This is a genomic window from Streptomyces sp. WAC04114, assembly GCF_019733245.1.
Lineage (GTDB): Bacteria > Actinomycetota > Actinomycetes > Streptomycetales > Streptomycetaceae > Streptomyces > Streptomyces massasporeus_A.
This window is the reverse complement of the sequence record NZ_JAIGQA010000016.1, coordinates 1-55,571: the sequence shown is the minus strand read 5'-3', so window position 1 is coordinate 55,571 and position 55,571 is coordinate 1. Positions and strand designations below refer to the sequence as shown.

55 protein-coding genes and 3 pseudogenes (1 of these 58 running past the window's edge) are annotated in these 55,571 nt (G+C 72.3%); 22 read left to right on the top strand and 36 right to left on the bottom strand.

Annotation, left to right across the window (positions count from 1 at the left end; all coding sequences use genetic code 11):
- Together K4G64_RS07480 and K4G64_RS07475 are read left to right on the top strand one after the other, a co-directional pair.
- A protein-coding gene (locus K4G64_RS07480) for a xanthine dehydrogenase family protein subunit M (protein WP_221755237.1) crosses the window boundary here: on the top strand, positions 1–244 show its 3' portion. The gene continues 761 nt to the left of window position 1, outside the view; only the last 244 of its 1,005 coding nucleotides appear in the window; its start codon lies beyond the left edge, outside the window; it ends in the stop codon at positions 242–244.
- Positions 241–2,343 (top strand): xanthine dehydrogenase family protein molybdopterin-binding subunit, encoded by a 2,103-nt coding sequence (locus tag K4G64_RS07475; RefSeq protein ID WP_221755236.1) that lies wholly within the window; start codon positions 241–243, stop codon positions 2,341–2,343. Before K4G64_RS07480 ends, K4G64_RS07475 begins: the two co-directional genes overlap by 4 nt.
- Positions 2,344–2,477: 134 nt before the next feature.
- Here the strand turns inward: K4G64_RS07475 and K4G64_RS07470 are convergent, their stop codons facing one another.
- Positions 2,478–2,894, bottom strand: coding sequence for a hypothetical protein (locus tag K4G64_RS07470; RefSeq protein WP_221755235.1), 417 nt, complete (start codon positions 2,892–2,894; stop codon positions 2,478–2,480).
- A 28-nt stretch (positions 2,895–2,922) separates the two neighbouring features.
- The gene (locus K4G64_RS07465) at positions 2,923–4,161 is read right to left on the bottom strand and encodes a hypothetical protein (RefSeq protein WP_221755234.1); all 1,239 of its coding nucleotides are present in this window, start codon (positions 4,159–4,161) and stop codon (positions 2,923–2,925) included.
- A 244-nt stretch (positions 4,162–4,405) separates the two neighbouring features.
- Between K4G64_RS07465 and K4G64_RS07460 the strand changes: the two genes are divergently transcribed.
- The 3 genes from K4G64_RS07460 (at position 4,406) to tgmB (ending at position 6,040) form a co-directional block, all read left to right on the top strand.
- Positions 4,406–4,729, top strand: coding sequence for a YkvA family protein (locus tag K4G64_RS07460; RefSeq protein ID WP_221755233.1), 324 nt, complete (start codon positions 4,406–4,408; stop codon positions 4,727–4,729).
- 119 nt (positions 4,730–4,848) lie between these two features.
- Positions 4,849–5,040: a putative ATP-grasp-modified RiPP gene (tgmA, locus tag K4G64_RS07455; RefSeq protein WP_053673313.1), complete on the top strand. Its 192-nt coding sequence runs from the start codon at positions 4,849–4,851 to the stop codon at positions 5,038–5,040.
- A gap of 16 nt (positions 5,041–5,056) precedes the next feature.
- Complete coding sequence (tgmB, locus tag K4G64_RS07450) at positions 5,057–6,040, top strand: ATP-grasp ribosomal peptide maturase (RefSeq protein ID WP_221755232.1); 984 nt, start codon at positions 5,057–5,059, stop codon at positions 6,038–6,040.
- Positions 6,041–6,077: 37 nt separating this feature from the next.
- Here the strand turns inward: tgmB and K4G64_RS07445 are convergent, their stop codons facing one another.
- Both K4G64_RS07445 and K4G64_RS07440 read right to left on the bottom strand, forming a co-directional pair.
- Positions 6,078–6,281 (bottom strand): hypothetical protein, encoded by a 204-nt coding sequence (locus K4G64_RS07445; RefSeq protein ID WP_221755231.1) that lies wholly within the window; start codon positions 6,279–6,281, stop codon positions 6,078–6,080.
- A gap of 140 nt (positions 6,282–6,421) precedes the next feature.
- Complete coding sequence (locus tag K4G64_RS07440; protein ID WP_221755230.1) at positions 6,422–6,874, bottom strand: DUF2269 family protein; 453 nt, start codon at positions 6,872–6,874, stop codon at positions 6,422–6,424.
- A 184-nt stretch (positions 6,875–7,058) separates the two neighbouring features.
- Between K4G64_RS07440 and K4G64_RS07435 the strand changes: the two genes are divergently transcribed.
- Positions 7,059–8,030: a GlxA family transcriptional regulator gene (locus tag K4G64_RS07435; protein ID WP_221755229.1), complete on the top strand. Its 972-nt coding sequence runs from the start codon at positions 7,059–7,061 to the stop codon at positions 8,028–8,030.
- Positions 8,031–8,078: 48 nt separating this feature from the next.
- Here K4G64_RS07435 and K4G64_RS07430 read toward each other — a convergent pair whose 3' ends face one another.
- The 13 genes and pseudogenes from K4G64_RS07430 to K4G64_RS07365 form a co-directional block, all read right to left on the bottom strand.
- Positions 8,079–8,330, bottom strand: coding sequence for a DUF5133 domain-containing protein (locus tag K4G64_RS07430; protein ID WP_221755228.1), 252 nt, complete (start codon positions 8,328–8,330; stop codon positions 8,079–8,081).
- Positions 8,331–8,551: 221 nt separating this feature from the next.
- Positions 8,552–9,621: pseudogene (locus K4G64_RS07420) on the bottom strand (alpha-hydroxy acid oxidase).
- A 1-nt stretch (position 9,622) separates the two neighbouring features.
- The gene (locus K4G64_RS07415) at positions 9,623–10,900 is read right to left on the bottom strand and encodes an ATP-grasp domain-containing protein (protein WP_221755225.1); all 1,278 of its coding nucleotides are present in this window, start codon (positions 10,898–10,900) and stop codon (positions 9,623–9,625) included.
- Positions 10,897–12,234: an MFS transporter gene (locus tag K4G64_RS07410; protein WP_221755224.1), complete on the bottom strand. Its 1,338-nt coding sequence runs from the start codon at positions 12,232–12,234 to the stop codon at positions 10,897–10,899. The genes K4G64_RS07415 and K4G64_RS07410 overlap by 4 nt, the downstream gene beginning before the upstream one ends.
- A gap of 46 nt (positions 12,235–12,280) precedes the next feature.
- Complete coding sequence (locus tag K4G64_RS07405) at positions 12,281–13,285, bottom strand: hypothetical protein (RefSeq protein ID WP_221755223.1); 1,005 nt, start codon at positions 13,283–13,285, stop codon at positions 12,281–12,283.
- Positions 13,282–14,202 (bottom strand): branched-chain amino acid transaminase, encoded by a 921-nt coding sequence (locus K4G64_RS07400; protein WP_221755222.1) that lies wholly within the window; start codon positions 14,200–14,202, stop codon positions 13,282–13,284. The genes K4G64_RS07405 and K4G64_RS07400 overlap by 4 nt, the downstream gene beginning before the upstream one ends.
- A 6-nt stretch (positions 14,203–14,208) precedes the next feature.
- Positions 14,209–15,420 carry a GNAT family N-acetyltransferase gene (locus tag K4G64_RS07395; RefSeq protein ID WP_221755221.1) on the bottom strand — a complete coding sequence of 404 codons (1,212 nt, stop codon included), beginning with the start codon at positions 15,418–15,420 and terminating at the stop codon, positions 14,209–14,211.
- A complete protein-coding gene (locus tag K4G64_RS07390) occupies positions 15,417–16,661 on the bottom strand; it encodes an acetyl-CoA carboxylase biotin carboxylase subunit family protein (protein ID WP_221755220.1) in 1,245 nt (414 codons plus the stop codon). The genes K4G64_RS07395 and K4G64_RS07390 overlap by 4 nt, the downstream gene beginning before the upstream one ends.
- Positions 16,658–17,776: an Ldh family oxidoreductase gene (locus K4G64_RS07385; protein ID WP_221755219.1), complete on the bottom strand. Its 1,119-nt coding sequence runs from the start codon at positions 17,774–17,776 to the stop codon at positions 16,658–16,660. Before K4G64_RS07385 ends, K4G64_RS07390 begins: the two co-directional genes overlap by 4 nt.
- On the bottom strand, positions 17,773–19,233 hold the full coding sequence (locus K4G64_RS07380) for a dipeptide epimerase (protein WP_221755218.1): 1,461 nt from the start codon (positions 19,231–19,233) through the stop codon (positions 17,773–17,775). The genes K4G64_RS07385 and K4G64_RS07380 overlap by 4 nt, the downstream gene beginning before the upstream one ends.
- Entirely contained in the window at positions 19,230–20,513 is a 1,284-nt protein-coding gene (locus K4G64_RS07375; protein ID WP_221755217.1) for a KamA family radical SAM protein, read from the bottom strand. The genes K4G64_RS07380 and K4G64_RS07375 overlap by 4 nt, the downstream gene beginning before the upstream one ends.
- A 21-nt stretch (positions 20,514–20,534) precedes the next feature.
- Entirely contained in the window at positions 20,535–21,572 is a 1,038-nt protein-coding gene (locus tag K4G64_RS07370; protein ID WP_221755216.1) for a diiron oxygenase, read from the bottom strand.
- A gap of 79 nt (positions 21,573–21,651) precedes the next feature.
- Positions 21,652–22,362 carry a TauD/TfdA family dioxygenase gene (locus tag K4G64_RS07365; RefSeq protein WP_221755215.1) on the bottom strand — a complete coding sequence of 237 codons (711 nt, stop codon included), beginning with the start codon at positions 22,360–22,362 and terminating at the stop codon, positions 21,652–21,654.
- Positions 22,363–22,643: 281 nt separating this feature from the next.
- On the opposite strand from K4G64_RS07365, the gene K4G64_RS07360 reads away from it, so the two are divergent.
- Positions 22,644–23,096 (top strand): GNAT family N-acetyltransferase, encoded by a 453-nt coding sequence (locus K4G64_RS07360; RefSeq protein WP_221755214.1) that lies wholly within the window; start codon positions 22,644–22,646, stop codon positions 23,094–23,096.
- A gap of 233 nt (positions 23,097–23,329) precedes the next feature.
- Here K4G64_RS07360 and K4G64_RS07355 read toward each other — a convergent pair.
- Positions 23,330–23,479: pseudogene (locus K4G64_RS07355) on the bottom strand (transposase); the annotation flags it as partial.
- A gap of 379 nt (positions 23,480–23,858) precedes the next feature.
- The gene (locus K4G64_RS07350; protein ID WP_221755255.1) at positions 23,859–24,173 is read right to left on the bottom strand and encodes a hypothetical protein; all 315 of its coding nucleotides are present in this window, start codon (positions 24,171–24,173) and stop codon (positions 23,859–23,861) included.
- A gap of 181 nt (positions 24,174–24,354) precedes the next feature.
- On the opposite strand from K4G64_RS07350, the gene K4G64_RS07345 reads away from it, so the two are divergent.
- The gene (locus K4G64_RS07345; protein WP_221755213.1) at positions 24,355–24,585 is read left to right on the top strand and encodes a hypothetical protein; all 231 of its coding nucleotides are present in this window, start codon (positions 24,355–24,357) and stop codon (positions 24,583–24,585) included.
- Between the two features lie 235 nt (positions 24,586–24,820).
- Here the strand turns inward: K4G64_RS07345 and K4G64_RS07340 are convergent, their stop codons facing one another.
- A complete protein-coding gene (locus K4G64_RS07340; protein WP_221755212.1) occupies positions 24,821–25,672 on the bottom strand; it encodes an aldo/keto reductase in 852 nt (283 codons plus the stop codon).
- Between the two features lie 173 nt (positions 25,673–25,845).
- Here K4G64_RS07340 and K4G64_RS07335 point away from each other — a divergent pair, with 173 nt between their 5' ends.
- Positions 25,846–26,256 carry a VOC family protein gene (locus tag K4G64_RS07335; protein WP_221755211.1) on the top strand — a complete coding sequence of 137 codons (411 nt, stop codon included), beginning with the start codon at positions 25,846–25,848 and terminating at the stop codon, positions 26,254–26,256.
- A gap of 53 nt (positions 26,257–26,309) precedes the next feature.
- Here the strand turns inward: K4G64_RS07335 and K4G64_RS07330 are convergent, their stop codons facing one another.
- Together K4G64_RS07330 and K4G64_RS07325 are read right to left on the bottom strand one after the other, a co-directional pair.
- Positions 26,310–26,606 carry a hypothetical protein gene (locus K4G64_RS07330; protein WP_221755210.1) on the bottom strand — a complete coding sequence of 99 codons (297 nt, stop codon included), beginning with the start codon at positions 26,604–26,606 and terminating at the stop codon, positions 26,310–26,312.
- A 2-nt stretch (positions 26,607–26,608) separates the two neighbouring features.
- Positions 26,609–27,146, bottom strand: a pseudogene (locus K4G64_RS07325) (AAA family ATPase); the annotation flags it as partial.
- A 206-nt stretch (positions 27,147–27,352) separates the two neighbouring features.
- On the opposite strand from K4G64_RS07325, the gene K4G64_RS07320 reads away from it, so the two are divergent.
- Entirely contained in the window at positions 27,353–28,228 is an 876-nt protein-coding gene (locus K4G64_RS07320; RefSeq protein WP_221755209.1) for a Gfo/Idh/MocA family protein, read from the top strand.
- Between the two features lie 68 nt (positions 28,229–28,296).
- Here the strand turns inward: K4G64_RS07320 and K4G64_RS07315 are convergent, their stop codons facing one another.
- The gene (locus K4G64_RS07315; RefSeq protein ID WP_221755208.1) at positions 28,297–29,190 is read right to left on the bottom strand and encodes a GNAT family N-acetyltransferase; all 894 of its coding nucleotides are present in this window, start codon (positions 29,188–29,190) and stop codon (positions 28,297–28,299) included.
- Between the two features lie 303 nt (positions 29,191–29,493).
- Between K4G64_RS07315 and K4G64_RS07310 the strand changes: the two genes are divergently transcribed.
- Positions 29,494–30,609 (top strand): PP2C family protein-serine/threonine phosphatase, encoded by a 1,116-nt coding sequence (locus tag K4G64_RS07310; protein ID WP_221755207.1) that lies wholly within the window; start codon positions 29,494–29,496, stop codon positions 30,607–30,609.
- Between the two features lie 152 nt (positions 30,610–30,761).
- The gene (locus K4G64_RS07305; RefSeq protein WP_221755206.1) at positions 30,762–30,968 is read left to right on the top strand and encodes a hypothetical protein; all 207 of its coding nucleotides are present in this window, start codon (positions 30,762–30,764) and stop codon (positions 30,966–30,968) included.
- A gap of 108 nt (positions 30,969–31,076) precedes the next feature.
- Here K4G64_RS07305 and K4G64_RS07300 read toward each other — a convergent pair whose 3' ends face one another.
- Positions 31,077–31,568: a DUF5709 domain-containing protein gene (locus K4G64_RS07300; protein ID WP_221755252.1), complete on the bottom strand. Its 492-nt coding sequence runs from the start codon at positions 31,566–31,568 to the stop codon at positions 31,077–31,079.
- A gap of 104 nt (positions 31,569–31,672) precedes the next feature.
- Between K4G64_RS07300 and K4G64_RS07295 the strand changes: the two genes are divergently transcribed.
- Both K4G64_RS07295 and K4G64_RS07290 read left to right on the top strand, forming a co-directional pair.
- Positions 31,673–31,840, top strand: a complete 168-nt coding sequence (locus tag K4G64_RS07295) for a hypothetical protein (RefSeq protein WP_221755205.1) — start codon at positions 31,673–31,675, stop codon at positions 31,838–31,840.
- 81 nt (positions 31,841–31,921) lie between these two features.
- On the top strand, positions 31,922–32,116 hold the full coding sequence (locus K4G64_RS07290) for a hypothetical protein (RefSeq protein WP_221755204.1): 195 nt from the start codon (positions 31,922–31,924) through the stop codon (positions 32,114–32,116).
- 134 nt (positions 32,117–32,250) lie between these two features.
- On the opposite strand, the gene K4G64_RS07285 is transcribed toward K4G64_RS07290, so the two are convergent.
- The 3 genes from K4G64_RS07285 to K4G64_RS07275 form a co-directional block, all read right to left on the bottom strand.
- Entirely contained in the window at positions 32,251–33,729 is a 1,479-nt protein-coding gene (locus K4G64_RS07285; protein ID WP_221755203.1) for a hypothetical protein, read from the bottom strand.
- A gap of 98 nt (positions 33,730–33,827) precedes the next feature.
- Entirely contained in the window at positions 33,828–36,182 is a 2,355-nt protein-coding gene (locus K4G64_RS07280) for a glycoside hydrolase family 65 protein (protein ID WP_221755202.1), read from the bottom strand.
- Positions 36,179–36,916: an HAD family phosphatase gene (locus K4G64_RS07275; RefSeq protein WP_221755201.1), complete on the bottom strand. Its 738-nt coding sequence runs from the start codon at positions 36,914–36,916 to the stop codon at positions 36,179–36,181. The genes K4G64_RS07280 and K4G64_RS07275 overlap by 4 nt, the downstream gene beginning before the upstream one ends.
- A 119-nt stretch (positions 36,917–37,035) precedes the next feature.
- Here K4G64_RS07275 and K4G64_RS07270 point away from each other — a divergent pair, with 119 nt between their 5' ends.
- Positions 37,036–37,692 (top strand): nucleoside/nucleotide kinase family protein, encoded by a 657-nt coding sequence (locus K4G64_RS07270; protein ID WP_221755200.1) that lies wholly within the window; start codon positions 37,036–37,038, stop codon positions 37,690–37,692.
- Between the two features lie 6 nt (positions 37,693–37,698).
- On the opposite strand, the gene K4G64_RS07265 is transcribed toward K4G64_RS07270, so the two are convergent.
- The 5 genes from K4G64_RS07265 to K4G64_RS07245 form a co-directional block, all read right to left on the bottom strand.
- Positions 37,699–39,417, bottom strand: a complete 1,719-nt coding sequence (locus tag K4G64_RS07265) for a hypothetical protein (protein WP_221755199.1) — start codon at positions 39,415–39,417, stop codon at positions 37,699–37,701.
- A gap of 2 nt (positions 39,418–39,419) precedes the next feature.
- Positions 39,420–40,319: a carbohydrate ABC transporter permease gene (locus K4G64_RS07260; protein WP_221755198.1), complete on the bottom strand. Its 900-nt coding sequence runs from the start codon at positions 40,317–40,319 to the stop codon at positions 39,420–39,422.
- Positions 40,316–41,227, bottom strand: a complete 912-nt coding sequence (locus K4G64_RS07255; protein WP_221755197.1) for a carbohydrate ABC transporter permease — start codon at positions 41,225–41,227, stop codon at positions 40,316–40,318. The genes K4G64_RS07260 and K4G64_RS07255 overlap by 4 nt, the downstream gene beginning before the upstream one ends.
- A 123-nt stretch (positions 41,228–41,350) precedes the next feature.
- On the bottom strand, positions 41,351–42,673 hold the full coding sequence (locus K4G64_RS07250) for an ABC transporter substrate-binding protein (protein WP_221755196.1): 1,323 nt from the start codon (positions 42,671–42,673) through the stop codon (positions 41,351–41,353).
- A 273-nt stretch (positions 42,674–42,946) separates the two neighbouring features.
- Positions 42,947–44,068, bottom strand: a complete 1,122-nt coding sequence (locus K4G64_RS07245) for an ROK family protein (RefSeq protein ID WP_221755195.1) — start codon at positions 44,066–44,068, stop codon at positions 42,947–42,949.
- Between the two features lie 240 nt (positions 44,069–44,308).
- On the opposite strand from K4G64_RS07245, the gene K4G64_RS07240 reads away from it, so the two are divergent.
- The 3 genes from K4G64_RS07240 (at position 44,309) to K4G64_RS07230 (ending at position 49,047) form a co-directional block, all read left to right on the top strand.
- Positions 44,309–45,208, top strand: a complete 900-nt coding sequence (locus K4G64_RS07240; protein WP_221755194.1) for a BadF/BadG/BcrA/BcrD ATPase family protein — start codon at positions 44,309–44,311, stop codon at positions 45,206–45,208.
- Between the two features lie 224 nt (positions 45,209–45,432).
- Positions 45,433–47,346 (top strand): phosphatase PAP2 family protein, encoded by a 1,914-nt coding sequence (locus K4G64_RS07235; RefSeq protein ID WP_221755193.1) that lies wholly within the window; start codon positions 45,433–45,435, stop codon positions 47,344–47,346.
- Between the two features lie 36 nt (positions 47,347–47,382).
- Positions 47,383–49,047, top strand: a complete 1,665-nt coding sequence (locus K4G64_RS07230; RefSeq protein ID WP_374206380.1) for a phospholipid carrier-dependent glycosyltransferase — start codon at positions 47,383–47,385, stop codon at positions 49,045–49,047.
- 15 nt (positions 49,048–49,062) lie between these two features.
- Here the strand turns inward: K4G64_RS07230 and K4G64_RS07225 are convergent, their stop codons facing one another.
- Together K4G64_RS07225 and K4G64_RS07220 are read right to left on the bottom strand one after the other, a co-directional pair.
- Positions 49,063–49,464, bottom strand: coding sequence for a DUF3662 domain-containing protein (locus K4G64_RS07225; RefSeq protein WP_184915645.1), 402 nt, complete (start codon positions 49,462–49,464; stop codon positions 49,063–49,065).
- A 50-nt stretch (positions 49,465–49,514) separates the two neighbouring features.
- Positions 49,515–49,676 (bottom strand): hypothetical protein, encoded by a 162-nt coding sequence (locus K4G64_RS07220; protein ID WP_221755191.1) that lies wholly within the window; start codon positions 49,674–49,676, stop codon positions 49,515–49,517.
- Between the two features lie 155 nt (positions 49,677–49,831).
- Between K4G64_RS07220 and K4G64_RS07215 the strand changes: the two genes are divergently transcribed.
- From K4G64_RS07215 to K4G64_RS07200, 4 genes are all read left to right on the top strand, one after another.
- Complete coding sequence (locus K4G64_RS07215) at positions 49,832–50,749, top strand: MurR/RpiR family transcriptional regulator (RefSeq protein ID WP_221755190.1); 918 nt, start codon at positions 49,832–49,834, stop codon at positions 50,747–50,749.
- 306 nt (positions 50,750–51,055) lie between these two features.
- Positions 51,056–51,436, top strand: coding sequence for a hypothetical protein (locus tag K4G64_RS07210; protein WP_031133768.1), 381 nt, complete (start codon positions 51,056–51,058; stop codon positions 51,434–51,436).
- 43 nt (positions 51,437–51,479) lie between these two features.
- The gene (locus K4G64_RS07205; protein WP_221755189.1) at positions 51,480–52,046 is read left to right on the top strand and encodes an antibiotic biosynthesis monooxygenase; all 567 of its coding nucleotides are present in this window, start codon (positions 51,480–51,482) and stop codon (positions 52,044–52,046) included.
- A gap of 105 nt (positions 52,047–52,151) precedes the next feature.
- Complete coding sequence (locus K4G64_RS07200; RefSeq protein ID WP_221755188.1) at positions 52,152–54,548, top strand: SpoIIE family protein phosphatase; 2,397 nt, start codon at positions 52,152–52,154, stop codon at positions 54,546–54,548.
- 244 nt (positions 54,549–54,792) lie between these two features.
- Here the strand turns inward: K4G64_RS07200 and K4G64_RS07195 are convergent, their stop codons facing one another.
- Together K4G64_RS07195 and K4G64_RS07190 are read right to left on the bottom strand one after the other, a co-directional pair.
- Positions 54,793–55,281 (bottom strand): flavin reductase family protein, encoded by a 489-nt coding sequence (locus K4G64_RS07195; protein WP_221755187.1) that lies wholly within the window; start codon positions 55,279–55,281, stop codon positions 54,793–54,795.
- 9 nt (positions 55,282–55,290) lie between these two features.
- Positions 55,291–55,571: peptidoglycan-binding protein (locus K4G64_RS07190; protein ID WP_260460121.1), on the bottom strand; the 281-nt coding region annotated here is incomplete at its 5' end.

Genomic DNA, 55,571 nt, shown 5'->3' with positions numbered 1-55,571 from the left:
CGTCGGCCATGCGGGGCTCGCCTTCGGGGCGCTGGCGCACCGGCCGTGGCGGGCACGGCGAGCGGAGGAGGCGCTGCTGGGCGCGGCCCCGACCCGCGCGGCGTTCGAGCACGCCGCCGAACTCGAACTGTCCGAGGCACAGCCCCTGCGGGACAACGCCTACAAGGTGCCGCTCGCCCGCAATCTCGCCGTGGACGTGCTGTCCCGGCTCACGGACACCTCGCTCACCAGGAGGGCCTCATGACCGGCAGCGTGGGAGCCCCCGTCGAGCGCCGGGAGGGGGGGAGAAAGGTCAGTGGCACCGCCCGCTACGCCGCCGAGTTCCACTCCCCCGACCGGGCTCAGGCGTGGCCGGTGCCGGCGAGTGTGGCCCGGGGCCGGGTGACCGGTGTCGACACAGCGGCCGCCCTGGCCGTGCCCGGTGTCCTCACCGTCCTCACCCACGAGAACACGCCGCGCCTCGCCGGGTCGAACGATCCCACGCTCGACGTGTTGCAGAGTGCTCGGGTTCCGCACCGCGGCTGGTTCGTGGCCCTGGTGGTGGCCGAGACCCTGGAGGCCGCCCGGGCCGGTGCCGGCGCCGTTCGCGTCACCTACGACGCCGAGGCGCACGATGTGGTCCTCACCGCCTCGCACCCGGGCGTGTACGTGCCGGAGGAGGTGAGCGGGGGTCAGCCGGCCGTCCGTGAGCAGGGCGATCCGGACGGTGCGTTCGGATCCTCGGCCGCCCGGGTCGACGTCGCCTACCGGGTGCCCCCTCTGCACAACCACCCCATGGAGCCGCACACCAGCACCGCCCGCTGGGAGGACGGCCGGCTCCTCGTGCACACCTCCAGCCAGGGCACCGGTGCCGTGCGGGTCGCGCTCGCCGGGCTGTTCGACCTGCCCGAGGAGCGGATCGTCGTCACCGCCGAGCACGTGGGCGGCGGTTTTGGATCCAAGGGCACGCCACGGCCCGACGTGGTGCTCGCCGCGATGGCGGCACGGGAGACCGGGCGGCCGGTGACGGTCGCTCTGCCGCGCCGCTACCTGCCGGCCGTCGTGGGGCACCGCGCCCCGACCCTCCACCGGCTGCGACTCGGAGCCGACGAGCACGGCCGTCTCACGGCCCTCGTGCACGAGGTCACCACGCACACCTCCCGCATCAAGGAGTACGTGGAGCACGCGGCGGTGCCCGCGCGGGTGATGTACGCCGCTCCCCACCGTCGTACGGTGCACCGGGTCGCGGCGCTCGACGTGCCGTCGCCGTCGTGGATGCGGGCGCCGGGCCAGGCTCCGGGGATGTACGCGCTGGAGTCCGCCATGGACGAGCTCGCCGGCGAACTCGGCATGGACCCGATCGAGCTCCGCGTCCGCAACGAGCCCGACGTCGAGCCCGACAGCGGCAAGCCGTTCAGCAGCATGCACCTGATCGATTGTCTGCGCGAAGGCTCCCGGCGTTTCGGGTGGGACGGGCGCGATCCCCGCCCGGGCACGCGCCGGGACGGGCCCCTGCTGCTGGGGACCGGCGTGGCGGCGGCGAGCTACCCGGTCATGGTGAGCCCCTCCACTGCGGCGGCCCGCGCGCTGCCCGACGGGACGTTCCTGGTGCGCATCAACGCCACGGACATCGGGACGGGCGCCCGGACCGTGCTCGCGCAGATCGGCGCGGACGCCCTCGGGGTGCCGCTGGAACGGGTACGGATCGAGGTCGGCAGCACGGAACTCCCGCCGGCGCCGCTCGCCGGCGACTCCTCCGGCACCGCCTCCTGGGGCTGGGCGGTGCACGACGCCTGCGCCCGGCTGGCCCGGCGACTGGCCGAGCACGCCGGGCCGCTGCCCGAGCGGGGCATCGACGTCCGTGCCGACACAAAGGGCACCGCGGACGCCGAGAGCGACTTCGCGCGGCACGCCTTCGGGGCGCACTTCGCCGAGGTCGCGGTGGACACGGTCACCGGCGAGGTCCGGGTCCGGCGGCTCCTGGGGGTGTACGCGGCGGGCCGCATCCTCAACGCCCGTACGGCGCGCTCCCAGTTCGTGGGCGGCATGACGATGGGCCTGGGCATGGCGCTGACCGAGGGCAGCACCATGGACGCCGCGTTCGGTGATTTTACCGAGTCGGATCTGGCCTCGTACCACGTGCCCGCGCACGCCGACGTCACCGAGATCGAGGCGCACTGGGTCGACGAGGAGGACTCCCACCTCAACCCCATGGGCAGCAAGGGGATCGGGGAGATCGGCATCGTCGGGTCGGCCGCGGCGATCGGCAACGCCGTGCACCACGCCTCGGGCGTCCGCTTCCGTGAACTCCCGCTCACACCCGACCGGGTGCTGACCGGGCTGATCGATTCCGGGGCACGGTAGGCGACCCGCCTGCTGCGGTCATGAGTGGACCGGGACCGGCCGACGACAGCGGCTCGATCCGGTCCACTCGGAGAGGTTGCTCCGGTCCATCCGGAGGGGTTGCTCCGGTCCATCCGGCGGGACTGCTCCGGACCTCACTCCGCCGTGCCGTGGGCCTCGGACGCCGACGCGGCCTCCCACTGCCGGGCGGCGATGGGCGCCAGCACCCGGAAGTCCAGGGCGACGAGGGCCAGCAGAGCCGCGCACCCGGCGACCGCGGCGGCCAGCCACGGCGGGGCGAGCGCCAGGTCGACGGCACGGGACAGGGACACCGACGGGAAGGAACCGCCGTAGGCCTGGGCCCCGGCCAGCACCGTGGGCACCAGCACCGCCCCGGCCAGCACCAGCGCCACGGGGCGCAGCGCCAGCAGCAGGGCCAGCACCGTGCACAGCACCGACAGGCCGAGGGCGAACGCGTGCAGCCTCAGGGACGCGTCGCCGCGCTGCAGCGGGAAGTGAACGACCGCGCACACGGCGAGGGCCAGGGCTGCGAGCCATCCCGACCAGGACACGGACCGGGCGTACCGGTCCGTCGCCGGCTCACGCTCCTTGGGTGAGTCGTCGGGGGTGGGGTGGGTCGCGTGGACCGAACCCGCGCGTGCCGCACGGCGCTTGCCCAGTCGGCCGGGCGTCTCGGGCTTCGCGGTCTCGCCCTCGGGGCCCGATGTCCCGTTGGCGCGACGGCCGTTGCGGTCCAGCCGCTCCAGGCCGAGCCGGTCGATCAGCTCGACCAGCTCCCCGACGGACCCGGCCGGTGGCGGCCGCGCGCAGTGCCTCCTCGCGGACGTGGGGCTCCTGCGGCTCCTTGTGCAGCAGGGTCACCAGCCGGGTCACTTCCTCCGCCGGCCGGTGGGCGGCCGCGGCCCGGATCGCCTCGTCGGCGCAGTCGGCGTCGCGCGGGGGCTTCGTCAGCAGGGCGATCATCCGGGACACGTCCTCCACGGACCGGGACACCCCCGCGGTGCGGAGCGCGTCGACCCTCGCCTGCGTGTGGTCGGGCGTCTCCTCCAGCGAGACGATGAGGTCGACGACCTCCTCCAACGGCCGGTCGGCCACGGCGGCGTGCACCAGGTCGCTGACGGCGTCGCCGTAGGGTGCGCCGGAGGCCGGGCCGGTGCCGGGCCGGAGCTCCACCGGGTTGTCGTCGAGCGACCGGATGACGAACGGTCGCGCGCCCGGCCGGCCGGCGTCGTCAGGGTCGGACCCGGACGACGCGACGGCACCCTCCGGAACGGCGCCCTCCGGAACTTCGCCCGCCGGGCCGGCGCCCTCCGGAACGACGTCCTCCGGGGTGGCGTTGGTCACATGGTCGGCGGGTCCGGCGGAAGAATCGGCCTCGTCCGGGCCGGCGGTGGTGGTCACGTGAGCGGGAACGGCAGCATCCTGCGCGAGCTCCGGCCGGTCCATGGCGGGAGCGGCGGGCCGTGCCTCCGCGGGATCCAGCCAGTCCTCGGCGGGCGGTACGGGCCGCGCGCCGGCCGGGTCCGGCTCCGGCGCGGCCGGTCGCACTCCCGCCCCGGCCGCCGGGTGGGAGCCGAGGGCCATGGGCTCGGCGTCCGCCCGGTCGGCCTGGTGGGAACCGGCGACGGCGGGCTCGGAGTGCGCCGTGGGGTTCGCCTCGTACGTCTCGTACGGGCCGGCGGCGGGCTGCGCGCTCGTCTGCTCCACCTGGTGTGTGCCGGTGGCGACGGTCGTCTCGGCGGACGGCTGGGCGGACCCGTTCGGCTCGTTGGATATGGCAGGTTCGTTCGAGCGGGGTGATGAAGAGCAGGTGGTCATACTCGCCTCCATGGGGAGAGTGCGGCCGCTCCTGCGCCCCCGTCGTGTGACGAGCGACGTTACGCTGACCATTACTCGGCGCCCCGTCACCCCGTGCCACTCGGGTGAGCCAGCGGGATGACCACCCGTACGGAAAATGCGCCGACTCGCCGACATATCGGGCCCCGGCCGCAATACAGCCGCCGGAAAAGGGAATCCAGCTAAGGACACCCCGTGTCGCGGCATGCCAGGAGGAGGGCAACCCGTGGATACGACCACCAAGGTGATCATTCTGGCCGCGGTTCTCGCGGTCTTCGTCCTCGTCGTCGCCGTCGTCGTCCTGGTGCGGCTGGTCCGCACCCGCCGCGATCTGCGGCGCGCGGGACTGCCCACGGGCCCGCGCTGGGTCTTCTGGGGCGCGGTGCTCTACCTCGTGCTGCCCGTCGACCTGGTGCCCGACCCGGTGTACCTGGACGACGTCGGCGTTCTGCTGCTCGCTCTGCGCACTGTCCGCGGCTCCCTCGGCGAACGGGAGCGCAGTACGGCACACCGGCCGGACCGGCAACTGGCCGATGACTACGGAAAGTAAGGAAACCAACCACCCGTTCGATTCGTATAAGTCTCTGGAAGCCGAAACAGGCCGGCGAACCGGGCGGCCCCGCCCCCGGGCCCTGGCCTGATCGGCGCAGTACCGACGAGGGAGAGACGATGCAACCGTTCGCGCTCAACTACGCGCGCCCGGCAGTGGAGTTGGAAGCTGCCATTCCGTACGTGTACGACGCCGGACTGCAGTTGAACGTGCTCCGCGACGGACGGGTCGCGGCCTGCGACTTCGCCCTGTTGAGAGAGTTCGGCACCACGACGTCCACCGCCGGCTCCAAGACGCACTTCGACGACTGACCGCGGGCCGCCGACGATGACCGTACTGATCCTCACCTGCGAGGAGGACGTCACCGCGGACATGGTGGTCGTACACCTGAACGCGACGGGGGTTCCGGTGGTCCGGGTCGATCCCGCGGACCTGACCGGTGGCGTCGCACTCTCGGGGGAGTACGTGCACGGCCGGTTCCGAGGCCATCTGTCCGCCGGGGGGCGGCTGGTGAGCATCGGGGGGCTCCGGTCCGTGTGGGTGCGCCGGCCCGGTGTCCCGGCCGCACGGGCGGCCCAGCCGTCCGCGTGGCTGACCGAGGAGGCCGCCCAGGCGCTCTACGGCATGCTGCGCGGCTCGGACGCGCGCTGGATGAACGACCCCGACGCGGCGCGCCGGGCCCGGCACAAGCCGTGGCAGCTGCGCCATGCCCAGAGATGCGGACTGCCCGTGCCCGCGACGCTGATCACGACCTTCCCGCGCGCCGCCCGCGAGTTCGCCGAGCGTTACCCGGAGTTGGTGGTCAAGCCGGTGTCGGGCGCGCATCCGCAGGACCCGCCCCGGGCCGTGCCGACCAGCCGGGTCGCGCCGGACACGGACTTCTCGGCCGTCGCGTTCGGGCCGACGCTGCTGCAACGGCGGATCACCAAGCGGGCCGACATCCGGCTCACCGTCGTGGGCGAGCGGATGCTGGCGGCCCGCAAGGCGACCGCGGACGACGCGGACCCGGACGAGGTCGACGTGCGATTCGCCGCGCCCGGCTCGCCGTGGGTCCCGGTCGACGTGCCGTCCCGCATCGCGCCGGGCGTACTGGCCTATCTGCGGGAGGCCGGACTGGCCTACGGGGCTTTCGACTTCGTGGAGGACTCCGACGGGACCTGGTGGTTCCTGGAGTGCAACCAGTCGGGGCAGTTCGGGTTCGTCGAGGTGGAGACGGGTCAGCCGATCGCCCGGACCATCGCTGAGTGGCTGGCCCGGCCGGTGCCGGTGCAGCCGTCCCATGTCAACGGGTCCCACACGAAGGTCCGTTGAGTGACCGGGCCCGGCGATCCCGGGCCCGACTGGTGGTTCACTGCGGGCGCGGGCCGGGGAGCATGCCCGCGCGCTGCCAGCCCTGGCCCGGGGAGTGCGGACGGTCGTAGCCGAGGGACTGTGAGGGCCGCATGACCAGCTCCAGTTCCCTGCTCACACGTTCGGCCTCGCGGCGCACCTGGGCGGGTACGTCACCGCGCTCCGCGATGAGTCGGTCGTAGATGGGGGAATCCTGGAACACCCGTCAACGTGCCTTTCTGCTCGTCGGCCCCGTGATGGGGGCGAGACTGCGAGTGTAGGCGGCGCGGTGTCCCGGAGTGTGAATTCCTTGGGATGACTTGACGCAGACCGGACATCCGTGACAGGCGGGGGCGGGGTCGTTCAGGCTCCGGTCGTGGAACCCGGCCGGACGATCATCAGGACGGTGACCGTGGCCCAGAGCAGGTTGAAGACGCCGGTGAACATGGCGAGTTGCACGGTGTCCCGGTGGTCGGGAGCCCGCTCTTCCTTCAGCCGGTCGAGGAGTTCCTCCTGGCGGGGCAGGACGAAGGCCATCAGGATGCCGGCGGCCGCGGCGGTCAGGGCGATGGAGGTGATGAGCCATCCGCTGCCGAGGACGCCCATCGCGGCCGCGGTGGCGAGCCCGAGGACCGGGACGCTCAGCCCGACACCGGCGTAGACGCGGCAGATGCGGTGCAGGAGGGCCGGGGTGCCGACGCCGTCCGAGGGGGTCGTGCGGCGCGCGGCGGGCGGGAACATGCTGGCCGCGACGGTCACGGGACCGATGGCGACGATGGCGGCCAGGACATGGAGGGACAGCAGGATCTTGGTCACCGGGGCTCTTTCCGTGAATGCGGTCGACGGCGCCCACGCTAGGTCGCACCCGCGGATGCGCCCATGGGCTGGAACGACAGCTTCCAACGGGTTCTCGCCATCCGGCCCGACCTGCGCTCTCCCCTTCCGGGCTGCCCTGTGCCCACTTCACAAGGGTGGCGGGAAGTCGCCTAGGGTTGCCGTCATGCACTCCGTGGCGATCCTGGTTCTCGATCACGTCGTGCCGTTCGACATGGCGGCGCCCCAGCAGACGTTCGCCTGGACCCGTCTGCCGGACGGGCGGCCCGCCTACCGGGTCCGGTTGTGCGCCGAGGCACCCGAGGTGCGCGCGGACGGCGGCCTCACCCTGCGTATCGAGCGGGGGCTGGAGGCGCTGGCCGAGGCGGACACCGTCATCGTGCCCGGCTGCTCCCCCGACGCCGCACCGCCGTCCGCCCGGGTGCTGGCGGCCCTGCGGGAGGCGGCCGAGGCCGGGACCCGGATCGCGTCGGTGTGCGTCGGTGCCTTCGTGCTGGCGGAGGCGGGGCTTCTGGACGGCCTGCGCGCCACCACGCACTGGGTGGCCGCCGGTGAACTGGCCCGCCGCTTCCCGCGGGTCGAGGTGGCGCCGGACGTGTTGTACGTCGACAACGGGCAGATCCTCACCTCGGCCGGGGCCGCCGCCGCGCTGGATCTGTGCCTGCACATGATCCGCCGGGACTTGGGGTCGGCCGTAGCCGCGAACATCGCGCGGATGTCGGTCATGCCGCTGGAACGCGAGGGCGGACAGGCCCAGTTCATCGTGCACGAGCATCCGCCGGTCCCCCGGGGCTCGGCCCTGGAACCGCTGCTGGAGTGGATCGAGGACAACCTGGCGCGCGAGGTGACGCTGGGCGCGCTGGCCGCACGGGCGGGAATGAGCGAGCGGACCTTCAGCCGGCGCTTTCGCGAGCAGACCGGCACCACGCCGTTGCAGTGGCTGCTGCGGGCGCGGGTGCGGCGCGCCCAGTTCCTCTTGGAGAGCTCCGACCACCCCGTCGAACGGATCGCGTGCCAGGCCGGGTTCGGCTCGCCGACCGCGTTCCGGGAGCGGTTCCGCAAGGTAGTGGGCACCACGCCGTACGCCTACCGGGCGGCGTTCCACGGGCGGACGGACGCCTCGGCGGCCCCTGCCTAGGGGCCGCCGAGGCGCGCGCCGCCCGGTCTGTGCCGGGCCTCACATCCGTCAGCCGACCAGCGTCAGGCCGTTGTCGCCGCCCGCCTCGGCGGCATCGGGCCGCCCCTCGGTGAGCAGCAGGACGTCCGCCTTCGCAATGGCGTCGCTGATGTCGGACGTCCCCATCATCACGCACAGCGTGTAGCTGACGTCCTCCAGTTCGCGTGCCGCCGTCGGCACGTGCCTCTCCGACTGAGCGATCCTCAGCGACGCGTACCGCGTCAGCAACTCCCTGACGATCTTCCGGTCCGGTACAAGCACGTAGCGCCCCTCTCTCTGTTTTCGCTGCGTATGCCCGAACCACGCGGAAACATTCACACGATTTTCTCACCTGGGCCAGATTTGACGAGAAGTGATCGGATGCGACCGGTCTCAGACGATCTGGCCGGTGTGCAGAGCCGCCGGAGTCACCGCGTCCAAACCCCGCCTACATCATCAGCCGCAGCATGGACATGCCGACCTGGAATCCGGGCGAGCGCGCATCAGGATCCGCTGTGGAGCAGGTCCGCATCGATGTCCGCCGGGCACCTGCAACCCCCCAGGGCCATGGCTGTCGACAACTGCGTGCGATACGAGTCCAGCAGGGCGGTCACCCCTGCGGCACCGCCGAGTGCCAGGGCCCACACCACCGGGCGCCCCAGGAGTACGGCCCGTGCGCCCAGGGCCAGAGCCACGAGGGCGTCGGTGCCGGTGCGCACACCGCCGTCGACCAACACCGGTACGTCGGCGCCCACCGCCGCCGCGACCGCGGGCAGAGCGTCGGCAGAGGTCACGGCACGGTCCAGCTGCCGACCGCCGTGGTTGGAGACGATCACCCCAGCCGCTCCCGCGGCTACGCACGCCTTCGCATCTCGGCCCGCAGCACGCCCTTGACCAACACCGGCAGACCCGACATCCGGTGCAGCCGCTCGATGGCGTCCAGTCCCAGCGACGGGTCCTGCTCCCAGCCGGGCAGCCTGGTCCCCACACCCACCGACCGGCACAGTTCGTCGTCCTCGGGGAGCGGCAGCGCAAGCTCCGACGTCACCCGGGGCGGCACGTACGGAGCGTCCACTGTCAGTACCAGCGCACGGGCCCCGGCCGCAACGGCCCGGTCCACCTGACGGCGGGTCACCTCTGCGTCCCGCAGCCAGTACACCTGGTACCACCAGGGTCCGGCCGCCTCGGCGACCTCCTCCGGGTGACGGGTCGCCCGGGAAGAGAGCACGAGCAGTGAACCGGCTGCGGCGACGCCCGCAGCCGTGGCCGTCTCACCCTCATCGTGCGCCATGCGGTGGAAGGCCGTCGGCCCCGCGAGCACAGGTGATGTGAGCCGGGTGCCCAGTAATTCCACGCCCGTGTCGACGGACGAGACGTCGCGCAGCACCCGGGGCAGCAGCCTCCGACCGCGCCAGGCGGCTTCAGCCTCGCCGGCGCTGATCTCCTCGTCGGATCCTGCGGCGTAGAACGCGTACGCGGCGGCCGGCAGAACGGCCCGCGCTCGCACCGCCAGGTCCCGCGTCGCACGGATGCCGAGATCCTCCGGTCCGGGTCGCGCCTCGGGCACTGCCATCTCAGACCCAGTCCTGCGCGTCGCCGGCCGCGTCGTCGCCGGACACCGTGACCGCGAACCCAAGCGCCGCCGCGGCCTGCCGGGCCCGGGCCACGGCCTCACCTGCGTCCACTCCGCGCGCCCGGACGAAGGCCGCGCGCGACTGCGAGCTGTCCAGGTCCCCGAGCACATCGCCGGCGCCCAGCAAGGCCTCGGCGGCCACCACGCCCGGCCGGGCGGCGACCTCGTCCAGACCGTCGATGCGGGTGAGCGTGCCGCGCGCCCTCGGCACCGCGAACCAGATCGCCTCCGGACTGCGGTCCACCGACGGGTCCGCCAGGGTCTTGCGGATGTCCGGGAGCACCGGCCGGCCCAACGTCTGGCGCACCACGCACTCCACCAGATCCACGCCTGTGACGTCCTGCACCAGGTACGGGATCTCGTCACCCGCGAGCCGGACATGGGTTTCGATGACCCGCGGCCCGGCCTCCGTCAGCACCACCTCGGTGTGGGTGACGCCGTTGGCGATGTCGAAGGTGTCCAGCAGCCGCCGCACATAGGTGTGCACGGCGTCGGTCTGCTCGGCGGAGAGGCCGGCGGGCACCACGTGGCCGAGTTCGACGAAGCCCACGGGGTCGGAGAACTTCCGCGTCACGGCGAGGATCTCGTGTTCACCGTCCTCGGAGAAGGCCTCCACGCTGAACTGAGGGCCTTCGTGGAAGCGCTCCACCAGAACGCCCGCGTCCGGGATGAGGCCGAAGTCGCGCGCGGCGCGTGCGAAGGCCGCCTCTGCCTCCTCGATGGAACGCACGACGGAGACACCGAAGCTGCCGGCCCCCTGGACGGGTTTGACCACGCACGGCGTGCCGTGCTCGGTCAGAAACGCCCGCAGCTCCGCCACGTCGGCGACCCGTCCGCCCGGGGTGTCGTCCACGCCCGCCTCCGCCAGCCGTCGTCGCATGGCGTCCTTGTCGTGTACCCAGGCGATGGTCTGCGGCGAGTGGCAGGGCAGGCCCAGCGCGGCGGCGACCGCTGCGGCCCGGTCCTGGTCCCGCTCGCCGAAGGTACCCACGCGGGTGAAGGGGTGCCGTGCGTGCACGGCTGCGGCCAGGGCGATCCACTCCTCGTCGGGGGCGTCGCTGCGCAGCGCCAGCACCCGGTCGTGCTGCCCGGGCTTGCGGATCTTGGGGACGAGATCCATCCTGCACAGAATCGTCGTGGCGGTCCCGGGGCCACCCACCTCCCGGATCAGGCCGGGGATCTCGCGGCCGCCGCCGACGATGAGCACGTGTTCGGTCATGAGGACACCTCGGTGGGAGAACTGGATGCAGGAGTTGAGGCCTTGGCGGACACTGGCCCGGCCGGGGCGGTGCGGGGTTCGCCGGTAACCCTCAGGACCGCGGCGGCCAGGGCGTACGCCACGGCGAGCACGCCCCAGCCCGCGGTGCCCAGGGGCAGGAGCACACCCGTCATCAGCGCGGGACCCACGATGTGCTGCCCCGTCATGCCCAGACTGAACGCGCCGAGGTAGCGGGCACGGGCCGGGGCCGGTGACAGTTCGTACGACAGGTTCCACACGGCGACCGAGTGCAGGTTCTCCCCCACCGTCAGCATGACCACCGCGATGACGGCACATGCCGCTGCCGGCCACACCGGCATGTGTTCGGCGCCTGCGAAGGCTGCACACGAGACCAGCAGCAGCACGAGGGCAATCGGCACGAGGCGCAACGCCCCGGCGGTGGTCTCCGCGAACCGGGCCACGTACACCTGGAGCAGCACAGTCAGCACGGTGTTGACGGCCAGCAGCACCGAAACCGCCGAGGAAGGTGCGTCGGTGGCCGTGGTCAGCCACAGGGGCAGCAGGACGAACAACACCGAATCGTGCAGCGACAGCACGCCGTTGGAGAGAGTGAAGAGCATGAACCGCAGATCCCGGAAGGGAGTGCGCACCGCTGCGGGGGCCGGCTCGTCGCTGCTCGGGCCGGGCGACTCCGTCGATGCGGCAGCGGTGGCCACGGTCTGGGGGGCGGAGGCGGCCGTCCGGCGGCGCAACTGCTCCACCACGGCGGCGATGACCCAGAAGGTCAGCGCGTTGCCCAGGAACAATGCCACGAAGGCTGCCCGCTCCTCGATCGCGAGGACGGCACCCGCCAGCAGGAAGCCCGCCGTCAGGCCGATGTTGCGCACCGAGCGGATGGACGCCATCGTCCGCGTCTGGTTCTCGCTCCCCTCGATGATGCCCACGACGACCTGCTGCAGCGGCGAGCAGCCCCGGTCCAGCGCAGTGAGCAGACAGGTCAGCACCGCGTACGACCAGAAGCTCTCGACCAGGGCGAAGCCGGCGTACCCGAGTCCGCGCAGGGCCAGCAGCGCCACGTACACCCGCGTCGGACCGATGCGGTCGGCCAGCCGGCCCAGCGGCATCGGACTGAGCAACCCGGCCACGGCGGCCACCGACAACACCAGGCCGACCCGGGCGGCGGGCAGGCCCACCACCGTGACGAAGTACAGGGTGGATGCGGCCAGGAACATACCCGAGCCCACCGAGTCGACGGCGGCGCCCGCCGCCAGCCGGCGCCCGGCCGGTGTCTTGGGCAGGGTGGACAGCAGCAGACGCGCGACTCGTCCGGTCACGCGCCTGTGCTCCTCAGGTCCCCCGGTCATGGGCAGCTCTCCCCCTTCATGTGCCGCTCCGCACTGCGGTTCCGGCGATCCAGTTCACGAGTTCCGCGGTACGCCGCAGGTGGAGGGCGGTGGCCGCCTCCGGCGGCGGCTGGCGCAGGTGATTCCAGGTGTACCGACGGGCCGCGTTGACGCAGATCTCCGCCTGCGCGGTCGGCAGGTCGGAGGCGGACGCCAGCAGTGCGGCCGCGAGCGCCAGCCGGCCGATGCGGTCCACGAGAACCCAACCGCCCGCGGCCGTGTGCGCCGGATCGGCGTCGACCCATTCCCCGCGTGTGGCGCCCAGGCCCGACAGGGCCGTGTCGGCGATCTCCCAGGCGGCGGCCGCCCGGCCCGCCGGGCAGTCGCCCAGCGCGGCACGCAGCCCAGCGCACACCGCGTCGTACACCTCGACCGAGGCCAGCGCGGTGATGAGGGCCGCCGCCCGGCCGTGCGCCGTGACGGCGGCGGGCACCGAGCCGCCGGTCACCTCCTGAACCGCGGGCACTGCTCCGACCGCCGCCTTCGCCGCGGCGGGGGCCACCCTGAGGCCGGCCGCTGCACCACCGCTCACCTCGTCCGTGGCGGGCGCCGCACCGTCCGCCGCCACGTCCGTCGGGGGCCCGGCTGCGGCGGTGTCCGTCATGGCCAGGGCGCGGACGACGTCGGCGTCCACGGTCCACAACGCGCATCCGCGCAGCACAGCCGCCGCGGCATCCGGGGCCGGTTCGGAGGCCGAAGCGGGGGTCGCATCCCGCGCGCCCCAGGCCCGGACTGCCGCCAAGTCGACCAGGCGGTCGCACAGTTCCTCGTCCAGGGCGCTCCGTCCGGCGGGTTCCGGTGCACCGGCGTCGCGGGCCGCCGCGTCGGCCGTCGGCGCGTCCAGAACTGCGTGCAGCCGGGCCGTGGCGGCCTCCAGACGTGCGACGGCGGTGCGGACCGCGTCCGCCCCTGGGTCCGGGTAGGCCGGCACACCGGAGCCGCGAGGGCCCGCTGTGCCGATCAGTGATTCGTTGCTGCTCACACCCGCTCCAGCCAGCGCGCATACTGCTCGTGCCGGCCGGCGACCACGTCCCGGAACAGTTCACGAAGCTGCTTGGTGACCGGTCCGACGCCTCTGGCGCCCATCGGCCGCTCGTCCACCGAGGCCACCGGCACGACTTCGGCGGCGGTGCCGGTCAGGAACGCCTCGTCCGCGATGTAGACCTCGCTGCGCGGAATGCTCCGCTCAGTCACCTCCAGGCCCAGGTCGCGCGCCATGGTGATGACGCTGTCTCGGGTGATGCCGGGCAGGATGCCGTCGCTGACGGGCGGGGTGATCAGGGCGCCGTCGCGCACCAGGAACAGGTTGGCGGCGGAAGCCTCCGCGATGTGCCCGGTCGCCGTCAGCATCAGCGCGTCGTCGTAACCGGCGCGCTGCGCGCCGACCTTGGCGAGTGCGCTGTTGACGTAGGCGCCCGTGGCCTTGGCCAGCGGCGGAACGGTCTGGTGCGAGTTGCGCTGCCAGTTGCTGACGATGAGGCGGCAGCCCTCTGCCTCGGCCTTGTCTCCGAGATACGACCCCCACGGCCACACCGCGATCGACATCCGCACCGCGTCAAGCTGAGGTGCGACGCCCATCTCGCCGTAGCCGAGGTAGGCGAGGGGGCGGATGTAGCAGGAGTCGTGGCCGCTGTTTCTGACCAGATCGAGCACCGCCGCGACCAACTCCTCGTCGGTCCAGCGCAGTTGCATCATGTAGACCCGGGCGGAGTTGCGCAGCCGGGCCATGTGCTCGCGCAGCCGGAACACGGCCGGGCCGGAGTCGGTGGCGTAGGCGCGGATGCCCTCGTAGACGCCCCATCCGTAGTGCAGGCTCGGAGTGAGCACGTGCACCTTGGCGTCGTCCCAGGGAACCAGCTCGCCGTCCATCCAGATGAGCGGGGTCGGGGTCAGTGGCATCTGTGCTCAGTCTCCTTGTGAAGTCGTACTGTCGTACCCGAGGCCCCGGAGCCGGTCGTGTTCGCTCGTGCCCTGCAGCCGCAGGACCTCCTCGAGTTCGGTGCTGCCCGTGCCCGTGAAGCGGAACCAGCCGTGGCGTGCCTCGAGGTCACAGCCGCGCAGCCTTTTGGCGTCGTAGGCGGCGAGTCCGTACCAGATCTCGCGCACGCCGTGGGCCAGCGCCCAGCGGTTCGTCTCGTGGTACGTCAGGGCGAAGTAGACGCCCTTGGCGTCTTCGTTGAAGCCTGCTGTGCGGCCGTACATGGCGTGGCCCGCCCGCAGGTAGAGGACGAACCCGAGCGTCTCACCGTCGCGTTCGGCGCTGATCACCATGCAACTGTCGCCGACGGTTTCGCGGATGGCGTCGAAGTCCCGCTGAACGCGGGCCCGTCCGCCGGGCAGCCCGTACTTGGCGCGCAGCTTGACCTGCAGGTCCACGATCGGGTCCGACAGCGACTCGGGCCCCTCGCGGACCACGGTGGTGAAGCCTGCCTCGGTGTAGGCGCGCAGTTCGTTGATGACGCGGCTGCGCTTGCGGCTCACCAGCCCGGCCAGGTACGTCTCCCAGTCCGGCGCGTCGAGCCGCATGACGGACTCTGCGCCCAGCACCGCCGGGATGTGGCCGCGTGCCCGGGCCGCGGGGCCGAGGACGGCGGCTTGCTCGTCGGTGGCGTACAACAGGGAGCTGCTGCGGCAGCCGAGCAGTTCGGCGGTCTCCTCCAGCAGCCGCGGCAGCTCTGCCAGTACCCGCGCCCGGCCGGCCGCGTCACGCCCTTCGGCGTGGACGATGCCGTGGTGTGAGCCGAACACCGCGAGGGCGACCGAGGGGTACTGACCGCGGCGGGCGTCGGCCAGCCGTCCGGCCAGTTCGTCCCAGCGCGCCCGCCGCTGTGCGTCCAGCAGCTCCGGCGCGCCGAAGGCACTGGTGTCGCCGGTCATCTTCGGCGTGTCGTAAAAGAGCAGGCCTCCGCCGTCATGGGTGATGAGCAGGGGCGCCACGGCGACGAGGTCGCCGTCCTCGCGCACGACGAGGTAGCGCACCTCGTGCAGGTCGGTGTGCTCGGTGAAGCGCCACCAGCGGTCGTCCTCCCAGATCACCGCGGGCGCGGCGAGGGCCGGGAAGGCCGAGGCCGTAGGGCGGGCATCGGGGCTGACGATCTCGGCGGTCAGGTCGCTCACCGGGTCGCCTCCTCGGGATCTGCCGGCCGGTCGGAGAGCTCCCAGCCGAAAGCGGCCTCCGTCTGCGCGCTGGTCTTGTCGACCAGCGCGAGCAGTTCCTCGGCGTCGTCCGCCGTCACCAGCCATGTCGCGATGAAATCGCCGGACTTGCGGCCCGCGTACCGGGCACCGCCCCAGTCCTCGCCGAGACGAGCGAGGACGGTGAAGTCGCGGGCGCCGTCGGGTGCTCGGGAAGGCAGCCGGACGATCCGCCCATCGCGCGGCGGCAAACCGAAGTTGGCCACCAGGGGCGCGGCCTCGCGGTGCGCCCGTACCGCGTCCAGGTCCACCGGGAGGCCGCACTCGATCCTGGCCCACAGGTGCCGCGGGTCCAGCCCGAGCACGGCGTGCAGCATGGCGGGGATGGGAGTGCCGCCGACCCGGCCGGCGATCTCGCAGAGTACGACCTCGCCGGTGTCCGTCACGAAGAATTCGGCGTGCACGAACAGCGCGGGCGCCGCGGGCAGCGCCCCCACCAGCCGCCACGTCTCCCCCACCAGCCGCTCGTACAGCGGATCGGAGGCCGGCAGCGTCCAGCTGCCGTTGCCCGAGTCGGTCCAGTGCGACAGGCAGCCGCCGTCGGTGTACACCGACGGTACGCACACCACGGGCTCCCCCTGGACGTGCAGCGCGTCCACGTGGCACATCCGGCCGGTGACGTACCCCTCGACCTCGTAGTCGCCGCCGGTCAGCCGGTCGGCCACCTGAGTGATCTGCGACGGATCGTGCAGCACGGCGACGCCGGTCGAACCGGAACCGCCCCGCGGCTTGACCACGACCGGGCCCGGGTGGGCCGCCATGAAGGCCGCCACGTCCGCCGCGGACGCCACCGCCGCGAAAGGCGGCACCGCCACACCTCCGGCCGCCGCCAGCTCCTTCATCACCACCTTGTCGCGGTACGCGCGGGCGCTGGCGGCCAGTTGGCCCGGCAGGCCCAGTTCGGCGCGCAGGCCCGCCGCGCGCTCGACGTCGACCTCGGCCAGGGCCAGCACGCGGGTCACGGTGTGGCGCTCCGCAATCCGCCGGGCCGCCGCGAGGACGGACGCCTCGTCGGTGTAATCGGTGACCCGTTCCACGTCGGCGAAGCCGGGTCCGGTGGCCACCTCCTGCGCGGTGACGGCCAGCAGCTGTCCGGACTCCTCGGGCAGCCACTCGGCGAAGGGCAGGCCCGCGTTGCGCGGACTGATCAGGACGAGGATCACGCCGGCACCCCCGGCCAGGCCACGCCATGCTCGGCCGCGAGTGCCGCGAAGGCCCGCGCGGTGTGCGGGTCCAGCGGAATGCCCTTGTGGGTCCGCTCGGCGGCGATGCGCCGCTGTGGATCACCGGGCACCTGCACGGGTTGCCCGGCGTCGGCGCCGGGCCGGGCACCGCGCGTGGTGTCCAGCATGCCGCTGAGCCCTGAGGCGAACTGTGCGCTGCCGGCGAAGGCGGCCGGATCGAGGCACACCACGAGATGGCCGATGCCCCGGCTGCGGCCGGGGGTGGAGGAACCGATGTGTTCCAGTTCCCAGTCCGCCGGGGAGCCGGTCAGCACCGCGCCCAACAGGGTGGCGACCATGGCCAGGCCCTGCCCCTTGTAGCCGCCCAGCGGCGAGAGCGCGTACGCCTGCTCCGGGTCTGTGGCCGGCCTGCCCTCGGTGTCGGTGGCCCAGCCGGCGTCCAGCGCCATGGCGTGCTTGCGGCGCTCCTTGATCTCACCGAAGCAGACCTGGCTCGTGGCCATGTCGAGGGCGAACTCGTCGTCCTCGGCGGCCGCGGCGAAGCTCAGCGGGTTCGTGCCGAACAGGGGCTCGGTTCCGGAGAACGGAGCGACCCGGGAGGCCGCGGAGGTGGTGACGATGCCGACCAGGCCCTCCTTGGCGAGGTGGCGGCTGTAGACGGAGGCCGCCCCGAAGTGGTTGGAGTTGCGGACCCCGACCGCGGCTACGCCATGCGTGCGAGCCCGCTCGGCGGCGGTCCGGGCGGCGGTCAGGCCGGCCACCACCCCCAGTGCACCGCCCGCGTCGAGCATGACGGCCGCTCCGGTGTCCCGGATGGTCCGGATCTCGGGGCGGGCGGTGGCGATCGCGTCCGCCAGTTCGTCCAGGTACTGCGGCAGTAGGCGCAGGCCGTGGGTGTCAATGCCGCGCAGCGAGGTCTCGGTGAGAGCCTGTGCCACGTCACGGGCGTCGTCGGGGCTGAGCCCCGCCCGGGTCAGAGCCGTCTCGGCGAGGGCTGCGGCGGTGGCGGCCGGGAGCAGCGGAGTGTCCGCGGACGCGGCGACGGTGGCGTTGGCCGCGGCCGTCGTGTCCTGCGCGTCGTGCACATCGGTCATGCGGATCGGTTCGCCTTCCAGACCATGAAGGACGACGGGTCGCCGTCGTCCGTGAGGGTGTCGTCGCCGGGGATGTCGCCGTGATCGCCCCGGCCGGGGCTGTCACCGAGGGGAGCCAATCCGGCCGTGCGGCAGGCCTGCCGCACGCCGCTGTGAGCGGTCCGAAGCCAGACCGTGTCCGCTCCATCGGCGACCGCGCGCGTGATCGCGCCGCGTATCAGCGCGACCAGTTCCTCCGGGCCCGCCGCGTCGGCGGCCGGCCCGTCGGGTCCGTCGAGCTGCCGGACGGTGTCCGAGGGCGCCCGGCCGGGCAGGGGCCGGCGCCGGATCCGCACCGAGGCCAGGGCGGTGCCGTCGCGGAGGGCCGACAACTCGTCACCGTCCCAGCCGACTTGGTCGGCTGTGGTGGGACGGATCGTGAACGCCGGTCCGTGGAAGGCGGCCTCGAAGCCTGTGCCGGGTGCCGCGGGCAACGTGATGCCGCCCTTGTCGTCGAGGAGGATGCCGACGCCCGTGTCCACTGCGAGGAGCGCGATGCTGTCGGCGTCCAAGTGATCGACGAAGGGCCCCAGATGGGCCGTGGCCGACACTCCGGCACTGGACTCGGGCATGCAGCCGAGCATCGTGCCCAGCCCGGCCGCCCGCGCCGCCCGCAGCATCCGCAGGGCGGGCGTGATGCCGCCGGCTTTCATGAGCTTCAGGTTCACGCCGTGAAACGCTTCGGCGCAGGCTTCGAGGTCCTCCGGTCCCGTGATGCTCTCGTCGGCGTACACCGGGATCGGGGAGATGTCCTTGAGTGCCTTGGCCTGCGTCCACATGTCGCGAGGGAAGGGCTGCTCCAGCAAGGTCACGCCCAGTTCGGCCATCGCACCCAGGGCGGTATGCGTCGCGGCGGGTTCCCATCCGCAGTTGCCGTCGACGAAGAAGGGCGCGTCGGTGTGCTCACGCAGCGCCTTGAGGATGTGCAGGTCACCGGGAGCGGCCAGCTTGACCTTGTAGGCCGGCCAGGCCGGCTGCTCGAGCAGCTTGCGCACCATCACCGCGGGCTCGTCCAGGCCGATGCTGTAGCTGGAGCGCAGTGCGCCCGGCTCCGTCGCGCCCAGCCGGCGCCACAGCGGTACGCCCGCCAGTCGGGCCGCCAGATCGTGCGCGGCCACGTCCAGCGCGGCCAGCGCGAACGGGGAGCCGGACAGCAACGGCGCCAGGACCGAGAACGCCCCCTCGGGGTCGTCGGCCGGCAGTTCCCGCAGCGTCGGCGCGGCGCGGCGCAGCGCCGCGTGCAAGGCGTCGAGCGAAGAGTTGTAGCGGTCGGTCATGAAGGCCGAGGCCTCACCGAATCCGGAGTGGCCGCGTGCCGTCAATTCGACGAGCACGCCGGGCTGCACCGGGATCGCCTCGCGGGCGCTGCGCCACACGTCGTGGTCCGTGAGGCGGATCTCGTGGACCTGGAGCCTCACCCCTGCTCACCCCCGTTCGTGGGCAGGGTGGTGCCGAAGGACACCGGCTTCAGTTCGTCGTACCACTGAGCGTGCTCGTCGTACGCCGCGAAGAACGGCCGCCCCACCCAGTCCGGACGGCGGGCCTGGAGGAAGCTGAGGACGAACGCCTTCTCCCCGGCCACCTCCGTGGTGCCGTGCAGCATCACCTTGCCCGGGGCGGCGGACATCACGGGTCCGCGAGCGGTTCGGGCCAGACCGGAGACCTGCTGCACGGCCTCGCGGTAGATGTCGAGGGCGCGGGCGAGGGGAATGCCGAAGTAGCTGCTCGCCCCGGTGTCCCGCTCCACGAACATGTAGTAGGGAACGACGCCCAGTTCGACCTGGAGCTGCCACATCCGAGCCCAGGCGTCGGGGTCGTCGTTGACGTGCGCGACCAGTGGGGCCTGGGCCCGCACCTCGGCGCCGGTGGCGCGAATGCGTGCGATCGCCTCGCGCACCTGGTTCGTCTCCAGCTCCCGCGGGTGCGAGAAGTGGGCCATGACGGCCACGTGCCGGTCCCGCGCCACGCACTCCTCGAACAGCCGCAGCAGGTCATCCGCGTCCGGGCCTTGGGTGAACCGGGCCGGCCAATACGACAGGGCCTTGGTGCCGAACCGCAGGGTGCGCACCGTGGGGGTGGCGGTCAGCAGCGGCTCGACCCATCGGCGCACCACCTCGGTCCGCATGATCATGGGGTCGCCGCCGGTGAACAGCACGTCGGTGACCTCGGGGTGATGGGTCAGGTAGCCCGTCAGGTCCGCCGGCTCACGCAGCGCCTGGCGCAGTTCCTCCTGGCTGACGAACTGAGCCCAGCGGAAGCAGTAGCCGCAGTACGAGTGGCAGGTCTGCCCCTGTGAGGGGAAGACCAGCAGCGTCTCGGCGTATTTGTGCTGGAGGCCGTCGAGCCGGCGCCCGTCGAGGGTCGGCACGTTCGACTCGAGCTGGCCCCCTGGGTGCGGGTTCAGTTCCAGCTGTGCGGCGGTGGCGGTTGCGCGCAGCTCCGAGCGCGGCGCCCCCGCGTCCAACAACGCCGCCATACGGTCGAAGACCTCTGCGGGCAGCATGTCGCGGTGTGGGAAGGTGAGTCGGAAGATCGGATCGTCGGGTGCCGCCGACCAGTCGATCAGCTCGTCGGCCACGTACTCGTTCACCTTGAACGGCAGGACGCTCGAGACCACGCGCAGATCGCGGACGTACACGTCCGGCATGCCGCGGTCGCGCGCGAGCTGCGCAAGGCGCTCGTTCGCATAGTGCTTCACGGGTTGGGGTCTCGATTCCGCTCAGCGCGCCACGTAGGACTTGGACCAGTCGAACTCGACGAGTTCCTGGACGCCCATGCGCTCGATCAGGGTGTGCAGGCCCGTGTAGTCGCGGACCAGCCGGCTGCGGCTCTGCTCAGCCTGGCAGTCGTGCAGCATCTTGTGACCGCCCTCGACACCGACCAGGTCCATGATGCGGTGCCAGGTGGTGTAGTCGGTGGCCACGAAGGCCTCCAGGCCTTCGAAGAGCATGTCGCGGAAGAAGCGCTGCTTCTTCTCATCGAGCCGGTCGTGGACGACCTCGGCGAGCACGGCGGAGATCGAGGCGTGGCAGTACTCGTCGCGGTTGTGCAGCTTGGCGGTGCTGCTGTTGATCGGTTGGATGTCCGGGTCGTCGGCGAGCAGGTCCAGGTAGGCATTGATGGAGATTTCCGACACCGTCGCGAACGCGAGGGTGGTCAGGGACTGCTGCCATCGCTCCTGGGCGCTGTCGCGCAGGCGCTGGTGCTCACGCGCAGTGTGGGAGATCGGCAGTTCGTGATCGGGCATCGCCCAGCCGCGCTTGCGCCGGGTGACGGCGCTGGCGTTGAGGTGCATCAGCGTGTGGTACTGCTCGTCGACCATCGCCTGGGCCAGGGAGATGTTGAGCGCCTCGTCCTGGAGTTCGGGGTACTCGCCCTCCATGACCAGGGCGAAGGCGGGGTTGGCCACCTTCTGCTCGGCCATGATGGTGTGCCGGTTGTAGGCGATCCAGGCCCAGCTGAGCAGCTGGGTCTTCTTCGCGGGGTCCAGCGCCCGGTACGTGGGGTGGTCGTGGAACGGCAGAATCCGCTCGGGGTAGTCGGGGCGGTCGAGCTCGAACAGGTCGTCGAGGTTCGGCTCGTCGCGCTTGACGGTGGCACGCCGGTGCCAGTTGCCGACCAGGCGGCCGATGACGGCGCTCTCGATCTGGTCGTCGGGGTCGTGGCGGGGTACGCCCTCGGGCAGTCCCCGGAGCTCCTCCGGCAGCCCGGTGGGGAATTGCTCGTCCTGAACCGGCGCGTTCCGGTCGTCGGTCATGCGTGGGCCTCACGTGATCGGTGTCTGTCACGGGTGCATGTGCCACCGGTGACGGGGTGACTGGTGACGGGCGCGCGGTTCAGCGCTGGGCGGCGATCCAGTAGCGGGTGAGGTGGCGCCGCTTGTCCTTGTAGGCCGAACGGGCGTGCACCATCCGCTGGTTGTCCCACACGAGGACGTGGTTCTCGGGGATGAGCACCGAGACGCGGTGCTCTCGGAAGAAGGCCTCGGCCTGTTCCGCGAGGTGGATGCCGAAGCTGCCGAGCGGCAGTTGCTCCGGATCGACGGACGCGTCGACCGGCGGGTCGTACTGGCCGGTGGTCAGCAGGTTGTAGCTGAAGCGGAGGATCTCCTGGCCGCTGTCGGTGACCTCGACGGCGGGGCGGCGGACTCCTTCGGTGCCGACTCCCCCGGTGTTGTGGCCGACCCAGTCGACGGTCTGCTCGTAGAGGGCGGCCCGGTCGCGGTCGGGCAGTGAGGCGACGAACTGTCGCATGTCGGCGAGTTCGGTGTGGCCGCTGCCGCAGGTGGCCTGGACCCGGCAATGCAGGGCCAGGTAGGTGGGCGGCGGGTTCCAGCCCGGCGCTTCCGTGTGCACCAGGATCGTGTTGACGCTCTTGGAGTATCGGCGCTCCTCGAACCCCGGAGCGGCCTGCACCTGGTAGCGCAGCGAGCCGTCGTACTGCGGGACCAGGTCACCGAAGACGCCGACGGCGGCGGCCGCCTCCTCGTCCGTGGTGATCCCCTCGAGCAGCGTGTACCCCTGCTCTGCAAGTTCCCGAGTGTGCATATCAAGGGCCGTAGACATGTAGGAATCCCCCATCCCTGATGGAAACGCGCTGACCGACGAAGTGTTCGAGATCAAGCCGTCGGCGTACCCGGAGTGATCATCTGTGAGCAGTGGGTTGTGCCGCAACGGCTCGCATTGTGAGATGATTCACGGAACCAAATGCCAGGAATCGCTTCTCGAAGCGGCGCCTTTCCGCAGGTGAACTGAAGCAGAACAGTGCGGTGAGCAAGCCGAGTTGGAATCTCCGCCCCCGCGAGATCCGTCCGGTTAACATGCACCGCATGACGAATATCGACATCCGCCCGGCATCGCGGGATGACATCCCGGACATCGTGGCCATGCTCGCCGACGACGCGCTGGGGGCGACCCGCGAGTCTCCCGAGGACCTGTCTCCCTACCAGTCAGCATATGAGCGGTTGCAAAGAGATCCGAACCAGCTGTTGGTCGTTGCCGAGTCGGACGGCAGAGTCGTCGGCACTCTTCAGCTCACGATCATTCCCGGACTTTCACGCAAGGGTTCGACTCGCTCGATCATCGAGGGTGTACGCGTGCACAGCTCCCAGCGGGGGCACGGCCTCGGTGCCCGACTTGTCGAGTGGGCGATCGAGGAGTCCGGCCGCCAGGGCTGCCAACTGGTCCAGCTGACCTCGGACTCGGCCCGCACCGACGCCCACCGCTTCTACGAGCGCCTGGGCTTCACTGGTTCGCACGTCGGTTTCAAGTTGCAGCTCTGACTGGCCCTGATGTCGCGCCGAAGGGCCGGGACCGATGCGAGGAGGGGGAACGGACTGCGCTTCAGGACTCCTGACTGGCCCTGACAAAGCCTCTGGACGTGGCGGTGCGTGATCAGGCAGACGGCGATGCCAAGGAAGGCTTCGTGGATGTCGTCGCGTCGTTCCCAGTGGGTGCGCAGGCGGCGGAAGCCGTGCAGCCAGGAGATCGTCCGCAGGTGCAGCTGGTCTCACCCGCCGGCCTCGTTCCAGGCCGCAAGGCGCCGTCGGCACGTCATGCCCGATCCGAAGCCCAGCTCCTGCGGGAGGTACTCCCACTGGATGCCCCTGTGCAAGACGAACAGGATGCCGAACAACGCCTGCCGGTCGGGCACTCGCGGCCGTCCCACGTATGCGTCTCGCGGCGCTGTCGCTCGCCGGCGGGGCCAGGCTCGCCGGCCTCTCGGCTCCCCCGGCCGTGGCCGCGGCCTGCTCGGACGTCGAGGTCGTCGCGGCCCGCGGCACCTTCGAGGTGCGACGTCGGGGCGCACCTGAGCTACCGGGACGACGCCGAGGAGGCGGCCACGTTCGCAGCGGGCAGGCTCTGAGCCCGCGTGACACGAAGGGGGCCCGGGAGGAGATCGATCCTGCCGGGCCCCGTACATGCGTGAGGGCAAGGGCAGGGCCGGCACGGTGTCCGGGCGAAGCCGGCGAGGCTGGTGGAGACGGGCTCCGGCCGGCCGCCGTTCTGCACGGGGGCCGCGGTCAGGACGTCGAGGATCCGCCTCACCGTCCAGGTCCTTCAGGGGCGCCCAGGCCCGCGATGCCGAGCAGGGTCATGGTCTCGGAGCTGAGCAGCACGGGCGCTGACAGGGTGCGCGGCAGCACCCCGCTGTCCGGCCCGGCCTGCACGACTCCGTAACCGAGGCCGATGTCGGGCAGGTTGGTGTCGCCGGGGAGCGATGTCCACGAAACCTGCGTCTCGGTGCGCGTGCCCTCGGCGCCGGCGCCCGGGGCGGTGGCCGTGAATGTCCCGGCGGTCAGCAGCACCGCGAGCACGGCACCGCGCCGCTTTCCTCCGTGCGTACTGTTCATGTCCATGCCACGGACGCCCAGGGACGTGGCACGACCGCTCTCGCGGAGTACTGATGAGAACTCAGCTTCCGGATGGCGGGTTGTCACCGGCGCACAGCCCACCCGGGCTCCGGCGCGAGAGGGGGCCCGTACCGCTTCTGGACGTCACCGAGCTGCGGACCGGCCGTTTCGGGAGCATGGTGGGGCTATGGACGGTCAACCCCCTGTGGTCGTGCAGCCGCCCGCGACGGACGGCGGACGGCTGGTGACCATCCGCGGCGAGCGCATGGGCGTCGCCTACAGCCTCTTCGACGTGCTGGACCTGCTGCACCGCGAGGGCCTGCCCACGGCCGACACGGCCGTCGACGACAGCGAGCTGATCGAGTGGCAGGGCGGCGGCCCGTACGACTGGAACAGCGGCGCGTCCGACGAGACGTGAGCCCGCGTACGCCGACCGGAGGATGTACGGCGTGGCGGGGCCACGCATGTCTCCAGCTCTCGCGGCGTCGGCGCTGCCCGGCGCCGAACGGCCGGTGCCCGGCCGAACCGTCCCCACTCCGGGCACGGACGGGTGGTCGTCCGCCCCCGCTCCCGGCACGGACGGGTGGCTGCCCCCCTGACCGACGAGCGGCTGTGCATGCGGGGAAGGCGCGGACATCACATCTCCCGGCTCCTCATCCCGATTCGGCCCGTGCTCCCTCGGCCCACCCGTCGAGCCGGTCACGCTGGGCGGGCGTCAGTTTCAGGTCGGCCGCGGCGAGGTTCTCCTCCAGGTGCTCGATCCGGGTCGTGCCCGGGATGGGCAGGACGACCGGGGCGCGGTCCAGGAGCCAGGCGAGCGCGACCTGCGTGGGTGTCGCCCCGAGCTCGGCCGCGACGGCGGCGATCCCGGCCTGGGCCCCGGTGTTCCCCCAGGCCACCGGGCGCCACGGCAGGAAGGCGATCCCGGCCGCCGCGCACGCGTCCAGCACCGCCTCGTGCTCCCGGTCGAGCAGGTTGTAGCGGTTCTGCACGCTCACGATGTCGACGAGCTCCCGGGCCCGCTCCAGCTCGTCGACGGTGACCTCGGACAGCCCGATCCGGCCGACCAGGCCCTCGGTCTGGAGCTCGCGCAAGGTGCCGAGCTGGTCGGCGAGCGGTGTCTCGGGGTCGATGCGGTGCAGCTGGAGCAGTTCGATCCGCTCGATCCGCAGCCGTCGCAGGGCCTGCCGGACCTGGTCGCGCAGGATCTCCGGCCGTCCGTCGAGCTTCCAGTCACCGCCGGGGCCGGTGCGCGCGACACCGACCTTGGTGGTGATCAGCAGGTCTTCCGGGTAGGGATGCAGGGCCTCGGCGAGGAGTTCCTCGTTGGCTCCGCCGCCGTACAGGTGCGCCGTGTCGATCAGCGTGACGCCGAGCTCCACGGCCCGCCGGGCCACCGCGAGGGCGTTCTCCCGGTCGGGTCCGGCCCCGGTGGGCAGATGCATGGCTCCGAAACCGAGCCGCCGTACGTCCAGGTCCCCGCCGATGCGGAACGTCGATGCCATGAGCCGCCTTCTCCCCCTTTGCTCAAGCGGCCACGCTAGCAGGGCAGTTCACGATGACACCGGCTGCCGCGGCAGCCGGCCCCGCGCGGACGGCGGCACGCTCGACGAGCCGTTGTCAGTGCCCGGCGATACGCTGCGCGGAAACACCCTTTGCCCCCTTCTGGGAGGTTCTCATGGCCTCGCGCCTCAATCCGTACCTCAACTTCAACGGCGAAGCCCGGCAGGCGATGGAGTTCTACAAGGAGGTCTTCGGCGGCACGCTCGACCTCAACAGCTACGGGGACTTCGGGCAGGCGGACGCGCCGAACGCCGACAAGATCATGCACGGCATGCTGGAGACGCCCAGCGGCTTCACCCTGATGGGCGCCGACAACCCGCCGGGCATGGAGTCCGAGCCGGGCGGCTCCTACTCCGTGAGTCTGAGCGGTGACGACGACGCCGAGCTGCGGGGCTACTGGGAGAAGCTGTCCGAGGGCGGCTCGGTGTCGGTGCCGCTGGAGAAGCAGATGTGGGGCGACGTCTTCGGCATGTGCACGGACCGCTTCGGCGTCCCCTGGATGGTCAACATCAGCGCACAGAGCTGAGCGCCCGAGCGGGAGCCGCCCGCCCGGTCCGGAGCGTCAGGAGCTCGTGAGGATCACGAGCTCCTGCGTGGCCGCTCCGGGGTGAGCGACCGGACGCGGGGCGAGGCCGGGCGGAACCCGGGGTCGCCGATCACACAGGCAATCCCCTCGGAGTGCCCGGCCAGCCAGGTGTCCAGGACCGACGTCAGCTCCGCGGCGGACCCGTGGCGGACCGGGACGCCGCTGCCGGGGATCGACGCCGGCACGTTGGCATCCGGCAGTGCGGCCCGGATGACCGGCTCGGCCTCCGCCATGATCTCGGCGGGCGTCCGGTAGTTGACGCTCAGGGCGGCCATCTCGACCCGGTCCAAGCCGATCCGCTCCAGCCGTTCCCGTCGTCGAGCGCGGCGTGCCCGTCGAATCCGTCGGCGGTGAACACCTCGTCCCAGTAGTCGACGATCCGCCCGTCGGTCCAGCGGTACCTGCGCCGGCCGGCCAGGCCCATCGGGTGGGCGTGGGTGGCTCCGCAGAACGGCTCCGCGGCCGGGGAACGCCAGTCGACCAGCAGGCGGCGCCCGTCGCTGTCCGTGAGGCCGAGCCGCCCCACGTAGACCGGCTCGGAGCCGTCCGCGGCGGCCATGTGCCCGAGGCACAGGTCCAGTCCGAAGCGGCGCAGGGCGCGAAGGCGGGTGGTCAGGCGGTGGATCTCGGCGTCCCGGTCCATGGCCTGCCGGCCCTTGCCGCCGGGCGCCCTGCGCTCGGCGTCCAGACGGTCGGACAGTTCGGCGATCGACTGCTCCAGGCAGTCGGCGACGGCGGCGAAGTGCCGCTCGTCCCCGGCGATCGACGCCGGGCGGCCTTGTGCGCGAGGTGTCGGGAAGGTCGAACGCGCTCGTGGTCGCAGGGGTCACGTCATGCTCCCGTTTCCGCAGGTCGTGGGGCTTGGGCCGGACATGGTGCGGGAGCCGCGGGGCCTTGCCGCAAGGCCCCCCGTGGGCTATGACCTGAGACAGGCGAGGAGAACACTCCTTGCCTTTTCTGTTGCCCGCCCCTCGTTGCGGGCCCGTCGTTTGCGTGTGGCACGCTCGTTCTTCCGACAGCGTGGAGAGGCGGCGGCATGCGCATAGGACTGCTCGGCACCGGACCCTGGGCGCAGCTGGCCCACGCACCCGCGTTGAGCGGGCATGAGGAGCTGGACTTCGCGGGGGTGTGGGGCCGTCGCCCCGAGGCCGCCAAGGAGCTGGCGCAGCGGCACGGCGTCCGCACCTACGACGACGTCGACGAGCTGTTCGCCGACGTGGACGCGGTCGCGGTGGCGCTGCCGCCCGAGGTGCAGGCCTCACTCGCCGCCCGGGCGGCGCGGGCCGGGTGCCATCTGCTGCTCGACAAGCCGCTCGCGCCGACGCCGGCGCAGGGGCGCGCCGTGGTCGAGGCCGCCGCGGAGGCCGGTGTCGCCTCGGTCGTGTTCTTCACGACCCGTTTCCAGCCCGAGCCGGCGGCGTGGATCGCCGAACAGGCGGCGGTGCCGGGCTGGTTCACGGGGCGGGCGGAATGGCTCGGGGCGGTGTTCACCAGCGAGAGCCCCTTCGCGACGCCGTGGCGGCGGGAGAAGGGCGCCTTGTGGGACGTCGGCCCGCATGCCCTGTCCGTGCTGCTGCCGGTCCTCGGCGACGTCCGGCGCGTGACGGCGGCGGCGTACGGCCCCGGCGACACGGCGCACATCGTCCTCGACCACACCGGTGGCGCGTCGAGCACCCTCACCCTGAGCCTGACGGCACCGCCGGCCGCGGCCGGTGCCGCCGTGGAACTGCGAGGAGAGGCCGGGGTCGCCACGCTGCCGGACAGCGCCGACGGAGCGGTACCCGCGCTGAAGCGGGCGGCGGACGCGCTGCTCACCGCCGCCCGCACCGGCCGCCCGCACGCCTGCGACGCGGCGTTCGGCCTCCGGGTGACGGAGATCCTCACAGCGGCCCAGGAACTGCTGAACGACTGACCGCGACGCGACCGCCCCGGCCTCCGATATCCCGTTCGGCCGGGGCGAGTTCGCGGGCGGCCCGGCTCCTACACCGAGGGCGGGTCGAAGTTGATCCGCTCCTTCACCACCGGGTAGCCGGCCTTGGCGAAGTTCGCCGCCATGGGAACGTTGCCCCGGTCCGTCGCCCCGGTGACGGCCTCCGCTCCCTGCTCCACGAGGAAGTGGGTGCACTCGGCCAGGAGGTCGTAGGCGTAGCCGTATCCGCGGTGTTCCGGCACGACGCCGATGAAGCCGATGCAGGGGCCCGACGGGTTGTGAGCCGGGATGTGCATGCCGGCCAGGTCGCCCTGCGCGGTGTACGCGACCTGCCACCACTCGCGCGGCGACGGGCACCAGTGGAAGAAGTCGAGTTCCTCCTGGGCCGCCCGGTCGGTTCCGCCCTGCTCGATGGCCTTGAGCGCGTGGGCGTCCAGCGTGACGGAGTGGATGCGGCGCAGCGCGTCGAAGAACACGGCGTCGTCCGGTTCGGCGCGGAACTCGAGGCGCCCGGGCCGCTCGGGCAGGCCGTGCTCGGGGGTCCAGCGGTACAGGAAACGTTCGACCAGGAGGTCGTAACCGGCCTTCCGGGCGGCCGTGAAGCAGGCTTCCGCGGCGCTGCGCAGGGCCGGGTCGTCGCGCCAGCCGGCGGGCAGGTTCAGCTCCAGTTCGACCTGCCAGGGGGCGGAACGCAGGAGTGCGGCGCCCGCTTCCTCCTCGCCCTCGGCCACGTCGAACCAGTTGACGTTGATCGGCTCGGTGTCGTCGGGGCCGCCCCACCAGGCACCGCGGGCGACGACACGGCCGTCGCGCAGGGCCACCCGCTTCCACTCGGGGCGGTGCCGGGTCGTGCGGTGGCCCTCACGGGCGCCCAGCGGGTCGGACAGGGTGTCGAAGAGTTCGGCGTCGCTCGGGTCGAGCGCGCGGATGACCACATCGGTCATGGGATGTCCTCCGGGACGCATACTGCTCGGAGCGCTCCCGGTGGGTCAGTCGAGGCACGCCGGGACAACGGGGAGGGAGCGCGGGATCGGTGTGAACGGCACGGCTCTGCCCTCCTTCCGTTCGTCTCGGGGCGTGGCGCGCCACACGCTACGGGATCTTCCGACGAGCCGTCCATCGGTTTTCGGGCACGTCTCCCACCTGGGCGTCCGGCCTGCGTCGGCGCCCTTCCCGCCGTGTCCGAAGGCCCCGCTGCGGTGCGGGCCCGGAGTGCGGCGGGCGGTCGGCCGTAGCAGCGTGGTGGTGTGAGCAGTGTGCGCGGCCGGCCGGCACGCCGGGATCCGTACCGGCGGGGCTGGCTGCGCGGCGCACCGCCGCCCGTCTGGGCCCGGGTGCTGCCGTCGGCGCTGCTGGCGGGCGTCTGCCTGGCGGAGCTGGTCAGCCCGGAGCCGCTCGACATCGGCTTCCTGCTGGGCGCCATCCCACCGCTGGCGGTGCTGGCACACGGCCCGGTGGCGACGGCGGTGCTCGGCGCGCTGGTGGTGGTCGTGCTGACCGTACCGGTCTTCAACCTCAACGATCCGGGCAGTACCGACCTGCTGACCGTGTGCTTCGTCTCGGTGCTGAGCGTGCTGCTGTCGTACGTCCGCTCCCGGCGGGACGCGCAACTGGTCACCGAGCGGACCGTCGCCGAGGTCGCGCAGCGGGCCGTCGTACCGCTGCTGCCGGAGCGGGTCGGGCCGGTGCGGTGTGCGGGGCTGTACCGTCCCGCGCAGCGCGGGACGCTGGTCGGCGGCGACTTCTTCGACGTCCGGGCGGGCCCCTACGGCGTACGGGCGGTGATGGGCGACGTGCAGGGGCACGGACTGTCCGCCGTCGCCACGGTCGCCTCGCTGCTGGGGGCGTTCCGGGAGGCGGTGCTGGACCAGCCGGACCCGGAGGCGGTGGCGGCCCGGCTCGACCGAAGGCTGGCGGTGGACTCGGCGGACGACCCGCATGCCGAGTTGTTCGCGACGGCGGTGCTGCTCGGCTTCTCCGCCGACGCCCGGGTCGTGCGGATCGTGGCGTGCGGGCAGGCCGGACCGCTGCTGCTGCGTGACGGGAAGGCCGTCGAGCTGGACGTCGAGCCGTGCACGCCGCTCGGTCTCGGTCTTGGTCTCGCCGGGACCACCCCGCCCCGGGTCGTCTCGGTGCCGCTGAGGGCGGGTGACCGGCTCTTCCTCGCCTCCGACGGGGTGACCGAGGCCAGGGACGCGGGCGGGGCCTTCTACCCCCTGGCCGAACGGCTGCCGGACCTCGCCGCCGAGGACCCGGTCGCACTGGCAGAACGGGTGTGGACCGACCTCGTCCGGCACTGCCCCGACGTGCAGGACGACGTCACGATGCTGGTGCTCGCGCCGCGTCCGCAGGAGGAGCACTGACAACAACGGCCGGCGGGGTCGTGCGGCCGGTATGGTGGGCCCGCCGTCGCGCTCTCCGGATGCACGCCGCGCTCTCGCGGGGAATGGTGATATCGGACCCGTTTTTCAGCACCGGGGCCGCATCAGCAATCCGGACCCTAGGAGCAGAGAACATGTCGACGTCAGAGCCCGCCGCATCCCGGCCGTCCGAGGACCGCGCCACCCCGGACCACCTGCTCCACGCCCGCACCGGCACCGACGTGTCGCCGGAGGACCTCGTCCTCGCCTCGGGCAAGGACCTCACCCCGCACAACCTCGAGTGGGCCAAGCGCAAGCTGGCGGCGGAGGGACCCACCGCCCTGGAGAAGCTGCTGCCCTAGCGCCCCCCGGCACACGGAAGGCCACCGGCCCGACGCAAGCGCGTCCGGGTCCGTTGGCCTTCTGCGTGCGGCCTTCTGCATGCGGCCTCTGCGTGCCCGGCGGGCGGGTCACACCCCGCCGTCGTCCTCGGGCAGGTCGGTTTCGTCCTCCACCACGTGCACGGCGGCTTCCTCCGCACCCGCCGCTCCGCCGTCGATGCCGACGTCGGACGCGACGGACTCCTTCGTGGTGTCCGCGTGGGCGCCCTCGTCCGGGGCGACCAGGCGGCCGGCGCGGGCGGTGCCCGCCTCGGGGTCCACCGGTTCGCCGTCGCTGTCCGGGGTGTCCCCCACGCCGTCCCCGCCCGGCTCAGCGGACACGTCGGGGACCTCCTGGGCGAGGCGTTCGTCGAGGGTCTCGCCCTCGTGCTGCTCCGCGGCGGTGGTACCGCGCTTGGTGACGCCGAGGGGCTTCTCCGGCGGGGAGTAGCCCTCGTCGAGGGTGTCGTCGTACGTCCGCTCGTCGACGGCGTCCTGCAGGTCCAGCGGCGCGGCGTCCTCCTGCTCCTCGTTGGTCCCGGTGGGCTGGTACGCGTCGTCCGCCATCGGTTCGGGGCGCATCGGTTCCGTGCCCATCACTCCTGCCTCCCTGACGCGCTGCGTCGACTCGTTCGTCCGTGCTGTGCGTTCCGCGTTTCCCGTTACGCGGCCTCTAACCTCGGCGGATGATCCCCGGGCCGGAACGGCACCCGAACCTCTTCTTCATCGGCACCGGGCCCGAGGCCACCCTCTTCCGTCCGGCGGCGAGTGCCAGGGACATCGCGGGCGTCCTGCTGGGCATGCTGGGGCCCCGCGCGCCCCGCACACCGTGTGTCGTACACGGGCGACGCTGAGCAGCAGATCACCGTGTGGCGCAAGGAGCTGCGGGCGGGGGCCCGAGCACCCGGCTGTAGTCTCCCCGCCGGGAGAGTGTCATGGCTGATGACGACTGGTACGAGGACGGCGACGTGGTCCGGGAGGCCGCACGAGCGCGCCGGGTCGCCTGGCTCGGGATGTCCGTGGTGACGGGGTTGTTCGGGGCGGTCGTGCTCGCGGTGGCCGCGCTCGTTGTCGGGGTCTCCCTCGCCTTCGCGGTGTTCTTCGCCCTCGCCCTCTCGGCCATGCACTGACGCCGCGCCCCGGCCCGGCCAGGTCCCCGAGCCGGGGAGTTCGGCCGGGCCGGCCGGCACGATCGTGCCGTGCGGGGCGCCCTCGGCGCGGACTCCTACCTGGGCCGGGCGGGCGGGCAACGCGCCACGTCGCGTCAGGGGCCGGGCGCGACACGGACGTCCAGGTCCGAGATCCGGTGGACGGGCCAGCCGCGGGCGTAGCGGGGCGGGGTGCCGCCGGCCGGTGCGAGGTGGGCGACCGGGAGGCGGTCCGCGGCGCGCAGGACACCGGCCACGGTGATGTTCTCGTTGTTCCCGGACGTCGCCCCCGAGTTGCAGCCGGTGTAGTAGCCGATCGGGATGGCCTCGTGGCCGGTGAGCAGGCAGGGCGGGCGGACGCCGAGCCGGTGCAGGGCGTCGGCGGTGCGGCCCCAGTCGCGGCGGCTCTCGGTGTTGCGCGACACGGCGCCGTCCAGGACGGCGAGCTGCGCCGCGAGATGCCCGGCCAGGGCGAGCGCGACCAGGGGGGCGGCCACCGGGCGCCAGGACCGGCCCGGGCCTCTGACCAGGTGCCACAGGGCGTCGGCGACCGGGATCGCGAGCAGCGCGTAGGCCGGCTGGAGGAACCGCGGCGCCGCGTAGCCGATCATGAACAGGTACGGCAGCGCGGCCGTGGTGGCGCAGGCCAGCGGGACCAGGGTCCGTTCCAGGCGCCGGGCGCGGGCCGCGACGACCAGCGCGAGGCCGGCCGACACGGGCAGGGTGAACCACCAGAGGGTGACCAGCGGGGTGGGCATCGACCCGGTGCACGGCCGGCACAGGGCCCGTCCGCCCAGGCTGCGCAGCTGGTCGTCGACGGCGATCTGCCAGCCCAGTCCGCCCTGGATCCGGGAGGCCTCCGCCAGCCGCGCCGCCAGGCCGCCGTGGCTCAGGTACGCCTCGATCACCCACGGGACGGCGCCCGCCGCGAGGCCCGCCGCGAACACGAGCAGCAGGCGCCAGTGGCGGCGCACCAGGGCGAGGAGGAGCAGCGGGACGGCCACGTAGACCGCGTCGGTGGGACGCATCCAGGCCATCAGCGCGCCGCCCGCCGCGAGGCCCCACAGCGTCCTGGGGGAGGAACGTTCCGCCCGCATCCGCAGGAAGCAGCCGACGCTGACCAGGGCACCGATCGCGACCCAGTAGTTGGGCATGGCCTGCGGACCGTAGAAGAGGGTCACCCACAGGGAGGCGAAGAGGGCCCCGCCGACCACCAGGACGCGGGTCGGGAACAGGCCGCGCCAGGAGCGCAGGGCCAGGTGGAGGGCGAGCCCGGACAGCAGGGCGAGGTAGACCCGCAGCATGGGGACGGACGAGGACCAGGACGCGACGGGCGCGACCAGCAGCGAGACGCCGCGGGAACGGGGGGCGCTGAAGAACGCCGCGGGGTGGTGCGAGGTGACCTGGCTGATGTAGACGATCTCGTCCCAGCCCAGGCCCAGGACGGGCCGGACCAGAACGAGCTGCGCGAGCGTGAAGACGGCGGCCAGGAGGGCCAATGGCCGGTTGCCGCGCGTCCAGCGGGTGGCGCGCGGGCCGGCCGTCTGTTCGCGTTTTCGCCGTCGTACCAGGATGGCGTTCGCGCCATCGGCCATGTTCCGCCCCTAACCCCGTTGATCGAAAACACGATCAAGCTAACCCGGGGTGCGCGGGCATGCGGGGCGGAGTTCGGCCAAGTGCCTGACCCGGGGGGTCAGCGGGTGTGCGGGGCGCGGTGCGGGGGCTGGCCCGGCGCGGGACGGTGGGTCAGCTCGGGGATGGTCCGGGAGACGGGGGCGTCCTCGCTCACCGTGAGCTCGGTGCCGTGGTGATGGATGGTCAGGGGCAGGCCGGAGTTCAGGGTGTAGGTGGCCCGGTCGGCGGTCAGTTCGACGCGCAGGCACCGGTCGAGGAAGCCCACCGTGAAGGCGAGCCGGCTGTAGCGCTCGGGCAGGCGGGGCGCGAACCGCAGGGCGCCGTCGATGCACCGCATGCCTCCGAACCCGGCGACCAGAGCCATCCAGGTACCGGCCAGCGAGGCGATGTGCAGGCCGTCGCGGGTGTTGTGCTCCAGGTCGCCGAGGTCCATCAGCGCGGCCTCGGCCGTGTAGTCGCTCGCCAGGTCGAGATGGCCGGCCCGGGCGGCCATCACGGCCTGGACGCAGGCGGACAGGGAGGAGTCGCGGACGGTCAGCGGCTCGTAGTAGGCGAAGTTGCGGGCGATCTGCTCCTCGTCGAAGTACTCCTCGAAGAACGCGCCGCAGGTGTACATCGCCAGCACCAGGTCCGCCTGCTTGATGACCTGTTTGCGGTACAGGTCGAAGTAGGGGAAGTGGAGCATCAGGGGGTACTGGTCCGGGCCGGTGCCGGCGAAGTCCCAGCGCTGGTAGCGGGTGAAGCCGGCGTGCTGCTCGTGCACGCCGAGTTCCTCGTTGTAGGGGACGTTCATGGCCTCGGCGGCGTCCCGCCAGGCGGCCCGCTCCTCCTCGTCGGCGCCGAGCCGCGCCGCCTCGTCCGGGTGGCGTTTGCAGGCGTCGGCGGCGGCCAGCAGGTTCGCCCGGGCCATGAGGTTGGTGTACGTGTTGTCGTCGGCGATCGCGCTGTACTCGTCCGGTCCGGTGACGCCGTCGATGTGGAAGGTGCCCCGGTCGTCGTGGTGGCCGAGGGAGCGCCACAGGCGGGCGGTCTCCACCAGCAGCTCCACACCGACCTCGCGTTCGAATGTCTCGTCACCGGTGACGGCCACGTACCGCACGACGGCGTCGGCGATGTCGGCGCCCACGTGGAAGGCCGCCGTGCCGGCCGGCCAGTATGCGGAGCCCTCCGAGCCGTCGATGGTCCGCCATGGGAACGCGGCGCCGCGCAGACCGAGTTGGGCGGCGCGCTCGCGGGCGGCGGGCAGGGTGTCGCGGCGCCAGCGCAGGGCCTCGGCGGCGGACTTCGGCGCGGTGTACGTCAGCAGCGGCAGCACGAACGCCTCGGTGTCCCAGAAGGCGTGGCCGTCGTAGCCGGAGCCGGTGAGTCCCTTGGCGGGGATGGCGCGCTGTTCGGCGCGGGCCCCGGCCTGGAGGACGTGGAAGAGGGCGAAGCGAACGGCCTGCTGGATCTCCTCGTCGCCGTCGATCTCGACGTCGGCGCGCGCCCAGAAGTCGTCCAGGTAGGCCCGCTGCTCCTCCAGGAGCCCCTGCCAGCCGCTGTGCCCGGCCGCGGCCAGGGCCGCCTCGACCTGGTCGCTCATCGCGGGCCGGGAGCGGACGCCGGACCAGCCGTGCGCGACGAGCTTCTCCACCCGCAGCCGCTCTCCCGGTTCCAGGACGGAGGTGATGGTCAGCCGGGCCACGTCCACGTTGGACTCGCTGCTCGTGGTGGTCCGTTCGGGGCCGGTGACGGTGTGGTCGGCGGCCACGGCGACCCTGAGGCCGCTGCGGCGGGTGCGGTGGACCAGGCGCAGCCGGCTGCCCGTGGCGAGGTCCTCCTCCGGTTCCAGCGGCGACTTCAGCGCCTTGGCGGCGCGCGGGTCGCCGTCCGGCTCGGGCAGGCTCTCGTTGGTGACCAGCTCCGACTGGACGACCACGCGGGTCCGGCTGTCGACGGGTTCGACCTCGTAGGCGACGGCGGCTATCGCGCGCTGGGTGAGCGCCACCAGCCGGGTGGAGCGCACCCGGACGGTCGAGCCGGCCGGCGAGGTCCATTCGCAGACCCGCTCCAGGACGCCCCGCCGCAGGTCGAGGGTCTGCTCGTGGGTGACGAGCCGCCCGTAGCGCAGGTCGAACGGCTCGTCGTCGACCAGGAGCCGCAGCACCTTGCCGTTGGTGACGTTGATGGAGGTCTGGCCGGACTCCGGGTAGCCGTAGCCGGCCTCGGCGTACGGCAGCGGGTGCAGTTCGTGGACGCCGTTGAGGTAGGAGCCGGGCAGGCCGTGCGGTTCGCCCTCGTCGAGGTTGCCGCGCCAGCCGATGTGCCCGTTGGACAGGGCGAACACGGACTCGCTCTGCGCCAGGACGTCGAGGTTGAGTTCCCTCTCGCGCACGGTCCAGGGCTCGACGGTGTACGCCCGCTGTGTGATCACTCGCTCTCCCCCAGTTCGGCGAGGTCCCGCACCACGATGTCGGCGCCGTGCCGGTACAGCGCGTCGGTCTGCCCGACCCGGTCGACGCCGACGACGTATCCGAAACGGCCCGCGCGGCCCGCGTCCATGCCGGCCAGGGCGTCCTCGAAGACGGCCGCTTCGGAGGGGTCTACGCCGAGGTCCTCGGCGGCGGCCAGGAACGTGTCGGGGTGCGGCTTGCCGGGCAGCTTGCGCTCGGCGGCGACGACGCCGTCGATGCGGACGTCGAAGAAGTGCTCGGCGCCGATCGAGCGGAGCACGTCCTGGCAGTTGGCGCTGGACGAGACGATCGCGGTGCTGAGCCCGTGCGCGCGGACAGCCTCCAGATAGCGCAGGGTGCCGTCGTAGGCCTCGACGCCGTCGGTGCGGATCTTCTCGAGGAGCAGCTCGTTCTTGCGGTTGCCGAGTCCGTGCACGGTCTCGGCGCCCGGTGGGTCGTCCGGGTCGCCGTCCGGCAGGTCGATGCCGCGGGAGGCGAGGAAGGTGCGCACCCCGTCTGCGCGAGGCCGCCCGTCGACGTACTCGTCGTAGTCCGCCGCTTCGAACGGCCGGTACTCCGCACCGTCCCGCTCGCGCAGGAAGGCGTCGAACATCTCCTTCCAGGCGGCCGCGTGCACCACGGCCGTCCTGGTGACGACTCCGTCGAGGTCGAACAGGCAGGCGTGGATGTCTTCGGGGAGACCGAGCTGCGTCATACAGGACCGGTTCCCCGTCCGAGGATGTTCCAGTGAGTGGCGCACGCCACACGCCGGGAGTGCGAGGGGTGTGAGGCGGCCGGAGTTCGCGCCCGCCCCGGGTGGCAGACTCTCTGTCTGTGCCCCTCACCTTCGACGACCTCGTCCACCGCGCCCGGTCCCTCCCCCGGGACGGCCGGCGCGCGATCCTCGGCATCGCGGGCAGCCCCGGCGCGGGCAAGTCGACGCTCGCCGAGCACCTGGTACGGGAGTTGAACGGCACCGGCGACCCCTGGGTCGCGCACGTCCCCATGGACGGCTTCCACCTCGCCGACGCCGAACTGGAGCGTCTGGGCCGCCGGGACCGCAAGGGCGCGCCCGACACGTTCGACGCGGCCGGATACGCGGCCCTGCTGCGGCGGCTGCGCGACGAGCCCGGCGACGACATCGTCTACGCGCCCGGGTTCGAACGCGCCCTGGAGCAGCCGCTCGCCGGCGCGATCCCGGTGCTCCCGACGGCCCGTCTGGTCGTCACCGAGGGCAACTACCTGCTCCTGACCACCGGCGCCTGGCCCCGCGTCCGCCCCCTCCTCGACGAGGTGTGGTTCTGCGAGGTGCCCGAGCCCGAGCGCGTCCGCCGCCTGGTCGCCCGCCACGAGCAGTTCGGCAAGACGCACGAGGAGGCGGTGGCCTGGGTGTCACGCTCGGACGAGCGCAACGCCGAACTGATCGCGACGACGCGGGGGCGGGCAGACCTGGTGGTACCGGAGCGGGCACTGCCACGCGCGCAGGCGTGAATCCCGTCAGGCGCCCATCGCCGCCCGGTGGGCGCGCAGGGTGAGGGTCAGTGTGTGCGGGCCGAGTCCGCCGATGTAGACGCGGTTCCCGGTCGTCGCATCCGTGCCGCCCACCACGCTGTAGTCCTGCCCCGGGTCGTACCGCAGGACGTCGCTCCGGTCCGGTCCGGCCGGCGGTTCGCCCGACGCCACGTCGGCCTCGACCCGGATCTCGTCGTCACCGACCCGGTAGGTCATCGGCCCGCCCGTCAGGCACCAGCGCCCGTCGCCGAGCGGTACGGCGCCCTCCGGCACGCCACCGGGCCGGAAGGTCAGTTCGAGGCACCAGGGCACCCGTGGTCCGCTGATGTCGATCCGCAGGTCGGCGCCGTCCTCCCGCAGGTCCACCTCGACCTGGGTCGTGTGGGAGACCTCGTCCCGCGGCCGGTCCGGGAAGGCCATCGCGGCCGAGAAGCGTCCCTCGTCCGCCATGCGGTAGGCGCCGTCCTCCCGGCGCCGCTCCGGCGGCAACGGCTGGTAGTAGGCGGCTGTGAGGGTTTCGGTGAGCCGGTACCGGCCCTCGGCGGGCCGGTGCACGTCGGCGGCGCGGAACGGGCCCAGGTCGAAGAATCCCCGGGAGAGCCGGACCGCGTCGAGGACCGCGTCCCCGGCGAACAGGCGCAGGAAGGTGGGGTTGCAGGCGAGGCCCGAGCGGATGCGCCGGTGCTCGGGCACGTCGGAGCCGCCGTACACCACCGTGTGCGCGGTGGCCGAGGCGCGTGCGGCGAGGCGCGCCGTGGTGATGTACCGGTGACGCGGAAGTGGCTCCGCGGCCGGTTCCGGCAGGACGCGGCGCAGGTCGGGGGTGAGCAGGGTCTCGGCGAGCAGATCGGGGTCGTCGATGCCGCCGGAGGCCGCCAGCCGCGCCGCCCGGCTGAAGTCGCCCCGGCCGGTGCGGATCGCGAGCAGCCGGTAGTGCGGCAGGTAGGGCGCCAGCGGGAACGGGTGGTGCTGGTCCTGTCGTCGCGACAGGACGGTCTCCACCGTGCCGTCCGGCCTGATGAGGTCCAGGGTGGTGGCGAGATTGCGTTCCACGGCGTCCCGCAGGTCGGCGCGGCCGAGGACATCGGCCAGCAGCAGCAGCGACGGGTTGGAGACATGGGCCGCGTAGTTGGCGCTCCGTTCCGAGTACAGGCCCTCCGCGTCGATGTCGACGCCCTCGGAGAGCCACTCGTCGACGCGGTCGAGCAGCCGGTCGTCCGGGAACGACCGGTGCAGCCGGGCCAGCGCCGCGCACAGCTCCCAGCGGTGGTTCGGGGTGTGCACCCCACCGGTCAGGAGACTGCGGGATGCGGCGTCGGCGATATCGGCGAGCGCGGCCGTGGCGTCGCGCAGTTCCGGCCCCGCACCGGCGGCGAGGACGTGCGCGTCGCACACGTCGTTGACGGTGAACCCGGAGTCCGGCGGTGACTGCACGTTGTCGCCGCCGGCGAAGAGGCCGCTGGTGGTCTGCGTGGCCCGCAGGGCGCGGAGGTGGGTCATCGCGGCGGCGACGGCCTGCTTGCTGCCGTGCAGTGCCGATTCCGGGGACCGGTACGCCGCGATCAGCGTCTTCACCCTGCGCGCCAGAGCGCGGTGGGGCACACCGGTGGGTTCCTCGTCGGGGTCGGCCGCCGCCGGGGCGGCCGACCGGTCGGCGGCGCGGGCGACCGCGCGGACGAACTCGTGGTCGAGCGGGGTGTGCACGGTCAGTCCTTCAGTCCGGCGTTGATGTCCGCGCCCATGACGTAGCGCTGGAAGACCAGGAAGACGGCGATCAGCGGGATCATGGAGATGACCGATGCGCCGAGCAGGACCGACCAGTTGATGTTCTGCGCGCCGACGATGCTCTGGATGCCGATCTGCACGGTGAACTTGTCCGGGTCGTTGAGCATCAGCAGCGGCCAGATGTAGTCGTTCCACCGCCACTGGAAGGACAGGATGGCGAGGGTCAGCATGATGGGCCGGGACAGCGGCACCATGATCCGCAGGAAGATCGCCAGTTCACGGGCGCCGTCGATGCGTGCGGCTTCCACGAGTTCGTCGGGAACCGTCAGGAAGAACTGGCGGAACATGAAGCATCCGGTCGCGGTAAGCACGGCCGGGAGGATGATGCCGGCGAACGAGTTGTACAGGCCGAGGTCACGGACGACCAGGAACTCCGGGGCGAGCATGACCTCGGACGGCAGCATCGTGGTGGCCAGGATGCAGACGAAGAAGACCTTGAGCCACGTGTTGTCGTACTTGGCCAGCGCGTAGCCGGTGCAGCAGCTGACTCCGACCGTGAGGATCGTCGTGATCACGCACACGATGGTCGTGTTGATGAAGTACTGGGAGAAGTTGGCGCTGTCCCACGCCGCCTTGAATCCCGACAGGGTGGGGTTGTGCGGAACCAGCGTCAGCGGATAGGAGAACAGGTCGCCGGCCGGCTTGAAGGAGCTGAGGACGAACCACAGCACCGGCAGTCCGTAGAGGCAGGCCAGGACCCACAGCAGTGTGGTGGCGGAGACCGCCTGCCGGAGCCCGCCGGTGGCTGCCCCGCGGGGACGCTTCTTGGAGACGGCCCGTCCGGAACCCGCGTCGACCGGGCGCATGTCTGTGGTTGTCATCGGTTCTCCACCCGTCGGTTGACGATCAGCTGGATGATCGCGACGGCCATCAGGATGAGCATGAGCACGAACGACGCGGCGCTCGCGTAGCCGATCTGGCCCCGTTTGAAGCCGGTCTCGTAGATGTACTGGACGAGCAGGTTGTTCGACGTTCCGGGTCCGCCGTTGTTGAGGGCGACGAACACCGGGTATTCCTTCATCGCGTTGATCGTGTTGAGCAGGATGACGATGAACGAGGTGGGCGCGATGCTCGGCAGCGTGATGTGGAAGAACTGCCGCCAGGGGCCGGCGCCGTCGAGCGAGGCGGCCTCGTAGTACGACACCGGTACGTTCTTGATCGCGGCGATGAACAGCAGCATCGAGAAGCCCGTCCAGGCCCAGGACGCCGCCATGACCACCACCAGCAGCGACAGGTCCGCGTTCGACTGCCACGGAACGGCGCCCCCGCCGAACTCGTGGATGATGTAGTTGACCAGTCCGAAGTTCTCACCGAACAGCCAGCGCCACAGGACACCCACCACGATGGGCGACAGCAGCCACGGGATGAAGAAGATGACGCGGGCGACCGAGGCGCCCTTGGCGTGCTTGCTCACCACCGCGTTGGCGATGAGCAGCGAGAAGACGAAGTTCAGCGGGACGAAGAGCACGGTGTACAGCAGTGTCCGGCTCAGCGCGTCGTAGAAGGTGGAGTCGCCGAACAGGTTCTGGTAGTTGTCCAGCCCGACGAACTGGAAGACCCCTACGCCCGTGTAGTTCGTGAAGGAGTAGACGAGCCCGATCACCGCCGGCCAGACGAAGAACAGCGCGAAGAGCACGACGTTGGCCGCGATGAGGACGAGCGGCGCAAGGGTGTACTTGCTGCGTCTCCTGGGCGGGCTCACGGACACGTCCGAGGCGCGTTTGGTCATCTTCCTGACTCCGTGCTGGTGGAATGGGTTGCTGTGGGCTCAGGCCATGAGCCCGGCGTCATATGAGGGCCGGGGCCGGGCGGCGGTGTCTCGACCCGCCGCCCGGGCCTGCCCGGCCTGCGCTCAGCCGCCGACCTGCTGGTTGTAGACGTCCACGATGTTCTGCAGGGCCTTGTCGGACGACTGCTGGCCGTTGATCGCCTTGCCGAGCTCCGTCTTGGTCGGGTCCTCGGGGAGGCTCTTGCCCTTCAGCACCCATTTCGTCTGCGCGGAGTTGAAGTAGCCGGAGATGGGGGCGTAGAGCGGGATCGACTCGTTGTAGAGCTTGAACGCCGCCTGCGCCGCCTCGGACTTGAAGGGGTACTTCGGGTTCAGACCGCTCTCCACCGGCAGGAAGCCGGACGTCTCGCACAGCACCTGGTAGTGGGCCGGCTCGTACAGCCAGGTGAGGAACTTCGTCGCGGCGTCGGCCGCGGCGGCGTTGTTGTTGAAGCCCACCGTCATGCCGCCGCTGTTGACGTCGCTGGCCTGCACCGGCTGGGCGGGGGTCGGGACGCTCGCCCACTCGAACTTCTTGATGCTCTCCGCGAAGGCGGGCACCTGCCACACGCCGGACCAGTAGGCGACCACGTCACCGCTCTGGAACATGGCCGACGGGTCGGCGCCGCTGGTCCACACGGACTTCGGCATGGTCTTGTCGTCGTTCCATCCGACGAAGGTCTTCACGGCCTTCTTGGTCGCCGCGTCGACCGAGAACGTGCCGGAGGAGTCCGCGTGGACGTACTTCCCGCCCTTCTCGTACACCATGGCGCGCAGCCGGGACGGCGACTGGTCGAAGGTGAGGGAGTACTTGGCGCCGGTCTTCTCGCGGACCTTGTCCGCCGCCTTGATGAAGTCGGTCCAGGTCCAGGTCTTCTGGGGCGAGGTCGGGAAGGTGACGCCGGCCTTCTCGAACAGCGTCTTGTTGATGAACATGCCGGACGCGGTGACGTCCGAGGGGATGGACAGCACCTTCCCGGAGGAGTCCTTGGCGACGAAGTTGGCGTTGATCTTGTTGCTCTTCTTGTTGGCGATGGAGCTGAGGTCGATCAGCTTGTTCGCCCAGATCGGGTCCAGCGCCGGCACGGCCGCGACGTCGGGCAGGGAGTTCGCCTGCGCTGCGTTGTGCAGCTTGGCCGGGTAGCCGTCGTAGGGGATGTTGACGAGCTTGATCTTGACGCCGGTTTCCTTCTTGTACTGCGCCACCATCTTCTTCCAGCCCGCGTCCTGACCCGGGACCGTGGAGATCCAGAACGTCAGCGACTTGGCGTTCCCGCCCGAGTCGGACCCCGACCCGCAGGCGGAGAGCAGAAGGGCACCTGCCGTGGCCACGGCAGCGAGGGGAACCACGCGACGTATGCCGCCGCGGCCGAGACGGCGGGAGCGCCGCACACCCAGACTGGTCATCTTCAATCCCTTTTCGTCGTAGCGGAAGAAGCACGGCGCCAGCCGAGGCGGCACGGGTGCATTGTGAAGGAGATTCGCTTTCCGGGGGCACGGCCTCGCCCGGCCGCGTCGCCTTGACGGGTGGGGTCCCCGGCCTTGTCGGCCGTCGTCGCACAAGCACGCCCTCGTGCGGCGCCCGTACGTCGCGTACGGGCGGGATGCTCACCCGGAGTCGGCGTCCCGGCCGACTCAGAAAGCGCTTGTCCGGACATTGGCAGACCGATGGCGCAGCCGTCAATGCTTCGCCCGCACAGCTCCGGTCACGGTTTGAATTCCATGGGCGACCGCGAGCCTGCTGGCCCCCGCCACGGTGCCGGCGTCGCCCACCACGCTGCTGACCACCTCGGTGGGCCAGCTCAGCCGGGCCAGCTCGGCCCGCACCCCGGGCAGGAGCTGCGGGTCCGCGCCGGTACCGCCACCGAGGACGATCAGGCCGGGGTCCAGTACGGCGGCCACGGCGGCGGCGAGCCGGCCCACGTCGGCGGCGTGCGCGTCGATCACGGACCGCGCCGTGGCGTGCCCCTGCGCTGCCAGGGCGAGGAGCCGCTCGGCGGTGCGCGGACGGGGGCCGTCGGCCCGCTGCCAGGCCTCGGCCGCCCGGCGCAGCAGGGTGCGCGATCCCATGCGGTGCTCCAGGCCCTCGTGGCGCGGGGCGCGGCTCTCGTCCCAGGGGTAGGGCAGCCGGGCCACCTCACCGGCGGCGCCGTTCGCGCCGCGCAGCACCCGGCCGCCGATGACGACGGCGAGACCGATGCCGACGCCGATGCGCAGGTAGCCGAAGGTGTCGCGGCCGACGGCGGCGCCTTCCTGCAGTTCGGCGAGCGCGGCGCAGTTGACGTTGTTCTCCAGGTGGACGGGCACGCCCTCGGGCAGGGCGACGGCCATCGCGTCGAAGACGGGACCGGCCTTGGCGGTCGCCGGGCGTTCCCCCGCGCCCTCACCGTCCCGGGTGGTGACATCGCCGACGGCGACGACGACGGCCCGCAGCGGGGCTCCGGCGGGCAGCCCGTCGAGGACCTTGCGGACGGTGCCGGCGGCCTCCGGCCTGGAGCCGGTGGCCTCGGCGAGCAGCGTCCCGTCCAGGGCGCAACTGCGCACCCGCGTTCTGGCGGGGCCCAGGTCGACGGCGAGCACGGCACCGGCGGCCGGGCCGAGCCGGTAGACGGCGGCGCTGCGGCCGGTGCCGCCGGACGCCCGCCCGGAGTGGGCGGCGAGTTCCACGGCCTCCAGTTCGGCGACGGCGGTGGAGACGGTCGGCTTGGAAAGTCCCGCACCGGCCGCCAGCTGGGGACGGGTGGCCGTGCCCGCCCCGGCCAGTACGTCGAACACCACACGGGCACTCTCACTCAGGTGCATGGTCTCCCCAGGTCGTGCGGCGGCCGAGCAGGACGGCCGCGAGGGTCGCGCGGCATCGGGAATTCCGTGCCTCTTGACGCGCACCCTACTTCGTTAGTTAACTTCCTAACGAACTTCACGGTACTCGCCTGCCGTGTTCCGCCAAAGCCCGTCCCGGGGCTTCCCTACCTCTTCAACTGCCGTGGTACGACGGGTGGTTCGCCTGCCGTCGCCGTGCCACGCAACGACGAAAGAGGACCCGTGCAGGACTCCACGCCTTACGCGGTCGGTATCGACGTGGGTGGCACCAAGACGCATCTGCGCGCCTTCGCGGACGGCGCGGGCGTCGTCGATCATGTCCGCAGCAGTGCGGGCTGGCGCCCGCACGACGCCGGGGCCGCAGCCGACTGGCTGGCCGACCTGATCGCCGTCGCCCTGCCCACCTCTCCACGGCCGTCCGCTCTCGCCGTGGGCGGCCACGCCTGCGAGACGCCACGCCAGTGCGCGGGCATCCGCGCCGCCCTTCAGGAGCGGCTGGGGGTGCCCGCGCTCGTCGTGGGCGATGCCGAGCTGCTCGTTCCCGCCGCGGGGCTGGACAAGGGCGTGGGTCTGGTCGCAGGCACCGGTTCGGTCGCGGTGGGGCGGCTGCCCGGCGGCGAGGCGGTCCAGGTCGGCGGCTGGGGCGCGGTGCTCGGCGACGAGGGCGGCGCGGCCGGCCTCGTCCGGGAGGCCGCGCGGGCCGTCTGGGCCGCGCACGACCGGGGTGAGGAGCCCGACGCACTGGCGACCGGGCTGGTCGCCGCGTTCGGGGTGGCCGAAGTGCCCGCGCTCGGCGCCGCCCTGGAGGCCGCCACGGACGTCTCGGCGGAGTGGGGCCGCCACTCCCCCGCCGTGTTCGCCGCGGCCGAGGCGGGCTCACCGCTCGCCCGGGCCGTGATCGCCGAGGGCGGCCGGGCGCTCGCCGGGCTCGTCGTGCGGCTGGCCGCGCGCGGGGTCCCGGTGGACGACGTGGTGGTGGCGGGCGGCACGGTGCTCGCCCAGAGCGCGCTGTACGAGGCGTTCACCGCCGCGCTCGCCGAGTCCCTGCCCGGGGCCCGGACGCGGCCGCTGCGGGTGCCACCGGTCGAGGGCGCGCTCGCCCTGGCCCGTTCGCTTCTGTGAGCCGGGCGGCCGCCGTTCACCCTCCGGACACCGGCCGGTGGCCGACCCCTCTCCGCAGGGTCACAGCACGGCCGTAGATCTTCGCTCATGCGCAACAGGTGCCACAGAAGTCGCCAAAGGCACCAGAAGTCGCACAGCCCGCTTCACCTTCCCGGCCACACGGCCGACGCACCGTCGCGCAATGCCACGACACCTTCTTCGCAGAACTCCAGAGAGGCGCACCCATGTCATCAGCCGGGCACCGCTCCCCCGCCACCGTCGACAGGCGGGGCTTCCTCAAGACCTCCCTCGGTGCCTCGGCGGGCCTGCTCGCCGCACCGACCTTCGCGTCCTGGCTCGGCGCGGCGGACGCGCAGGCCGCCACGGGCTTCGCCGCGTTCGTCGACGACTACAGGTCGAACGTCACCGCGAACCTCACCCCGGAGACCAACGCCGTCGTCCGGATCCTGGGCGGCATGGCGAAGGTGTGGAAGACCGGCGATGCCTGGAACACCGGCCGCGTCCTGGACCGCGAGGTGCTGCGCGCCAACATGCGTTGCTGCGCCCGGATCACCCGGGCCCGCACCGAGGCGCAGGCGAAGGATGCCTTCCTCTACGACCGCCAGCACCAGAGCTACGCCATGATCGCCGGCCTCGGTCCGCTCGAGCGCCTGTACAAGGCGGGCGCCAAGGCGGTCACGTCGATCACCACCGCCCCGGACGGCACACCCCCCGGGAAGATCAACGACACCCTGCCCGCCGACGCCCCGGCCGGATCCGCCCTCGGGGCGGGCTCGTACGACTCGGACCTCGGCCAGGTGGCCAGGCTGGTCGACACCGTGCGCGGGCCGTTCGCCTCGGGCAACCCGGGCAAGTTCGCCTTCCAGTACCCGCGCCCGTGGCGGATGAACGAGGACAGCGAGGTCGTCGACACCGGCGCGAAGGACGCGCTCGGCTACCCGGTCTACGACTCGGACGTGATCGTGGCCCCGCAACTGCTGCGCCAGCGCTCCGAGAACGCGCAGGAGGACGGCGGTTTCCCCAGCGGCCACACCAATGCCTTCCACCTGGCCGGGCTGGCCCTCGCGTACGCGGTGCCGGAGCGGTTCCAGGAGCTGGTGACGCGGGCGTTCGAGCTCAGCCACACCCGCATCATGTCGGGCATGCACTCCACCGTCGACGTCATCGGCGGCCGGATCATGGCCACCGCCCTGACGGCCGCGACGCTGGCCGACCCGGCGAACGCCGAACTCAAGGCAGCCGCCCGTGCCCAGGCTCTCGCCTACTTCACACAGCGGACCGGCACGACGGCCGACACCCTCTACGACTACGCCCACCCGGGCGCCGGGGACGCCTACGCCGACCGCGAGGCCAACTCCCGTGCGGTCGGGCACCGGTTGACGTACGTCCTGCCGCGCCGCGGCCGCAAGGACCCGCTGACCGTGCCGAAGGGCGCGGAGGTGCTGCTGGAGACGCGGCTGCCGTACCTGAGCGCGGCCCAGCGTCGCGAGGTGCTGCGGACGACCGCGCTGCCTTCCGGGTACGTCCTGCTGGACGGCTTCGAGCAGTGGGGCCGGCTGAACCTGTTCGCCGCGGCGGACGGTTACGGCGCCTTCGACCGGGACGTCACCGTGACGCTGGACGCGGCGGCCGGGGGCTTCCACGCGGCCGACAGCTGGCGCAACGCCATCGAGGGCGACGGCGGTCTGACCAAGCGCGGTTCGGGCACTCTCACCCTGACGGGCCACAACCGCTATCGCGGCGGGACCGTCCTGGAGGCCGGCACGCTGGTCGCCGCGTCGCCGAACGCCCTGGGCGAGGGCGACGTCCGGGTCACGGGCGGCACGCTCCGCGCGGCCGAGGTCCTGCGGATCCGCGGCTCCTACGTCCAGGAGGGCCCGTCCGAGCTGGAGCTGGCGCTGCGCAGGAACCACGGCCCGGCCCTCACGGTGGGCCGTCGGGTTCTGCTGGGCCGGGACAGCGTGCTGTCGCTGCGGCTCGACGCCGAGCGGCCGCCGGTCGCGGGGACGACGGTTCCCGTCCTGTCCGCCGGGCAGTTGCGCGGCCGGTTCGACCGCGTGGAGCTGGACTCCGCGACGCTGCGGGCGGTGCCCGTCCACACGGCTGACGGTCTGTCGGTGCGACTCGTGCGGCGGTAGCGCTTTCCACGGCGGGGGCTGATGCACAGTGGGTCCATGAGGGACCCCTGGACGGCTCCCGCCGTTCCCCGGCCCGTGTCACCCACGCCCCCGGCACCGGCCGCCACCACGCGGCGGCCGGGCAGACGATGGCCGGTGCGGCTCCTGGTGGCCCTTTTGCTCGCCCGGATGGCCTTCGCGATGGTCACGACCGCCGTGCAGCAGACCCCGACGATCGACGAACCGGTGTACGTGGGCGCGGCCGCGGAGTACGTGCACGAGCACCGGCTGCGGCACAACCCCGAGCATCCGCCGCTGGGCAAGCTCGTCATCGGCGCCGGGGTCGCCCTCGCGGATCCGCACCTCGACCCGGCCTTCGCAGGGGACCAGGGGCAGTTGGGCCGGCATCTGCTGTACGAGTCGGGCAACGATCCCTGGCGGCTGATGCTGTGGGCCCGCCTGCCGGTCATCGCGCTGACCCTGTCGTTCGGGCTGGTGGTGTTCGCCTTCGCCCGTGAACTGGCCGGGCCCGTCGCCGGGTCGGCCGCGCTCGCGCTGTACTGCTTCTCCCCCGACGTCATCGCCCACGGCTCGCTGGCGACGCTCGATGTGCCGGCCGCCGGGTTCGTGCTGACCTCGGCCTGGCTGGTGTGGCGGGCACGCCGGAGACCGCGGCTGTACGTCCCGCTCGCGGGGCTGGCACTCGGCGCCGCGGCGGCCACGAAGATGAGTACGTTGCCGGCTGTGCCGGTGCTGATGGCGCTGGCCGCCGTATCGCTGTGGAAGGCGTCCGGAGGCAAGCCGCACCGGGCTGTGACCGCGGCGGCACGGGTGGCCCTGGTCGCGGTCGCCGTCGTGTGGGTCACGTATCTGATGGTCGATCCGCTGCTGCGCTGGACTCCGGAGCAGCACGTGCCCGTGGTGCACGGCCTGCGGGGGCAGCTGGTCCGGCTCCTGCCCTTCCCGGAGGCCTACCGGGACGGCGTGCGCCTGCAGTTCGGGCTGGAGAACCGGCCCTGGCAGGGCTTTCTGTTCGGGCGGCTGTACGACGGTTCGCTCTGGTACTACCTGCCGGCCGCGCTGCTGGTGAAGACCCCGTTGGGGATGCTCGCGCTGTGGGCCGCGGGTGCCACGGCCGTCGTCGCGGTCCGGCGGCTGCGGCCTGCCGCACCGTATGTGCTGGCCGCTCCGCTGGTGCTGCTGGTCGCCGCCATGCAGGGGGCGCGCGACTTCGGAACCCGGTACGCCGTGTTCCTGCCGCTGTTCCTCGCGGTCGCCGCCGGGTGCGTGCTGCTGGTGCGGAGGCGGTGGGTGTCGGTGGGGGTGACCGTGCTGGTGGCCTTCGCCGCCGTCAGTTCGGTGCGGGCGCATCCCTATTATCTGCCGTACTCCAACGAGGTGTTCGGGGGGCCGGGCAGGACCCGGGAGCGGCTGCACGACTCGAACGTCGACTGGGGGCAGGACCTCGGGCGGCTCGCGGACCGGCTCCGCGACCGGTACCCGCGTGAGCGGGTGTGGCTCGTCTACAAGGGCAGTGGGGTGCCGTCGTTCTACGGCATCGAGGCCGCGGATCCCCGACGCGTTCCGGTTCACGCGGTGCGGGGGCTGCTGGTCGTGTCGGACTCGGCGGCGGCGAAGGCCTCGGGGCGGCTGGCCGAACTGATCGGCGACAGCCGCCCCGTCGATGACATCGGGCACTCGATCACGGTGTACCGCCGTTGAGTGCGGCGGTACGGGTCAGTGCATCGCGTGGAAGAACCCGTCCGCGCTCACGTGCTGCATTACCCTGGAGGCCACCCGGTAGCGGCCGTTGGGCACATCGGGGCACCGCGCCACATGGACGGCGAGCGGGCCGGCGAACTCGTAGCCGCGGCGTTCCGCGTGGCGGGACAGGCTGTCGGTGAGGGCCTGTCCCACGTCGGTGCCGGTGCGGGTCAGATGCTCGTGCACGTCGTCGGGCAGTTCCACGTCGTAGGCGTTGGGGACCATGACGCGTCCCTCACGGCACACCACGGCGTTGTCGTCGCACTCGCGTTGCAGGGCGTCGAGAACCTCGACCGGTTCCTTGTCGCGCAGCCGCGCCCACAGCGCGTCCCATCGGTTCTCCAGGGTCTGTTCCAGCGCACTCAGCGCGCTCATGCCGTCTCTCCTGCCGGAAGCGTCGTCGGTCGGGGGGTGCCAGGAGGGGCCTACCGGTCGTCGAAGTCGTCGGGGCGCACCTCGGCCTCCTCCAGGGCCTCGCGCATCGTGCGTCCGGTCCCACCCGGCGTCTGGGGGCGGTTCCCTTCCTGTCGCTCCAGCAGCTCGTCGGTGGTCTCCGTCTTGGGCCGGTTCTCCTCCGGGACGGTCATCGCGGGGCTCCTCTCGGGGGTCGTGTGCGGCGGCGGGTTCCCGCCCGGCCTCCGGGTATCCCCCGGCGGGGCAGCTCATGCGGCTTGAAGAAGCCCTGGTCACTACGGTGCGTGAGCTATGTTGAACATCCGTGGGAGACAAAGGAGGCGCACCGGTGCCATCGCCGCAGCAGGCACGCGCACAGGCATCCGCGATCACCTCGGGGAAGGCCGCCCCCGAGGCGGATGTCTCCCCGTCCGCCCAGCTCAGGACGCTGTTCGACCGGCCCCGGCTGTCCCCCGGGCAGCGGCGCATCGCGCAGTACCTGATCGAGCACATCACCGAGGCGGCGTTCCTGTCGATCACGGATCTCGCGGACCGGGTCGGGGTGAGCCAGCCCTCGGTGACGCGGTTCGCCTCGGCGGTCGGCTTCAGCGGTTACCCGGCGCTGCGGGAGAAGCTCCAGTCGATCGCGCTGGGCACCCTCGCCGTCGGCCCGGCCGAGGAGACGCACGGCAACGAACTGCAGGCGGCGGTCGACGCCGAGATCGAGAACCTGGAGAACCTGCGGCGGGACCTGGCCGACCCGGACGTGGTCATCGACGTCGGCCGCAAACTCTCCTCGTCCGCGCCGCTGACGGTCCTCGGGCTGCGCATCTCCGTCTCGCTCGCCGAGTACTTCGCCTACGCCGCCCGCCGCATCCATCCGGACGTACGGCTGGTGACCCGGGGCGGCAGCGTCGCCTACGACGCGCTGCTGCAGTCGCGTGAGGCCGGAGGTACGTGGGTGCTGGCGTTCTCCATGCCCCGGCACGCCCAGGAGACCCTGACGGCCGTGCGGGTCGCGCGGGGCGCCGGGCTCAAGGTCGCCCTGATCACCGACCTGGCGCTCGGGCCGCTCGCGGACGAGGCCGACGTCGTCTTCGCCCTCGGGACCGGGTCGCGCCTGGTCTTCGACTCCTACGCGGCCCCGGGCGTGATGTGCTCGGCGCTGCTGCAGGCCATGACGGACGCGGATCCGGAGCGGACGCAGGCGCGGCTGGAGGAGTACGAGCAGGTCGCCGACCAGCACCAGTTCTTCCTCAGGGACTGAGCGGCGCCCGTACCGGACCCGGCGGCCACGCGGGACCCCCTCCACGGGCCACACACGCAGAGCCCACACGGGGACCATCCGCAACAAAGCGCGCATGAATGTTTTCATGCTCCTTGCAAACCGGATGGCATATATAAATACTGCTCACGGATCGCGACCCGGCCAGTTTCCGGATCCGTTCCGCACCCGTGGAGCCGGGTCCTACCCACTCCGGGTCCCGGGTGTTCGTGGCGGCCCCGGCCATCCCCTAGGCCGGGGCCGCCCCGACCCGTCGTCCACCCACGCGACGCCGCATACCCGGAAGCGATGATCATGCCCCTGACGACCACGCGCATCAGCCCGGACTGGCCCTGCCAGGTCAAGACCCCCGGGAGCTACGACTGGGAACGCTCCGCGGCCAAGTGGCTGCGCGAACTGGTACCCACGCGCTACGCCGGATACCCCGTGTTCATCCGCCATCCCGTCCTGCTCGCCCGGCACGCCCAGATCCAGGTCCAGAACGAGATCCGGGTCGCCCGCACCGCCCTGCAGACCGCCCGCGCCGACCTGCCCGGACTCGGCCTGCACGAGGGGGTCATCGAGCACACGATCAAGCTGTACGCGGCCGAGGTCATGCAGCTCCAGCACATCGCCCGCAGCGTCCGGGCGGTCACCCAGGCCCTGGTCGAGGCGAACCGACAGCCCTGAGCCGGCGGGCATGACTCGCGCCCCGCGTGGCACACGTGGAGCAATGAGCACCACCGAAGCCCGGCGCGGCGAGCCCGTGACCACGGTCCTGACCTGGCAGGTGCGCCCCGGCCGCGAGGAACGGTTCGTGGAATGGACGCACGGCATCACCCGCTGCGCCCGGCAGTTCCCCGGCAACGAGGGCGTCTCCTGGCTGACGCCCGAGGACGGCCACCGCTACCACGCGGTGCTGCGCTGGTCCGACCAGCACCGGCTCGCCGCCTGGCTGGAGTCGGAGGAGCGCGCGCACTGGCACCGGCGGATCGAGGACATCGCCACCGAGGTCAGCAGCGACCGCCAGTCGACGACCGGCATGGAGACCTGGTTCAGCCTGCCCGGCACCACCGTGCAGGCCCCGCCCCGCTGGAAGATGGTCCTCACGACCTTCCTCGGCGCCTACCCTCTCACCCTGCTCATCCAGTGGCTGGTGACGCCCCACACCACCGGCTGGCCGCTGCCCCTGCGGGCCGCCGTCTTTCCGCTGGTCCTGCTGCCGGTGCTGACGTATCTGGTGATGCCGCGGCTGAGCCGGCTGCTGCGGCTGTGGCTGTATCCGCGTGACGGCAAGTGAGCAGTCACTCACAAGCCGGTGCGCCCCCTGGGACGCCTGGGGCGGGCGATCATTCCGTGCGCACAAGCGGTCTTCGAATCGGACTGGGTGTGCAATGCTCGACGCGTGACGAGCGAGCCCGTGACGCCGGCGCAGCCCGGTGCCGCACCGGACCTGGCCGAACTGGCCAAGATCGTCGCCCGGCAGCGCGCCGAGCTGGACCGGCTGCGCGACCAGGCGGCCACCTCGGCTGTCGTGGAACGGGCCAAGGGCGCGGTGATGGCGCTGAGCGGGTGTACCGCCGGCGCGGCGGGCGAGCAGCTGCTCCAGCAGGCCAAAGCCGCACGTCACACCCTGCTGGAGGAGTGCTGGATCACCCTGGGCGGCCTGGCGCCCACGCCGCCCGACCCGGGCAGCGCCGGTGAGGTCCGCGGCGCCGGCGCATCCGGCTCCCGGGCAGAGGCCCTGGACCAATCGGCCGCGCCGGACGACGTCACGGCCGCCCTGGCCCGCCTCGGACGGGCCCTCGTTCGGGTGACGACACCCCACGACCTCGCCCGGTGCCTGCTGGAGCATCTCGGCCCCGACATGTCGGCGGACGCTGTCCTGCTCTACGCCCGCAGGCCCGACGGCGGTCTCGAACTGGTCGGGCACGCGGGCATCGAGGACAAGCTGGCGGCCCAGTGGTTCCAGGTACCGCCGCTGAGCGGAGTGGCGGCGCTGGACGCGCTGCGGGCGGGCGAGCCACGCTGGCTGGAGGACTTCGCCGCGGACAAGCGGCAGTACCTGCTCATAGGGGATCCTCCCGACCGGTGGCGCTCGCGCGCCTGGCTGCCCGTCCTCGCCGCGGGCGCGGCCGAGATCTGCATCGGTGTGCTGCGCGAGCGCGCCGGTGAGTTCACCCCGCGCGACCGCGCCCACCTGCGGGGCGTGACCGGGCTGTGCGCCGGCCGGCTGCGCGCCTTCGACACCCCGCCCGAGCGGGACGCCGACGCCGACACGGACGCGGTGCAGGCGCTGTTCGAGGCACTGCCTATCGCGGCGATGCTGCTCACGCCACTTCGGGCCGCGACAGGCGAGACCGAGGACTTCCGGGTGGAGGCCGCGACCGCCCAGGTGGGAGACCTGCTGGGCCGGACCGGTGAGCAACCGGCCGGGCGGCGGCTGCTGGAGCTGCGCCCGGCCCTCGCGGCCGAACCGCTGTGGCAGGGCTGTCTGCAGGTGCTGGCCACCGGCAAGACGTACGAGGGCGAGCCGTTCGCGCACGAGGAGGTCGTGGCGGGCGTCGCCGAGCTGTCCCTCTACACGGCGCGGGTGGCACCGCTGGGCGACGCCCTCGTCGTCTCGTGGATCCGGCACGGCTCCTCCGACCGGCAGGAGCAGCGGCTGGCGGACCTGCAGCGGTTGGGCAGTCTCGGCTGGGCGAACTGGAGCCTGATCACGCAGGAGGCATCCTGGTCGACGCAGGTGTTCTCCCTGGTCGGCCGGGACCCGGCGCACGGCCCGGTGCGGCTGCCCGACGTCCCGGAGCTCGCGCTCCCCGAGGACGCCCCGGCGCTGACCCGCGCCGTCGGTGAACTCGTCCACGACGGGCGGCCGTTCGACGTGCCGTTCCGGATCAGGACGAGCGGCGGTATCCGGCATCTGCGGCTGGCGGCCGAGGCGGTGGCCGACCGGCACGGCACGCCCGTCGAGGTGCACGGCTTCGTGCAGGACATGACCGCCCAGCGGCGCGCGGAGCTGGCCCTGGTCGAGAGCGAGCGGGCGATCCTGACGCAGCACGACGTGCTCCAGGCCGAGCGGACCCTGGCCTCCCGGCTCCAGCACGCGCTGCTGCCGATGGCCAACCGGCCGGTGCACCTGGCCGGGCTGCGCGTCGAGGTCGCCTATCTGCCGGCCCAGTCGGGTGTGCACGTCGGCGGCGACTGGTTCAGCGCCATCGAACTGCCCGACGGGGACGCGCTGCTGGTGGTCGGCGACGTCGCCGGACACGGGGTCGGCGCGGTGGCCACGATGGCCCAGCTCCGGTTCACCGCGAAGGGCATGGTCATCACGGGCTCGTCGCTGACCGGGGCGCTCGCCCGGCTGAACACGCTGCTGCTGCACTCGCGCGACTCCCACGCGACCGCCACGATGGTGCTGGCCCGCTACGACCCCCGCCGCCGGCGCCTGGTCTGGGCTCAGGCGGGGCATCCCCCGCCGCTGCTGCTGCGCGACGGTGAGGCGCGGTACCTGCGCCGCCCCGGCGGCATGGTGCTCGGGGCGTCCACCACGCCGGTCTACCAGGAGGCGGAGTGCCGTCTGGACCCGGGCGACCGGCTCATCCTGTACACCGACGGCCTGGTGGAGCACCCCCCGGACAGCATCGACCGGGGGCTGGAGCAGCTCGCCGAGGCCGTGGCGGCCCCGCACGGCGACGGGCCCGGGTCGCTGGGGCCGTTGCTCGCGCGGATGCTGCCGGACGTGCGACGGGACGACGTGTGCGTGGTCGACGTCCGGGTTCCCGGAGTTCGGCACGGGTAGGGAGCGGCGGCTCACGAGTCACCGCGGTGACGCCAGTACCACCACAGCCCCACGAGCGAGGCCAGCAGGAACAGGGTGGGCAGCACCAGGCCGGGAATGCGGGAGCCGTTCATGGGCGTGGCCTTCGGTTCGTGGCGGTCCGGGCGCCTCGTGCGTCGCCCACGCCCAGGGTGACGCCGCTCGGCCCCGCCGCGTCGCCGCTTTTCCCAGCCGTTGCCCGGCGTTCGACGCGGAGGGTGTGACGTCAGTCGACCGGGTGGCCCGGGTGGATGGTGACGGCGTCGGACAAGCGCAGCAACGGCCCCTCGTGCGCCTCGCGTCCGCCCCACTCGACCGGGTCGAGGACGAAACCGATGTGGTCGCCGCCGCCCGCGCGCGTCACGATCCGGCCGACGAACCAGGCCGGCGCGTCCTCCAGGACGAGGGCCCCGCCGTACGCCTCCCGTAGCCGGACGTCCTGGAACTTGTCGGTGCGGTCGCCGGTCTGCCCGCCGAACAGCTCGGCGAGGGCGCGCTGTTCGCGGCCGAGCAGGTGCACGGCGAGCACGTCCGCGTTCCGGGCCACCCGGAAGGTGTGGTTGACCTCGGACAGCCATACCACGAACCGCACGGGCCGCAGCGAGCACTGCGAGGCGAACCCGACCAGGCAGCCCGCCCGTTCACCGCCCGCGGCGGCCGTGACCACGTACATCTCGGGGTTCAGCCGGTCGATGAACTCGTCCATGCCGGCCATGGTCACACATCAGCTCGCACCCGCCGCCGTCCGGGACTCCAGGGCGGCCCGGGTGTCGTTGCCGTAGACGCCGGTCTCGTCGCCGCGGATGCCGTACCAGAGCTGGAAGCGGGCGACCGCGGCCGTGAGGGTGGGGTCGTAGCTGCCGCTGGTGGAGCCGTCCCGGTAGACGTCCGGGATGGCGAGGAGACGTTGCTGGAGCTCGGTCACCTCGGGGCCGGTGGCCCCCTCGCGCAGGGTTCCGGCGCCGTCGGGGTCCTCCGCGGGTGCGGGGGCGGCCGGGCCGGGCG

Coding starts and splice junctions, on each gene's coding strand:
- K4G64_RS07475 (WP_221755236.1), top strand. CDS start 241: ATGACCGGCAGCGTGGGAGCCCCCGTCGAGCGCCGGGAGGGGGGGAGA.
- K4G64_RS07465 (WP_221755234.1), bottom strand. CDS start 4,161: ATGACCACCTGCTCTTCATCACCCCGCTCGAACGAACCTGCCATATCC.
- tgmA (WP_053673313.1), top strand. CDS start 4,849: ATGCAACCGTTCGCGCTCAACTACGCGCGCCCGGCAGTGGAGTTGGAA.
- tgmB (WP_221755232.1), top strand. CDS start 5,057: ATGACCGTACTGATCCTCACCTGCGAGGAGGACGTCACCGCGGACATG.
- K4G64_RS07435 (WP_221755229.1), top strand. CDS start 7,059: ATGCACTCCGTGGCGATCCTGGTTCTCGATCACGTCGTGCCGTTCGAC.
- K4G64_RS07415 (WP_221755225.1), bottom strand. CDS start 10,900: ATGACCGAACACGTGCTCATCGTCGGCGGCGGCCGCGAGATCCCCGGC.
- K4G64_RS07400 (WP_221755222.1), bottom strand. CDS start 14,202: ATGCCACTGACCCCGACCCCGCTCATCTGGATGGACGGCGAGCTGGTT.
- K4G64_RS07385 (WP_221755219.1), bottom strand. CDS start 17,776: ATGACCGATGTGCACGACGCGCAGGACACGACGGCCGCGGCCAACGCC.
- K4G64_RS07370 (WP_221755216.1), bottom strand. CDS start 21,572: ATGACCGACGACCGGAACGCGCCGGTTCAGGACGAGCAATTCCCCACC.
- K4G64_RS07365 (WP_221755215.1), bottom strand. CDS start 22,362: ATGCACACTCGGGAACTTGCAGAGCAGGGGTACACGCTGCTCGAGGGG.
- K4G64_RS07360 (WP_221755214.1), top strand. CDS start 22,644: ATGACGAATATCGACATCCGCCCGGCATCGCGGGATGACATCCCGGAC.
- K4G64_RS07350 (WP_221755255.1), bottom strand. CDS start 24,173: ATGGACATGAACAGTACGCACGGAGGAAAGCGGCGCGGTGCCGTGCTC.
- K4G64_RS07345 (WP_221755213.1), top strand. CDS start 24,355: ATGGACGGTCAACCCCCTGTGGTCGTGCAGCCGCCCGCGACGGACGGC.
- K4G64_RS07340 (WP_221755212.1), bottom strand. CDS start 25,672: ATGGCATCGACGTTCCGCATCGGCGGGGACCTGGACGTACGGCGGCTC.
- K4G64_RS07335 (WP_221755211.1), top strand. CDS start 25,846: ATGGCCTCGCGCCTCAATCCGTACCTCAACTTCAACGGCGAAGCCCGG.
- K4G64_RS07320 (WP_221755209.1), top strand. CDS start 27,353: ATGCGCATAGGACTGCTCGGCACCGGACCCTGGGCGCAGCTGGCCCAC.
- K4G64_RS07315 (WP_221755208.1), bottom strand. CDS start 29,190: ATGACCGATGTGGTCATCCGCGCGCTCGACCCGAGCGACGCCGAACTC.
- K4G64_RS07305 (WP_221755206.1), top strand. CDS start 30,762: ATGTCGACGTCAGAGCCCGCCGCATCCCGGCCGTCCGAGGACCGCGCC.
- K4G64_RS07300 (WP_221755252.1), bottom strand. CDS start 31,568: ATGCGCCCCGAACCGATGGCGGACGACGCGTACCAGCCCACCGGGACC.
- K4G64_RS07295 (WP_221755205.1), top strand. CDS start 31,673: ATGATCCCCGGGCCGGAACGGCACCCGAACCTCTTCTTCATCGGCACC.
- K4G64_RS07290 (WP_221755204.1), top strand. CDS start 31,922: ATGGCTGATGACGACTGGTACGAGGACGGCGACGTGGTCCGGGAGGCC.
- K4G64_RS07285 (WP_221755203.1), bottom strand. CDS start 33,729: ATGGCCGATGGCGCGAACGCCATCCTGGTACGACGGCGAAAACGCGAA.
- K4G64_RS07275 (WP_221755201.1), bottom strand. CDS start 36,916: ATGACGCAGCTCGGTCTCCCCGAAGACATCCACGCCTGCCTGTTCGAC.
- K4G64_RS07260 (WP_221755198.1), bottom strand. CDS start 40,319: ATGACAACCACAGACATGCGCCCGGTCGACGCGGGTTCCGGACGGGCC.
- K4G64_RS07255 (WP_221755197.1), bottom strand. CDS start 41,227: ATGACCAAACGCGCCTCGGACGTGTCCGTGAGCCCGCCCAGGAGACGC.
- K4G64_RS07250 (WP_221755196.1), bottom strand. CDS start 42,673: ATGACCAGTCTGGGTGTGCGGCGCTCCCGCCGTCTCGGCCGCGGCGGC.
- K4G64_RS07245 (WP_221755195.1), bottom strand. CDS start 44,068: ATGCACCTGAGTGAGAGTGCCCGTGTGGTGTTCGACGTACTGGCCGGG.
- K4G64_RS07235 (WP_221755193.1), top strand. CDS start 45,433: ATGTCATCAGCCGGGCACCGCTCCCCCGCCACCGTCGACAGGCGGGGC.
- K4G64_RS07230 (WP_374206380.1), top strand. CDS start 47,383: ATGAGGGACCCCTGGACGGCTCCCGCCGTTCCCCGGCCCGTGTCACCC.
- K4G64_RS07225 (WP_184915645.1), bottom strand. CDS start 49,464: ATGAGCGCGCTGAGTGCGCTGGAACAGACCCTGGAGAACCGATGGGAC.
- K4G64_RS07220 (WP_221755191.1), bottom strand. CDS start 49,676: ATGACCGTCCCGGAGGAGAACCGGCCCAAGACGGAGACCACCGACGAG.
- K4G64_RS07210 (WP_031133768.1), top strand. CDS start 51,056: ATGATCATGCCCCTGACGACCACGCGCATCAGCCCGGACTGGCCCTGC.
- K4G64_RS07205 (WP_221755189.1), top strand. CDS start 51,480: ATGAGCACCACCGAAGCCCGGCGCGGCGAGCCCGTGACCACGGTCCTG.
- K4G64_RS07195 (WP_221755187.1), bottom strand. CDS start 55,281: ATGGCCGGCATGGACGAGTTCATCGACCGGCTGAACCCCGAGATGTAC.